Origin of the sequence: Bacteroides oleiciplenus YIT 12058 (assembly GCF_000315485.1) — a bacterium.
Lineage (GTDB): Bacteria > Bacteroidota > Bacteroidia > Bacteroidales > Bacteroidaceae > Bacteroides > Bacteroides oleiciplenus.
Genome location: NZ_JH992942.1, coordinates 1 through 57671, shown reverse-complemented (window position 1 = coordinate 57671; position 57671 = coordinate 1). Strand labels below are relative to the sequence as shown.

General features: G+C 44.0%; 44 protein-coding genes, 2 tRNA genes and 2 rRNA genes (1 of these 48 running past the window's edge). 6 read left to right on the top strand and 42 right to left on the bottom strand.

The annotated features are described in order from the left end of the window. On the bottom strand, window positions 1–827 hold the 5' portion of the coding sequence (locus tag HMPREF9447_RS13910; RefSeq protein WP_009130362.1) for a DUF5686 and carboxypeptidase regulatory-like domain-containing protein. It extends 1663 nt beyond the left edge of the window; only the first 827 of its 2490 coding nucleotides appear in the window; the start codon lies at window positions 825–827; its stop codon lies beyond the left edge, outside the window. A gap of 111 nt (window positions 828–938) precedes the next feature. Here HMPREF9447_RS13910 and HMPREF9447_RS13905 point away from each other — a divergent pair, with 111 nt between their 5' ends. Further along, entirely contained in the window at window positions 939–1286 is a 348-nt protein-coding gene (locus HMPREF9447_RS13905) for a translation initiation factor (RefSeq protein ID WP_009130361.1), read from the top strand. Window positions 1287–1481: 195 nt separating this feature from the next. Here HMPREF9447_RS13905 and tsf read toward each other — a convergent pair whose 3' ends face one another. The 13 genes from tsf to HMPREF9447_RS13840 form a co-directional block, all read right to left on the bottom strand. Next, window positions 1482–2474, bottom strand: coding sequence for a translation elongation factor Ts (gene tsf / locus HMPREF9447_RS13900; RefSeq protein WP_009130360.1), 993 nt, complete (start codon window positions 2472–2474; stop codon window positions 1482–1484). Between the two features lie 158 nt (window positions 2475–2632). Beyond that, the gene (rpsB, locus tag HMPREF9447_RS13895; protein WP_009130359.1) at window positions 2633–3466 is read right to left on the bottom strand and encodes a 30S ribosomal protein S2; all 834 of its coding nucleotides are present in this window, start codon (window positions 3464–3466) and stop codon (window positions 2633–2635) included. 174 nt (window positions 3467–3640) lie between these two features. Beyond that, a complete protein-coding gene (gene rpsI / locus HMPREF9447_RS13890; RefSeq protein ID WP_007210470.1) occupies window positions 3641–4027 on the bottom strand; it encodes a 30S ribosomal protein S9 in 387 nt (128 codons plus the stop codon). Window positions 4028–4032: 5 nt separating this feature from the next. Further along, on the bottom strand, window positions 4033–4494 hold the full coding sequence (gene rplM / locus HMPREF9447_RS13885) for a 50S ribosomal protein L13 (RefSeq protein ID WP_007659593.1): 462 nt from the start codon (window positions 4492–4494) through the stop codon (window positions 4033–4035). A gap of 289 nt (window positions 4495–4783) precedes the next feature. Then, window positions 4784–5275, bottom strand: coding sequence for a DUF4488 domain-containing protein (locus HMPREF9447_RS13880; protein ID WP_044138191.1), 492 nt, complete (start codon window positions 5273–5275; stop codon window positions 4784–4786). Between the two features lie 142 nt (window positions 5276–5417). Then, a complete protein-coding gene (asnS, locus tag HMPREF9447_RS13875) occupies window positions 5418–6821 on the bottom strand; it encodes an asparagine--tRNA ligase (protein ID WP_009130357.1) in 1404 nt (467 codons plus the stop codon). 29 nt (window positions 6822–6850) lie between these two features. Continuing rightward, entirely contained in the window at window positions 6851–8341 is a 1491-nt protein-coding gene (locus HMPREF9447_RS13870) for a pseudouridine synthase (protein WP_009130356.1), read from the bottom strand. A 147-nt stretch (window positions 8342–8488) separates the two neighbouring features. Next, window positions 8489–9835 (bottom strand): adenylosuccinate lyase, encoded by a 1347-nt coding sequence (purB, locus tag HMPREF9447_RS13865; protein ID WP_009130355.1) that lies wholly within the window; start codon window positions 9833–9835, stop codon window positions 8489–8491. Window positions 9836–10274: 439 nt separating this feature from the next. After that, window positions 10275–11930: a glycoside hydrolase family protein gene (locus tag HMPREF9447_RS13860; RefSeq protein ID WP_009130354.1), complete on the bottom strand. Its 1656-nt coding sequence runs from the start codon at window positions 11928–11930 to the stop codon at window positions 10275–10277. 34 nt (window positions 11931–11964) lie between these two features. Beyond that, window positions 11965–13221, bottom strand: a complete 1257-nt coding sequence (fucP, locus tag HMPREF9447_RS13855) for an L-fucose:H+ symporter permease (protein ID WP_009130353.1) — start codon at window positions 13219–13221, stop codon at window positions 11965–11967. Between the two features lie 27 nt (window positions 13222–13248). Next, window positions 13249–14172 (bottom strand): amidohydrolase family protein, encoded by a 924-nt coding sequence (locus tag HMPREF9447_RS13850; RefSeq protein WP_009130352.1) that lies wholly within the window; start codon window positions 14170–14172, stop codon window positions 13249–13251. A 4-nt stretch (window positions 14173–14176) separates the two neighbouring features. Beyond that, window positions 14177–15193 carry a zinc-binding alcohol dehydrogenase family protein gene (locus HMPREF9447_RS13845; RefSeq protein ID WP_009130351.1) on the bottom strand — a complete coding sequence of 339 codons (1017 nt, stop codon included), beginning with the start codon at window positions 15191–15193 and terminating at the stop codon, window positions 14177–14179. 12 nt (window positions 15194–15205) lie between these two features. Continuing rightward, window positions 15206–16138: an aldo/keto reductase gene (locus HMPREF9447_RS13840; RefSeq protein WP_009130350.1), complete on the bottom strand. Its 933-nt coding sequence runs from the start codon at window positions 16136–16138 to the stop codon at window positions 15206–15208. A gap of 176 nt (window positions 16139–16314) precedes the next feature. Between HMPREF9447_RS13840 and HMPREF9447_RS13835 the strand changes: the two genes are divergently transcribed. Next, window positions 16315–17331: a LacI family DNA-binding transcriptional regulator gene (locus tag HMPREF9447_RS13835; protein ID WP_044138238.1), complete on the top strand. Its 1017-nt coding sequence runs from the start codon at window positions 16315–16317 to the stop codon at window positions 17329–17331. 55 nt (window positions 17332–17386) lie between these two features. Here HMPREF9447_RS13835 and HMPREF9447_RS13830 read toward each other — a convergent pair. The 5 genes from HMPREF9447_RS13830 to carB form a co-directional block, all read right to left on the bottom strand. Beyond that, window positions 17387–17461, bottom strand: a tRNA-Val gene (locus HMPREF9447_RS13830). 27 nt (window positions 17462–17488) lie between these two features. Continuing rightward, window positions 17489–17566, bottom strand: a tRNA-Val gene (locus HMPREF9447_RS13825). A 183-nt stretch (window positions 17567–17749) separates the two neighbouring features. Further along, window positions 17750–19951, bottom strand: a complete 2202-nt coding sequence (locus HMPREF9447_RS13820) for an alpha-L-rhamnosidase-related protein (RefSeq protein WP_009130348.1) — start codon at window positions 19949–19951, stop codon at window positions 17750–17752. A gap of 50 nt (window positions 19952–20001) precedes the next feature. Further along, window positions 20002–20559, bottom strand: a complete 558-nt coding sequence (locus HMPREF9447_RS13815; protein ID WP_009130347.1) for a sugar O-acetyltransferase — start codon at window positions 20557–20559, stop codon at window positions 20002–20004. A 146-nt stretch (window positions 20560–20705) separates the two neighbouring features. Continuing rightward, complete coding sequence (gene carB / locus HMPREF9447_RS13810; protein WP_009130346.1) at window positions 20706–23924, bottom strand: carbamoyl-phosphate synthase (glutamine-hydrolyzing) large subunit; 3219 nt, start codon at window positions 23922–23924, stop codon at window positions 20706–20708. A gap of 1181 nt (window positions 23925–25105) precedes the next feature. Here carB and trpS point away from each other — a divergent pair. Further along, window positions 25106–26200 carry a tryptophan--tRNA ligase gene (trpS, locus tag HMPREF9447_RS13805; RefSeq protein ID WP_044138190.1) on the top strand — a complete coding sequence of 365 codons (1095 nt, stop codon included), beginning with the start codon at window positions 25106–25108 and terminating at the stop codon, window positions 26198–26200. A 111-nt stretch (window positions 26201–26311) separates the two neighbouring features. Here trpS and HMPREF9447_RS13800 read toward each other — a convergent pair whose 3' ends face one another. From HMPREF9447_RS13800 to tig, 12 genes are all read right to left on the bottom strand, one after another. After that, window positions 26312–27505: an OmpA family protein gene (locus tag HMPREF9447_RS13800; protein ID WP_009130343.1), complete on the bottom strand. Its 1194-nt coding sequence runs from the start codon at window positions 27503–27505 to the stop codon at window positions 26312–26314. Window positions 27506–27696: 191 nt separating this feature from the next. After that, window positions 27697–29625 (bottom strand): DNA mismatch repair endonuclease MutL, encoded by a 1929-nt coding sequence (mutL, locus tag HMPREF9447_RS13795; RefSeq protein WP_009130342.1) that lies wholly within the window; start codon window positions 29623–29625, stop codon window positions 27697–27699. A gap of 53 nt (window positions 29626–29678) precedes the next feature. Beyond that, window positions 29679–29969, bottom strand: coding sequence for a hypothetical protein (locus tag HMPREF9447_RS13790; protein WP_044138189.1), 291 nt, complete (start codon window positions 29967–29969; stop codon window positions 29679–29681). A 5-nt stretch (window positions 29970–29974) separates the two neighbouring features. Continuing rightward, window positions 29975–31636, bottom strand: coding sequence for an OstA-like protein (locus tag HMPREF9447_RS13785; RefSeq protein WP_009130340.1), 1662 nt, complete (start codon window positions 31634–31636; stop codon window positions 29975–29977). Between the two features lie 26 nt (window positions 31637–31662). Further along, complete coding sequence (locus HMPREF9447_RS13780) at window positions 31663–33030, bottom strand: peptidylprolyl isomerase (RefSeq protein ID WP_044138188.1); 1368 nt, start codon at window positions 33028–33030, stop codon at window positions 31663–31665. A 14-nt stretch (window positions 33031–33044) separates the two neighbouring features. Next, entirely contained in the window at window positions 33045–33887 is an 843-nt protein-coding gene (locus tag HMPREF9447_RS13775; RefSeq protein ID WP_009130338.1) for a peptidylprolyl isomerase, read from the bottom strand. A 57-nt stretch (window positions 33888–33944) separates the two neighbouring features. Then, window positions 33945–35495, bottom strand: coding sequence for a peptidylprolyl isomerase (locus tag HMPREF9447_RS13770; protein WP_044138187.1), 1551 nt, complete (start codon window positions 35493–35495; stop codon window positions 33945–33947). Window positions 35496–35639: 144 nt separating this feature from the next. Next, a complete protein-coding gene (gene guaB, locus HMPREF9447_RS13765) occupies window positions 35640–37115 on the bottom strand; it encodes an IMP dehydrogenase (RefSeq protein WP_009130336.1) in 1476 nt (491 codons plus the stop codon). A gap of 105 nt (window positions 37116–37220) precedes the next feature. Beyond that, on the bottom strand, window positions 37221–39404 hold the full coding sequence (gene recQ / locus HMPREF9447_RS13760; RefSeq protein WP_009130335.1) for a DNA helicase RecQ: 2184 nt from the start codon (window positions 39402–39404) through the stop codon (window positions 37221–37223). Window positions 39405–39573: 169 nt separating this feature from the next. Further along, window positions 39574–40821: an ATP-dependent Clp protease ATP-binding subunit ClpX gene (clpX, locus tag HMPREF9447_RS13755; protein WP_009130334.1), complete on the bottom strand. Its 1248-nt coding sequence runs from the start codon at window positions 40819–40821 to the stop codon at window positions 39574–39576. A gap of 2 nt (window positions 40822–40823) precedes the next feature. Continuing rightward, complete coding sequence (gene clpP, locus HMPREF9447_RS13750) at window positions 40824–41486, bottom strand: ATP-dependent Clp endopeptidase proteolytic subunit ClpP (RefSeq protein ID WP_009130333.1); 663 nt, start codon at window positions 41484–41486, stop codon at window positions 40824–40826. A gap of 138 nt (window positions 41487–41624) precedes the next feature. Continuing rightward, window positions 41625–42980, bottom strand: a complete 1356-nt coding sequence (tig, locus tag HMPREF9447_RS13745; RefSeq protein ID WP_009130332.1) for a trigger factor — start codon at window positions 42978–42980, stop codon at window positions 41625–41627. 442 nt (window positions 42981–43422) lie between these two features. Here tig and HMPREF9447_RS13740 point away from each other — a divergent pair, with 442 nt between their 5' ends. Next, entirely contained in the window at window positions 43423–43671 is a 249-nt protein-coding gene (locus tag HMPREF9447_RS13740) for an RNA recognition motif domain-containing protein (protein ID WP_009130331.1), read from the top strand. A gap of 117 nt (window positions 43672–43788) precedes the next feature. Here the strand turns inward: HMPREF9447_RS13740 and lptB are convergent, their stop codons facing one another. Further along, a complete protein-coding gene (gene lptB, locus HMPREF9447_RS13735) occupies window positions 43789–44544 on the bottom strand; it encodes an LPS export ABC transporter ATP-binding protein (RefSeq protein WP_044138237.1) in 756 nt (251 codons plus the stop codon). Window positions 44545–44630: 86 nt separating this feature from the next. Between lptB and HMPREF9447_RS13730 the strand changes: the two genes are divergently transcribed. Next, window positions 44631–45374, top strand: a complete 744-nt coding sequence (locus HMPREF9447_RS13730) for an MlaE family ABC transporter permease (protein WP_009130329.1) — start codon at window positions 44631–44633, stop codon at window positions 45372–45374. Further along, on the top strand, window positions 45371–46141 hold the full coding sequence (locus tag HMPREF9447_RS13725; protein ID WP_009130328.1) for an ABC transporter ATP-binding protein: 771 nt from the start codon (window positions 45371–45373) through the stop codon (window positions 46139–46141). Before HMPREF9447_RS13730 ends, HMPREF9447_RS13725 begins: the two co-directional genes overlap by 4 nt. Window positions 46142–46374: 233 nt before the next feature. On the opposite strand, the gene HMPREF9447_RS13720 is transcribed toward HMPREF9447_RS13725, so the two are convergent. The 10 genes from HMPREF9447_RS13720 to HMPREF9447_RS13675 form a co-directional block, all read right to left on the bottom strand. Continuing rightward, window positions 46375–47028: a response regulator gene (locus HMPREF9447_RS13720; RefSeq protein ID WP_009130327.1), complete on the bottom strand. Its 654-nt coding sequence runs from the start codon at window positions 47026–47028 to the stop codon at window positions 46375–46377. Between the two features lie 8 nt (window positions 47029–47036). Beyond that, a complete protein-coding gene (locus HMPREF9447_RS13715) occupies window positions 47037–49238 on the bottom strand; it encodes an ATP-binding protein (protein ID WP_009130326.1) in 2202 nt (733 codons plus the stop codon). 151 nt (window positions 49239–49389) lie between these two features. Further along, window positions 49390–50703, bottom strand: a complete 1314-nt coding sequence (der, locus tag HMPREF9447_RS13710) for a ribosome biogenesis GTPase Der (RefSeq protein ID WP_009130325.1) — start codon at window positions 50701–50703, stop codon at window positions 49390–49392. A 48-nt stretch (window positions 50704–50751) separates the two neighbouring features. After that, window positions 50752–51633 (bottom strand): GTPase Era, encoded by an 882-nt coding sequence (gene era / locus HMPREF9447_RS13705; RefSeq protein WP_009130324.1) that lies wholly within the window; start codon window positions 51631–51633, stop codon window positions 50752–50754. Window positions 51634–51715: 82 nt separating this feature from the next. Then, on the bottom strand, window positions 51716–52720 hold the full coding sequence (locus HMPREF9447_RS13700; RefSeq protein ID WP_009130323.1) for a beta-ketoacyl-ACP synthase III: 1005 nt from the start codon (window positions 52718–52720) through the stop codon (window positions 51716–51718). 111 nt (window positions 52721–52831) lie between these two features. After that, entirely contained in the window at window positions 52832–53017 is a 186-nt protein-coding gene (gene rpmF, locus HMPREF9447_RS13695) for a 50S ribosomal protein L32 (RefSeq protein WP_002562387.1), read from the bottom strand. Window positions 53018–53030: 13 nt separating this feature from the next. Continuing rightward, window positions 53031–53618, bottom strand: a complete 588-nt coding sequence (locus HMPREF9447_RS13690) for a YceD family protein (RefSeq protein WP_009130322.1) — start codon at window positions 53616–53618, stop codon at window positions 53031–53033. 74 nt (window positions 53619–53692) lie between these two features. After that, window positions 53693–54841 (bottom strand): sensor histidine kinase, encoded by a 1149-nt coding sequence (locus tag HMPREF9447_RS13685; protein WP_044138236.1) that lies wholly within the window; start codon window positions 54839–54841, stop codon window positions 53693–53695. Window positions 54842–54953: 112 nt separating this feature from the next. Beyond that, a 5S ribosomal RNA gene (gene rrf, locus HMPREF9447_RS13680) occupies window positions 54954–55063 on the bottom strand. Between the two features lie 91 nt (window positions 55064–55154). Beyond that, window positions 55155–57671, bottom strand: a 23S ribosomal RNA gene (locus HMPREF9447_RS13675); the annotation flags it as partial.

The window sequence follows — 57671 nt, the reverse complement described above, 5'->3', positions numbered from 1 at the left end:
CACCACAAATCTTCCACAATAAACAAATCACCTTCCAGCAAACGGTTATCCTCTTTCCGGGGAATGATACGGATTTTATTAATCATCTGTCCAGCCTCCACAAAACAACCGTCAAGTCTAAAACGATAGTATGAAAAAGCTTTTTTATTTAAAGGCGATATTTTGCCGAAAAGTTCGGGTGTATAAAGGTTCACCATAGTTATCCCCATATCCACCTGTATCTCCTCCGGAAAAGAATTCTTATGAGCAATAACCCGGTTATTCCAGACATTGGGAGCTGTAAAGTTCACTACTTGTTGCTCTTCCAGCACAAAAAGTTTACCAAGCCACTCCTTCGCATCTTTTCTAACTTCTTTGGATAGCTTCAACACTGCCGGAATAGAAGTTCCCTTTCCTGTTCCTTTCAGATAAGTGCCTGCCCTATAACCTTTCACTTGGGTACGGTGATAAGGAGCACGGGCTATCGCTCGACGCATCACGGCATAAGCCGGATCTTCATTTCCCTTGGTTATGCTCACTTCCGGTAGCGTATAGGTGCGCTCGGCAAGGATTATGTTCTTTTCATAATCACGCTCAGGCATCTGAAAAGAAAAACTCTGGGACTTGTATCCCAAAGATGAAACTTCACAAGTATATTGTCCCATAGGCAGCTTTGTTTGAAAGTGTCCATGTTCATCAGTCGTTAAACCCGACTTCGTCTCTCTCAAATAAAGAGCGGCATAAGGAACCGGATTTCCACTATCATCCGTAACAGTACCCTTGAAATTTTGTGCAAAAGAAAGTATAGTGATAAGGCTCAATAGGAAAAAACAGATATATTTCTTCATGTTTTTGGCATTTGAAGTTAAATAGCATTTTTCTATTAGACGACAAAACTCTCAAAAGATTGCAAAGTTCCATGCAAAATATTACTTTTGACCTTACTAAACAGTACGAATATGAAAAATAATGATTGGAAAGAACGGTTGAATGTTGTCTATTCTACCAACCCAAATTATAGTTATGAAAAGGAAGATGACGAAGAACAAGCCTCTTTGGAACCTTCGCAGCAAAAGCTGCGTGTCCAGTTAGACCGCAAGAACCGAGGCGGGAAAGTAGTTACGCTTATAACAGGTTTCATAGGAACGGAAAATGACTTGAAGGAGTTAGGTAAATTACTGAAGTCTAAATGTGGTGTAGGGGGAAGTGCTAAAGACGGGGAAATCATCGTGCAGGGAGATTTCAAACAGAAAGTACTGGAACTGCTTAAAAAAGAAGGATATACGCAGACTAAACCGGTAGGATAATCCAGTCTGCCGGAACAGACGGTCTGTTAGAGCAAAACAGATGGTCTATTAAGGTCAAACAGACCATCTGTTGAGGGTAAACAGACCATCTGTTTTCAGCAAATACATTATCTGTTTCACAAGCAACCAATATGACATAAAAAACGACCGCTACGGAGATTCCGCGCGGTCGTTTCTTATATATATTGAGTTGAATTATTCAGCTTTCAAAGTGAAACGCTTGAAGTCTACAATCTTCAGTTCAGGATCAGCAGCTGCCAATACTTCTCTTACAGTTTTCTTACCGTCCATAATATCTTCCTGATTCAGCAAGCAAACTTCTTTCAAGAACTTAGCCAAACGACCCTTAGCAATGTTCTGAATCATTTGTTCAGGCAGATGTTCAGCCTTTTCAGCAGAAACAGTAGCAATAATCTCTTTTGCCTTTGCTACATCTTCAGCCGAAATCCAACCTTTAGCCATGTTGCTTTCCATATGGTCTTCGCTGTCCACATGAGCCGGATTGATACCAGCTTTCTTCAAAGCATTCTCCACAGCTTTCTGCACTTGTTCTGCTTTAGTCTTCTCAATGGCAACTTCGATTTCTTTCTGCTTCACTTCTTCAGAAACACCGTCCTCATCAATTGCAATCGGGTTCATGGCAGCAATTTGCATAGCAATTTGCTTAGCCAACTGCTCGTTAACTTCCTTATTGAAAGCAGCGATAGTACAGAGGCCATTTTTATTCATATGGTTGTAAACAACAGTGTTTACACCCTCGACAGTCATATAGCCATCAAGTTCCATCTTCTCACCCGTAATACCACTACGGTCAGTCACTGCATCCTGTACAGTACCGTTACCCATCGGCAGTGCTTTCACTTCGTCCAAAGTCTTACAATTGTTAGCTACAGCGAGGTCAAGAATATCTTGAGTCAACTTCACGAAGTCAGCATTCTGAGCCACGAAGTCGGTTTCACACTTCAAAGCAACGATAACGGCAAAGTTACCAGTGCTCTTAGCCAAAACGCAACCTTCAGAAGCTTCGCGGTCTGAACGCTTAGCGGCAACAGCCTGTCCCTTCTTACGGATAATTTCCATTGCCTTGTCGAAATCGCCTTCAGCTTCTGTCAATGCATTCTTGCAATCCATCATACCTGCTCCGGTCATTTTGCGGAGTTTGGTAATATCAGCCATTGATACAGCCATAATATATTTCCTTTATATTTTAATTATTAATAATAAAAAAAGTAGTTAATAGTCAAGTAGCTAGTAGTAAGTAGGGAAATGTACTGCTTACCTAAGTTAGTAAATAGAGTATCCTCTGCTTACTACTAGCTACTTACTACTAACTACTTCTATAATGATTAAGCCTCTTCTTCCTTCATGAAAGCAGCAGCTTTAGCTGCATTGATTGCTTCCTCGTCAGATTTGTCAAGTCTTGCTTTTGTAGCTTTCTTCTTGCCCTTGTTAGCAGGAGCTTCACCGGCAGCTTCCATATCTACCTTTTCAGCTTTTCTTTCTTCCAAACCTTCCTGCATAGCAGCGCAGCAAGCATCCAGAATTACTTCTACTGATTTAGTAGCATCGTCATTAGCCGGAATTACGAAGTCAATGTTAGTAGGGTCAGAATTCGTGTCAACGATACCGAATACGGGGATACCTAGACGGTTAGCTTCGCGAACAGCGATATTTTCTTTCATAACATCAATAACGAACAGTGCAGACGGCAGACGAGTCAGGTCAGCAATAGAACCCAAAGTCTTGTCCAACTTAGCACGTTGACGTGAAATCTGCAGGATTTCTCTCTTAGACAGATTAGAGTATGTACCGTCATTCGTTAATTTGTCGATGGTAGCCATTTTCTTAACAGCCTTGCGGATAGTGGGGAAGTTAGTTAACATACCGCCCGGCCAGCGCTCGATTACATAAGGCATATTTACAGCAGATGCCTTGTCAGCAACCACTTGTTTAGCTTGTTTTTTAGTAGCAACGAACAGGACTTTCTTTCCTGATTTAGCAATTTGCTTCAAAGCTTCAGCAGCTTCGTCTACTTTAGCAACTGTTTTGTGGAGGTCAATGATATGAATACCATTGCGTTCCATGAAAATATAGGGAGCCATTGCGGGATTCCACTTTCTTTTGAGGTGACCAAAGTGGCAACCAGCTTCCAATAATGTATCAAAATTTGTTCTTGACATCTTGTTTTTTCTTTAAATCGTTTACTTTCTTTTTTGTTTTTTCTAAACCAACCGCCGGGTAGTCTATCGTTCCAGAGTCCCGGTAGTTTAGATACTAAACGCTCTTTCAGTTGAGAGTTGAGAGTTGAAAGTTGAGAATTAAGCAACTTGTCCGCCCCAACGTTTCTGCAACTCTTAACGTTTACTGAACTGGAATCTTCTACGAGCTTTCGGTTGTCCCGGTTTCTTACGTTCAACAGAACGTGGGTCACGAGTCATGAAGCCTTCGGCGCGAAGAGCAGCCTTGTCTTCAGCATTCATCTTCACCAGTGCGCGAGCGATAGCCAGACGCAAAGCCTGAGATTGACCAGTGAAACCACCACCGCAAAGATTTACTTTAATATCATATTTTTCAGCAACACCCAGCTTGCTCAGCGGTTGTTTAACTACATACTGAAGAATAGTTGATGGAAAGTACTCTGCAAGGTCTCTCTTGTTAATAGTAATCTTTCCTGTACCTTCGGTTACGAAAATGCGTGCAATTGCACTTTTACGTCTGCCTAATGCATTTACTACTTCCATATTTCTTATTTAAGTAAGTTTATATCAATTGATTTGGGGTTTTGAGCGTCATGTTTGTGCTCGCTGCCAGCATATACATACATATTGCTCAGCAATTTAGCGCCCAATTTGTTCTTAGGCAACATACCCTTTACTACTTTTCTCAACAGTCTGTCATCACCGTTCGGTTTAGCCTGCAGACGAGCAGGAGTCATTTCTCTCTGACCACCGGGATAACCTGTGTATGACAAATACACTTTGTCAGTCCACTTATTACCTGTCATTTTAACTTTGTCGGCATTGATAATGATTACATTATCACCACAATCTACGTGAGGAGTAAAGTTTGGTTTATACTTCCCTCTCAACAGTTTCGCAACTTTTGCGCCCAGACGTCCCAAAACTTGGTCTGTAGCATCAACAATAACCCATTCTTTGGTTACCGTAGCTTTGTTTGCAGAAATGGTCTTGTAACTTAAAGTATCCACTCTTGATTTGTTTTTTAAATGTTACTACTAAAAAAATTCTCATTACGGATTAACTACCCCGGACAAAGGTAGATTAACTCGCTCTGAATTAATTGCTTATCCTTATTAGATAATAATCGGCTTGCAAAGGTACGGATTTTCCCAAAACTGGCAAACGTTTTCTTCTTTTTTTTAAGAGGCTAACAATCAATTACAAGCAACGTCAGAATACAAAACAAGCAATGTTAAGATGCAAAAGTTTAGTTGTTTTGCAGCCTAACATTGCTTGTTATATTATGAAAAGCTCGTTTTAGCGGACAATGTCTTCTGGAAACTTGGCAGGCATCGACACCCGCTTCCAGGTTTCATGATACCAGCAATTCAGTTCATTGCCATTCAAATCTTTAGAAATAAAATATTTCAGGTGCATAAGTCCGCCGTCACCCAGTTCAAATTCCAGAGTGTTATCTTTATTATCCAGCATGGGCAGGTGAATATTCTTCTCAATACTTTCCTTATAGCTATTGTCCGTCAACTGCATATACGTACCATAGCCGGTGATGATAGCATCTTTGCCGGGAATAAGAGTGAAGTTTACAATACGCCCGTCATCGCTCAACACCTTAAACGTGTTGCTGGGCTTCAATGCACCGGGAACACCCGGAACTTCGGATACATAGTGACATAACTGCCAGATGCCTTTCAGGTCCGCAGGTTTGAAACTCGTCTTCTCCTGCGCCATCGTTCCTGTTACCGCCAACAGCACCGCCGCTAGCATGGTAATGAAATACTGCTTTCTCATTTTCGTATATATTTGGTTAACGTATTGGCATCCAACTGACACAAATATAAGTATTTATTTCGATATTATAACAATTTATTCACAAAAAAAGAGCCCGCACAACCAAGATTGTGCGGGCCTCTTAACTTATTTATTTTCCGAATTAAAACTCTGCATTACGCGGTGTACGCGGGAAAGGTATAACATCGCGAATATTCGCCATACCTGTCACAAACAGAAGTAAGCGCTCAAAGCCCAGACCGAAACCGGAGTGAGGACATGTACCAAACTTACGGGTATCGAGATACCACCACATATCTTTCATCGGGATATGCATTTCATCAATGCGCTTCATCAGCTTGTCGTAATCTGCTTCACGTTCAGAGCCACCGATAATCTCGCCAATCTTCGGGAACAATACATCCATTGCACGTACGGTCTTGCCATCTTCATTCTGTTTCATATAGAAGGCTTTAATTTCCTTCGGATAATCAGTCAGAATAACCGGACGTTTGAAGTGCTCTTCCACAAGATAGCGTTCGTGTTCGGAAGCCAAGTCCACGCCCCAGTATACCGGAAACTCGAACTTATGGCCTTTTGCAACTGCATCTTCCAGTATTTTGATGCCATCCGTATAGGGCAGGCGCACGAAAGATTCTTTCAATACCCCCTGTAGACGCTCAATCAGCCCTTTGTCGAACATATCGTTGAGGAATTTCACATCATCAGCACAATTGTCCAAAGCCCACTTTACACAGAACTTAATGAACTCTTCTGCCAGATCCATATTATCCGTAATATCGTTGAACGCAACTTCCGGCTCCACCATCCAGAACTCGGCCAAATGGCGCGGAGTATTGGAGTTCTCGGCACGGAATGTAGGACCAAACGTATAGATAGCTCCCAGTGCCGTGGCTGCAAGCTCACCTTCCAACTGACCGGAAACCGTCAGACTGGCTTGTTTGCCAAAGAAGTCATCATCATAGATAATAGCTCCCGTCTCATCCTTCTTCAAATCATACAGGTTCTTCGTCGTCACCTGAAACATCTGTCCGGCACCTTCACAGTCAGAGGCCGTGATGATGGGGGTATGAAAATAGACGAAACCTTTCTGATGGAAAAAAGTATGGATAGCCATCGCCATGTTATGACGAATGCGGAACACTGCACCGAAAGTATTCGTACGAGGACGCAAATGAGCAATCTCGCGCAAGAACTCCAGCGTATGACCTTTTTTCTGCAAAGGATATGTATTATCACAAGTTCCCAGAACTTCAATCTCACGAGCTTGAATCTCAGCTTTCTGACCGGAACCTACAGATTCTGTCAGTTCACCGTTCACACTCACACAGGCACCGGTAGTAATATCTTTCAGCATATCTTCGTCGAAGTTTGCCAAATCCACTACTATCTGCACATTATTTATTGTAGAACCGTCATTCAGGGCGATAAAGTTAACTTGTTTACTACCTCTGCGGGTGCGAACCCAGCCTTTCACGTTGACCATAGCGCCGAAATCTTCGCGCTTCAACACGTCAACAATCTTTGTTCTACTAATCTTTTCCATAAATTTGTGTTTAATACCTTATTATATAATTACTCAAAAGAGCCCATGCGCAGGTAGTTCACCTCTTGTTCACTAAGGTAACGCCATTCGCCACGACGCAAACCTTTCTTTGTCAATCCGGCAAAGAACACACGGTCGAGCTTCACTACCTTGTAACCCAATGACTCAAATATACGACGTACGATACGATTCTTACCAGAGTGGATTTCAATACCCACTTCATCACGTTTGAAATCGTCTGTATAACTGATAGCATCTGCATGGATTTCACCGTCATCCAACTGGATACCGGCTGCAATCTGATCCATATCAGCCTTCGTCACATTCTTATCTGTATGTACGTGATAAATTTTCTTCTTCAGGAATTTGGGATGCGTCAGCTTGGAAGCCAGATCACCGTCATTCGTCAGCAGCAAAACACCTGTAGTGTTACGGTCCAGACGACCTACCGGATAAATACGCTCGTCACAAGCACCTTTCACCAAATCCATAACCGTACGACGTGCCTGCGGATCATCCGAGGTAGTCACGGTATCTTTCGGTTTATTCAACAGAATATATATCTTACGTTCAATGCTTACCGTCTGATCATGGAACTTCACTTCGTCACCACGTTTAATTTTAGTTCCAAGCTCCGTAACCACTACTCCATTTACTAAAACCACACCTGCCGTGATAAATTCATCTGCCTCACGACGAGAGCAAACGCCTGCATTTGCAAGAAATTTATTCAAACGAATCGGTTCGTTAGGATCAGTAAACTGTTCCTTATATTCTATTTGCTTCTTACGGCTGTACTTTGCATTCGGATCATAATCCGGTGTACGGCGCTGTTGCGGACGTCCATATCCACCACTCGGTCTTCCACCATCATTGAAACGCGGACGCTGAGGACGGTCGCCATAAGAGCCACCACCATAAGAGCCGCCACCACCATAGGAAGGACGCTGAGGACGGTCGCCATCATTATAGCGAGGACGATAAGGGCGATCATTGTTATAAGAGCGTTGTCCGCCATCGCCACTGTTGAAACGCGGGCGCTGAGGACGGTCGCCATAAGAAGAGCCTCCACCATAGGAAGAACCACCGCCATAAGAAGGACGTTGAGGACGGTCACCACCTTCGCCACTGTTATAGCGAGGACGATAAGGACGGTCGCCACCGGCGTTATTTCCATAGGATGGGCGTTGAGGACGATCGCCACCTTCGCTGTTATAGCGAGGACGATAAGGACGATCACCACCTTCACGATTGTAAGCCGGACGGTCACCATAAGAGCGTTGCGGACGTTCGCTACTGCCTTCAGCATTAGGGTTAAAGCGCGGGCGATACGGGCGGTCACTGCTGTAAGCACGCTGTGGGCGGTCGCCACTCTCGCTGTTAAAACGCGGGCGATAGGGTCGGTCACCACCCTCACGGTTGTAAGACGGACGGCTGTAATTGTTTTCTCTTTCAAATTTGTTGCCTGAATTCTCCTCATTGGAAGAATCGTCACGCCAAGTTTCGTTTTCTGTACTCATTGTTTTATTCGAATAAAATTAAACGTTGGCCTCACGGCCATTCTATTATCACTTTTATACCTTATTATTATATATGTATACTATAACTAACAATCACCGGATTTAAAATGTTGGCTTCATTATCCGGCTAAATCTTATCTTTCTTTTTCAAATTCCTGTATATGTATGAGGAGTAATGACACGTAGCTCTTTCTTTATTTCCTCGCTCACATTCAGTTCCTCGATAAATTCTTTAATGGATGCCTCCGTAATGGCATGATTGGTACGGGTTAATGCTTTCAATGCTTCATACGGATGCGGATATGCTTCACGGCGCAGGATAGTCTGAATAGCCTCAGCCACCACACTCCAGCAATTATCCAAATCACGGTAAATAGCGGGTTCGTTCAGCAATAATTTGCGCAAGCCCTTCAATGAACTTTGAATGGCAATCACGATGTGTCCGAACGGAACGCCTACATTACGCAACACAGTGGAGTCTGTCAGGTCGCGCTGCAAACGGGATACCGGCAGTTTCACAGCCAGATGTTCCAGAATTGCGCTGGCTATACCCAGGTTACCTTCCGCATTCTCAAAGTCAATCGGGTTCACCTTGTGCGGCATGGCGCTAGAACCTACTTCACCAGCTTTAATCTTCTGCTTGAAGTATTCCATAGAGATATATTGCCAGAAGTCGCGGTTCATATCAATCATCACCGTATTGACACGTTTCATGGCATCAAAAATGGCGGAAAGATTATCATAGTTAGAAATCTGCGTGGTGTATTCTTCGCGCTCCAGTCCCAGTTTTCCGGCAACAAACTCATTACCGAATTGTTTCCAGTCAAACTCCGGATATGCAACGTGATGTGCATTGTAATTTCCAGTAGCGCCACCGAATTTAGCCGTCAGCGGACAGGCCTTCAGCGTGGCCAACTGACGCTCGAGACGGTATACGAAAACCATCACCTCCTTACCCAAACGGGTGGGTGAAGCCGGCTGTCCATGCGTTTTGGCAAGCATGGGAATGTCAGCCCATTCTTCTGCATAGGTGCGAAGTTGCGCTATCAGTTCCTCAATCTGAGGATAATATACTTGCTCCAACGCTTCCTTGACGGACAAGGGAACGGAAGTATTATTGATATCCTGTGAAGTCAGTCCGAAATGAATAAACTCTTTATAGTCATCCATTCCACCCATCTTGTCAAACTCTTCTTTCAGGAAATATTCCACGGCTTTTACGTCATGGTTCGTCACACTCTCAATGTCTTTGATACGTTGTGCATCAACTTCCGAGAAGTTCCGGTAGATGTTTCTTAAAGTTTCGAACACACCTTTATCTACACCTTTCAGTTGTGGCAGAGGCAGTTCACACAGGGTAATGAAGTATTCCACTTCTACCTGCACGCGGTATTTTATCAAAGCAAATTCTGAAAAATAGGCCGCCAAAGCGTCTGTTTTTCCTCTATATCGACCGTCAATCGGAGAAATAGCTGTAAGTAAATCAAGTTCCATACGTGTATTTTGATAATTATCGAACTGCAAAATTAGCGTTTTTTTCTGAGTTACAAGCTATAAAGAGGCAAGAAAGTGCAGAAAGGTAGTTAACTGATAGAAAATTGGCCTGCACAATGGGGTTACATATGCGACGCAAAATCCCGTGTTCCGGGCATTTTCTTTGACAGGCAATGCTGTTTAAAGATCATTTTTCATAACGGATAGCAGAGAGGTGATACTTCGGCCGTTACATGAACCTAATTCAGTCGTATACTGAATAGGGTTAAGTCGTATACTGAATGTAATTCAGTCGTATACTGATTACCCCCTTCCAGAAAGCGCTCTGGATGGGGGATATAAACAACACGGATTGTTTGCATGACAAGTGTATATGCAGGATTTGAAAAGTTCAGACATTCCATTCAGGTATACCACATTGAACCTTCCGGATACTACCTTATTGCAATGGAGACAAAGTCAGATTAAAAGTAGAAAGAACCTTTTTCCCCGAATAAATAGTCACCATGAAATCATACTTCTCGCCCTTCTCAAACCCATTTTTACAAGAGAACTGCAATTCTATCTTCTCGTACGGCTTCAGAACCGGCACGGCGGCAGAAGCAACACTTATCAGTTTACCTTCTTTTTTATACTCTATCTTCACCGAAGCTTTATGAGAGGCTACTTGTCCGAAGTTCTGTACTTCAATACGTCCGGTCAGGCCCTTTCCCGACACTATAAAAGCAGGTGCACAGGCAGAAAGAATGGGCTCAATATAATCCACATACGGCAAACGGGCATAGCCATACAACATCTTTCCATTTTTATATTTACCAATCAGTTTCGGGGCAAATTCATCTTTCGTAATGCCATTTCCTTTTCCGTCAAAAGTAATAATCAAGTCATCGCCATCACTTTCAGTCTTCAAGACTTTACTTCCCCGCCCATAGTTCACCTCTTCGGAAGCACCAAAACGCAGGGAACTCATGTCCATATCCGTTTGAGGATTAAATCCTTTTTCCGCTTTTACTTTCAAACGGATTGTTTTTGTTGTGGCAGTAATGGGTTTTTCATCCAGAATAGTCAGTAATAATCCCGAATTCAGAGGAATACTAATATTCTTCGAGCTGTGGTTATCAAACGGCTTATCCTGCGGTTTCAAAGTATCAATCACTGCAAAGTTAGCCTGAACAGCACGGCCATATTCATCCTGATACACTTTAAGACGTTCAAACTTAAACCAGTCTTCCACGCGCCCATCTTCATGTATGGCAATACCTGGAGTATAAGCCTCACCCGGGTCAGTCACCCAGTTCACCCCGTCCTTTGAACGAAGATAAAAAGCGATACGTCCCAGCCAGTCATTCACAACCATATGATATTGAACATTATCACGCCAGATTACGGGGTCTTCAAACCGACCATCCACATCCGGATAGACACGTTTGTCGGTCAGTTGACTGTATTCAGAGAGACCATCCTGACTAATCCAGATGCCACCACCGCGGCAAACCATCAGATAAGAACCGTCTTCACGTTGTGCAAACGACAGATTAGACAGTCCTTCTATAATGCGGCGGTCGCGTGCATTGAACTCGAATTTTCCGTATTCCCATTTACCGTTCAGATCATCCGTCACATAGCATCCATCAATTACATAGAGCACATAGCGCCCATCCTTCAATTGATACACCTCCGGATTGTGTCCTTTACCAATCATGTTACGCACTTTGAAAGGCCCCGTCCTATTATCACTGACCGCATTGAACACAAATGAATTAGGCCATTCAGCATGTCCTTTTGGGGAAGCCTCCAGCCAGCCGCAAACAAACAAATGAAATTTGCCATCTTCGCCTTTCTTGACATTTCCACCCCAGTACGACCATATACGATCTTCAATACCGTTATCAATATAGCGGGGAATAACACCTTTTACGCCCCAGGTGTCTGCCGAAAGCACCTTACCCTGCATCGGCAGAAAGCGATCTATAAAACGGGCTCCTTTCACTAACTGATTCCATTCCTTGGGCCGTTCGCGCTCCGTTATCTGAGCAGACAATGATAAGTTGATGAATAAAAGACTGAATAATAATAATCGAATCTGAAGTCTCATACTGTTTATTTTTAACGTGTTACAATATTAGTTTCTAATCAATCACCTTATAGCCCTTCCATCCATAATATGCACAAAACATGAAGCACACGAGCGGAACAATATAGGCTATCTGGTAAAGATGTTCATTATGATGCATGACATAAGCAGTGAGTTGTGGCAGGCAGGCATTTCCTACGATGGCCATGACAAGAAAAGCCGAACCGCTCTTTGTGTCATCTCCCAAGTCATTCAAAGCCAAAGAGAATTGCGTAGGGTACATGATTGACATAAAGAAAGACACCGCCAACATGGCATACAGCCCCACCATGCCGCCAAAAATCATGATAACACCACACAAAACGATGTTCACCAGCGCATACAGAACAAGCATATTCTCAGGTTTAAACTTTATCATCAGGGCAGTACCTATCCAGCGTCCCAACAGGAATGCCAGCATATAAAAGCCAAAGAATGTGGTTGCTTTACCTTCGGACATCCCCGCATACGTGCAGCAATAAACCAGGAAAAGGCTATTGATTGCCGTTTGTCCGCCATTGTAAAAAAACTGCGCTATTACCCCCCAGCGCAGATGGGAACGTTTCAGTACTTTGAAATTAATAAGTTTACCTTGCTTCTTTTCTTTCAGCTCTTCGCCCCCTATTTTGGGTAGATGGGAAAAAATAAAGACGACGGCAATCACCAAAAGAATACCTGCCAGAATGAGATAAGGCAATTTCATAGCATCAGTTTCAAACTGGATATACCCTTCCCATCCTCCCGCATAATCAGCAGGAATGGTTTCGCGCGTGTATTCTTGTCCGCTCAGTACCAGCTTACTCAAGAACATAGCGGCAATAAATGCACCCAAGCCATTGAACGATTGAGCCAGGTTCAGTCTGCGGGGTGCAGTTTGAGGATTTCCTAAGGCCGTTACATAAGGATTAGCAGCCGTTTCGAGGAAACACATACCGGTGGCGATGACAAAGAATATGCCCAGATATGCCCAATATTCCTTTATGGCAGCCGCAGGAAAGAACAATGCCCCGCCCGATGCCGCCAGCAATAAGCCAAAGATAACTCCTGCCTTATAACTGTATTTCTTCATAAACATAGCTATCGGGATGGGAAAAATAAAATAGGCCAGCCAATAGGCCGTTTCCGTGAACGATGCTTCAAAAGTATTCAGCTCACAGGTTTTCATCAATTGCCGTATCATGGTTGGCAACAGATTACTACTGATAGCCCAGATAAAGAAAAGGCTGAATATAAGCGTCAGGGCAACAGTGTATTTCTTTGTATTGGTATTCATTTTATAAGGTCAATGTGTTAATCGTAATTATTCCGACATATTTTTTATATAAGGCAATTCCACCAGATTGTTAAGCCGATAGAAGCTCCGGGCATTCTCACCCAGAAACAATATCTTTTCTTCTTCCGTCATTAAGTCGGACTTGACGATGAAGTCATAAGACATCCGATAAGTGATAGCTGCAATGGTTCTCGGATAATCCGACCCCCACATCAGTTTTTCCATGCCTACAAGCGATGCAGCTTCTTTTATGGCAACCATAGCTCCTCGGAAAGGATAGAATTCATCATTGAACAACCAGGTGATACCACCGGATTCTATACGTACCCGCTCATGCCGCGCCAGTTTTATCTGCTCCTGCCACTGCGGACGCGTCACCATACCAAAATGGCCTATGGCAATCCGCAGGCGCGGGCATTCAGCAATAATTTCTTCTATCTCACCGACCTGTTCGGCACCATCGGCTAAGTCTACCGAAAGAAGTATATCTTTCTCTTCCATCAGATGAAACATCCGCATCATTTCATCAGAAGTGAGATATACCCTGCCTTCGGACAATAGCAATCGTTGCGCCGGAATCTTTATTGCCTTGAAACCTTTCTCTATCAGCTCTTCAGCATGAGGAAAGCAACCGGGTTTCCGTGCGTCGACCATGCCGCAACACAGGAAGCGATCGGGATATCGCTGCTGCACCTGTTCCAGATAATCATTCTGCAAGCCGTCAATATATTCTTGCGTAATCACCGCAGCAGAAACCTGCGCATAATCCATATTGGAAAGGAAGATTTCGGCTGTGTTCCGTCCATCCACCATAAATGGTGGAAGCATCTGGCGCACCTCACCCATGAACAAGGATTTTCCTCCTTCCATGGTTTTGATTTTCATACCGTCCACCTCCGTGTCCTGATGCAACCAGAGGTGGGCGTGAGCATCTACAATTCTATAATCCATACTTTTAGAATTTTATCAGAATACGGAATACCTTTCCCGGATTAATAACCCAGCCTTCCAAAGCTTCTTTTGCTCGGTCGGGTGCATAAACCCCACTAATCAACTTTTCCACATCGGCAGAGGGGCGTTTCAGGTATTCTATAACCGCACGGAAATCCTCGGGCATAGCATTGCGGGAACCACGAATGTCCATCTCTTTCATTACGAAATATTTTGTTTCGAAAGAGGTTTCCTTCTTAGCATAACCAATACAAACCACCCGACCGGTAAAACCGACTTCATTGATTGCCATCTGATAAGTGACCGGAGCCCCAACTGCTTCAATAACCACATCGGGACCAGCTCCTCCGGTAATCTCCTGCAAACGCGCATGCACATCTTCGACTGCAGAGTTAACGGTATAATGAGCACCCAACTCCTGAGCCAGTTTCAGTTTCTCATCATCCACATCCACAGCTATCACCCGGGCACCCCGCAATACAGCGCGAACAATCGCTCCCACACCAATCATTCCACAACCAATAACCATCACCACATCAAGGTCTGTAACTTTAGCACGGGAAACAGCATGAAAACCCACACTCATAGGTTCCACCAAAGCAAACTGGCGAAGTGACAATGTATCATCTGCAATTACCTTTTGCCAGGGCACTGCTATATATTCACACATGGCCCCGTCACGTTGCACACCCAAAGTCTGATTAAACTGACACGCATTCGGATGCCCATTCCGGCAAGAGGAACAATGCCCGCAATTCGTATAAGGATTCACCGTACAGGACATGCCGGGATGAATATTCTCAGGTACCCCTACACCTACAGCCTCCACCTGAGCTGCAATCTCATGCCCGGGAACAACCGGTAACTTCACCATCGGATTCTTTCCCAGATATGTATTCAAGTCTGAGCCGCAAAAACCGACATAATGTATCTTTAACAACACTTCACCGTCATGGATCTGTGGTTTTTCCCTTTCTATGAGAGCGACATTGCGTTCTCCTAATATGGCTACTGCTTTCATTTCACTTTCTATTTAGCTGTTCAACCATGTATCCCTGAAACGGGGTTCCAGAATCTCCTTGACTCTTCTCAGCAATTGCTCATCCAATACCTCATCCGTCCATTTTATGTTTTGCAATACGGCTTCAGGTCGAGCTGTACTAAACAGCGTGGTCGCAATCCGAGGATTAGACACTGCGTATTTCACCGCCAATTGTTCAATCGCTTTGCCCTGCTCTTTACAATACTGCGCAGCTTTCCTGCACAATTCCTGCAAAGGCTTAGGGGCCGGATGCCAATCGGGAGCACCCCGTTCAGTGAGTAGCCCCATCGAGAAAGGAGAAGCATTAATCACTCCAATTTCTTTTTCTTCGAAATAATCCAGATAGTCGGTCAGCGCATCATCATTAAGACAATAGTGACAGAAAGATAAAACACTTTCCACCGTACCTTCGGGCACATGATCAATTACATATTTCAAATGGCGCAACGTCAGATTAGTTATACCTACATGTTTTACAATGCCTTTGTTTCGCAATTCCACCAAAGCCGGAAGTGTCTCCTGACAGACTTGTTCCAAATCAGCAAACTCAATGTCGTGCACGTTGATTAAATCGACATAATCCACATTCAGCCGCTCCATGCTCTCATATACACTTTCCATAGCTCTCTTTGCAGAATAATCCCAGAAATTCACTCCATTACTACCATAGCGACCCACTTTAGTGGAGAGGTAATATCTGCTTCGCTGAATTTCTTTCAAAGCTTTCCCCAATACTATTTCAGCTTTCAGATGTCCATAATACGGAGACACATCGATGAAATTAATTCCATTATCTACTGCCGTATGCACAGCCTTTATACCCTCCTCTTCCTTTATGGAATGGAAGACACCACCGAGCGAAGAAGCTCCAAAGCTAATATTGGAAACTTTCATTCCTGTTTTTCCTATTTCCCTGTATTCCATTGTGATTGATTTTAAGATTTCATGCTCCAAAAGTATCCGTTTTCAATATATGCAAGATTCCTTCATGTGTTAAAACCCTACGCAAAGGTTTGCGTAAATTCCCAGTTTTGCTACCTTTGTCCAAACCCCGCCTTTCATTACTTTTGTTGTCGGGCTCATTGGTCCTAATTTACACTATGGAAAAGAAAAGAAATGTATCACTGAAAGAACTTGCAGCGGAATTGGGGGTATCCATTTCTACCGTTTCGCGTGCGCTAAAGAACAGTCCGGAAATAGGTGAAAGAATGCGGAAGAAAGTGAAAGCACTGGCTAAAGAAAGAAACTACCGCCCAAACCCCTTCGCCATGAGTCTATTGAAGAACACGCCACGAATAATAGGCATTATCGTCCCCGATATTGTCACCCATTATTATTCGTCTATCATTAGCGGCATTAATGACATGGCCCACAATAATGGCTATTCCACCATCATAACCTCCTCTTACGAACAGTTTGAAAATGAAAAGAAGTGCCTTGAAGACCTGATAAATATCCGCGTGGAAGGGATTATCGCCTGTTTATCACAGGAGACAACAGATTATTCACATTTCGAAGCGTTAGTTGATCTGAATGTACCCATCGTTTTCTTTGACCGGATATGTTTGACTGATAAGTTTTCTTCCGTGATTACCAACAATATAGAGTCGGCACAAGAAGCTACCGAGCATTTCCTGTCCACAGGTTCCAAGCGTGTAGCCTTTATAGGTGGTGCTAATCATCTGGATATAGTAAAACAACGAAAACATGGTTATCTGCAAGCTTTGCGTGAAAGGAAGATACTTATTGAAAGGGAACTGGTCTTTTGCAAGAAAATCGGATATGAGTCGGGATACGAAGGCGCTTGCCATTTACTCTCATTGCCTAATCCGCCGGATGCCATATTAGCCATGACAGACAGTCTCGCCTTCGGAGCAATGAAGGCCATTAAAGAATCCGGATTGCGCATACCCGATGATATTGCTTTAATAGGATATACAGACGAAGCCCACTCCAACTATGTAGACCCACCATTGACAGCCGTAACCCACCAAACGTACAAGATGGGAGAAACTGCTTGCGGACTTTTGCTCAGACAGCTCAAAGGGATTGGTGATATAAAACAGGAGATAGTGCCGTGTATTCTTTCTGTCCGCGGCTCTTCCATCAAACAATGAATTAAAACAAAAATGGCCTTACAATCACTTGCAAGACCATTAAAAAACAACTAAGTGGGCGCTGAGGGATTCGAACCCCCGACCCTCTGGGTGTAAACCAGATGCTCTGAACCAGCTGAGCTAAGCGCCCTTTTGTTCGAAAGTGTATTGTCATTTTTGGTGGGCGCTGAGGGATTCGAACCCCCGACCCTCTGGGTGTAAACCAGATGCTCTGAACCAGCTGAGCTAAGCGCCCCTACACTTTCGTTTCAAAAGCGATGCAAAGGTACAGCTTATTTTGACATTACCAAAACATTTGCGAACTATTTTTTAGAAAAAACAGACAAAAGCAGATGTAGTTATTGAAATTCAGCAATTTAACAAAGAAACTTTTTTTCTTCAAGCAATCATCTATATAATGCCCGCTTTCCTTCCCGGCTCACGGAAGAAGATAACTCCCCGGTGGAAGTACTTTTTCTTTGCCACCAGGTAATGCCACTACAGCAACAGTGCCTTGCGGAACAACCACATGTACAGTCATCATACGGCTTTCTTTTTTTATATCAACCTTAATGTCTCCATAAAGGGTGGGCACCACTGCTGATGCCTCGCGTAATGCACCAAGTTGCGGAGCAACACGAAAGCACTTAAATCCCGGTTCAAGAGGTTCTATACCACACAGCTTCTGGCTCAAAATGGTCAACGTACCACCGCTCCATGCATGGTTGATAGTACCTCCTCCAAAACCGTCGGCACCTATCCCCCAGCCCTCAAATAAAGTTGTATAAGGATATGCCATCATTTTTGTATAACGGTTACGCATACGTTCCAATGCAAAGTCCGGTTCACCCATCATGAACAGTGCCTCCAGAATGTATTTTTCCATATAAGGACTGGCATGATACTCCTTCTTTAAAACTTTCAGCAAGGCCTTGCGTCTGCTGACCGGCGCCAATCCGCTAACTACAGCCATAGCCTGAGAACGGTCGTCCGTCTCACCCTTGTAGGATTTGGAACGATATGCGGTGCCAGTCCAGTAACGATGGTCAAAAGTTGCAGAAATACGCTTCATCATCTTGTCAATCCGATTGGCATCATATTGTTTATGTAGATAAAGAGCAAACTCTTTCTCTGCTTTAAGAGCTAAATAGTACCAACAAGTGGTAAGAAGCTCCAAATCAATGTTCGCTCCCCAGTCACCCCAGTTCCAATCACCCGGACGAGGAACAGGAAATCCCTGCATATCCACCTCCCACACTTCGTGAAGATACTTCCGCATTCCGTCATAAATCTTCGGAACAAAGGAGTAATCACCGCTGTAGAATGCTTGTGTGTAGAATCCATACCATCCGACAGAAGCAAGCATTTGTAAAGGGAGTTCCTTGCACCAATTCAGGGAGGGAACAGGAGAGGCAATAATGCCATCCGGGCGTTGCCAGTTCATCAACTCATAGATACCTTTTGTAGCCAATTGCCAACCTCGCGGATCGAGTGCATAGAACGCTTCGCCCAGTTCATTCACTTCATCTCCCCACCATTGCGCACGTTCACGGTCGGGACAATCCATGTAATTATCGCGCATCGTAATATACAGGGTACGAGCGCTCCGCTTCCACAACTCAGTGAGAAAATCATCATTACATATGAAAGAGCCTTTTATATCAGCATTATAACCTGTTTCGCGATATTTAAGCCCCAGCACTTCTACTCCAGCAGGAATCACGTACAACATTTCGTGACCGTTCATCCAGCCAAGACTTTCATATTCCTGCTCTCCTTCACGAGTGACGTATTCCGCTCTTACATTATTAGCACTGCCACCTGTATAATTATCAGTCAACATGCCAATCAGCAATCCGGCTGGAGCTTTGACTTTCAGATAAGGAGTAGCCTGACAGTTGTACGGCAAACGACAACGAATAGTATCCCCGGTTTCATTCTTAACTACTTCCGGGTAGTCTTTCAACCCACTGTCTTTCCACATCGGGATGGGGCGAAGTATCAATTTGCCAAATGGCATTTCATTCGGCGAAGCAATCTCAATGGAAGCTCCCAGCCGCCCGCTAAACTCCGGCAGATTCCAGCCTGCCAGTTCCTTGCGGGCATCGAAACGGATATTACTTTCGGACAAACGATAATTAGGGAATGGCGCTCCTGTGTTTTCATAAGCCTGGTACACCTTGCATTGCCAGGTTTTATCGCTGACGATAGTCAAACCTGTGGACTGGGCACTGAACAGCAAAGCAGCTGTTCCACTGTTCACATGGCTGAACCCGTTCTTCCCGAAATGCCACACCAACAATGCTATAACATTCTCTCCCTTCGTCAGATAAGGGGTAATATCTATTTGGTCATAATAAGTCGCTCCGGGTGCAGGACCTCGTTTCAATCCGCCCTCAAAAACCACCATCTTTCCATTAATCCATAACCAGTATTTGGAATCGACAGCAATATTTGCCATCAACTTACCTGGAATGTCAGTAACCTCCACAGTTTTACGAAAACAAAGCCAGGAATTTGGGGTACTTTGGCAATGTTCACTACCAATCCACCTGGCTTGAGGTGGGAACTCATCGGCTGCCTTTACTTGTATGGCAGCAACAGAAATCAAAATAAGAATTAAAAGGAAAAGTTTTTTCATGCTTAAGACAGTATTCGATTGAACGGATTGGAATATCCACACTTAATTCATCACTCCTTCGCCTGCTTCCGGAGCACCTTTGCCGGATTACCTACCGCCACGCTATCAGAAGGAATATCTTTGGTCACCACACTTCCGGCACCGATGATACAACGGTCGCCAATCGTCACTCCAGGGCAGATAATGACTCCACCGCCAATCCAACAGTCCTCTCCTATTATCACGGGATAGGCATATTCTTTCGAAGTGCGGCGTTCTATATAATTCATTGGATGTTGCGGAGTATAAATCTGTACGCAGGGACCAACCAGTGTATGAGCTCCTATTGTAATATAGCCACCATCCAGAAAAGTACAGTTCGCATTCACAAACACATGTTCGCCCAGCCTGATACCATCACCATGATCGCAATGGAAAGGCGGGCACACCACGGAAGTTTCAGGAATACCAGGTATCAGTTCCTCCAGCAATCCCCTGTAGGCCTTATCATAAGTACTCAACTGCCGCATCCTTGCCAACAACTTTTTTGCATGCACAAACTTCACCTGCACCTCCGGGGCAGACATATCTGCCAGTTGCGAACTCCGCATTTTTTCTACCTCATTCATATCAATAAGTCATTTTAGTCTTCATCTGTCACAAAAATAAGAGATTAATTTCTGATATCCAATGATATGAATAAAAAAGAGACAGCATAAACACCGGAAACATCCGGTATTTATGCTGTCTTCCCTATCCTGGCTATTATACCTTATTATTTGTACTCCTGCCAGCTCTTGATCTGAATATCTTGCAATTTTAATTCGCAGAACGCTTCGATGAAGGCACTTGCCAGACGGGCATTCGTAATCAACGGAATGTTATGGTCAATGGCACCACGGCGAATCTTATAACCATTCGTCAACTCACGCTTCGTGTGATTCTTCGGAATGTTGACAATCAGGTCGAACTTATGTTCGGCAATCATCTTCATCACGTTGTTCTCAGCATCGGGACGTTCATCAGGCCAATAAACGGCCTCGGTAGTCACACCATGAGCATTGAGGAATGCGGCCGTACCTGCCGTTGCATAAATCTTATAACCCTCATTGAAAAGCATGCGGCTGGACTCCAACAAATCTACTTTGGACTTCATAGCACCGGAAGAGAACATTACACCCTTCTGAGGTATCTGGAAGCCAGTGGCAATCATCGCACTCAGCAATGCTTCTGAGAAGTCATCGCCGATGCAACCCACCTCACCGGTAGAAGACATATCCACACCCAGTACCGGGTCTGCTTTGTGCAGACGGGAGAATGAGAACTGAGAAGCCTTTACGCCAATCCAATCAATATCGAATGCTGACTTGTCAGGACGAGTATAAGGAGCATCCAACATGATGCGGGTAGCCGTTTCAATAAAGTTACGTTTCAACACCTTGGACACGAACGGGAAGCTACGTGAAGCACGAAGGTTACATTCGATTACCTTCACCTCATTATTGCGTGCCAAGAACTGGATATTGAACGGGCCGGAAATATTAAGTTCCTTTGCAATCTGGCGGCTGATCTTCTTGATACGGCGTGCCGTAGCAAAGTAAATCTTCTGTGCCGGGAACACCAGCGTAGCGTCACCAGAGTGTACACCTGCAAATTCCACATGCTCGGAGATGGCATATTCCACCACTTCACCATTCTGTGCAACAGCGTCAAACTCGATTTCCTTCGTATTCTGCAAGAACTGAGATACTACCACCGGATATTCTTTGGATACCTCGGCAGCCATCTGCAAGAAGTTTTCCAGTTCTTCTTCATCGTAGCAAACATTCATCGCTGCACCGGAAAGCACATACGACGGACGAACCAATACCGGATAGCCCACTTTCTCTACGAAATCTTTCACAGCCTCCAGACTGGTAAGCGCTTGCCATGCCGGCTGGTCGATACCCAGTTGGTCGAGCATTGCGGAAAACTTGTTGCGGCTTTCAGCACGGTCGATAGAGATAGGTGAAGTTCCCAGAATGGGCACTGACTGACGGTGCAGTTTCATGGCCAGGTTGTTCGGAATCTGTCCGCCCACGGATACGATTACGCCACGGGGTTGTTCCAGGTCGATTACATCGAGTACACGTTCAAAAGAAAGCTCATCGAAGTAAAGGCGATCGCACATATCATAGTCCGTAGACACGGTTTCGGGGTTGTAGTTAATCATGATGGACTTGTACCCCAGTTTGCGTGCCGTCTGTACAGCATTCACCGAGCACCAGTCGAACTCTACGGAAGAACCGATACGGTAAGCACCGGAACCCAGAACAACCACCGACTTTTCATTCTTATAATAGTTCACATCGTAACCCTGAGTGGCATACGTCATGTACAGGTAGTTCGTCAGTTCAGGATGTTCGGAAGCTATCGTATTGATGCGCTTCACAGCCGGAAGAATACCCAATTCTTTACGGCGGGCACGCACCATCAGGTTTTCCTTCTCCATATTGCCTGACGGCTCAAGCACGAAACGTGCAATCTGGAAGTCAGAGAAACCGAGTACTTTTGCTTCGCGCAGCACGTCGGCCGGAATATCTTCCACCTTATTATATTGGGAGAGCTTCAACTTATAGTCAACAATGTTTTTCAACTTGCCAAGGAACCAAGGGTCAATCTTAGTCAGGTCGAAAATACGGTCTATCGTATAGCCACTTTCCAAAGCCTGGGCAATGGCGAATACGCGTAAGTCCGTGGGACGTGAAAGTTCACGGTCCAAGTCGTCGAAGTGCAGGTCGTTACCAACGAATCCGTGCATTCCCTGACCAATCATACGCAAACCTTTCTGGATGATTTCTTCGAAAGAACGTCCGATAGACATGATTTCGCCTACCGACTTCATGCTGGAACCGATTTCACGGCTAACGCCTACGAACTTCGTCAAGTCCCAACGAGGGATTTTACAAATCAAGTAGTCCAGTTGCGGAGCTACGTAAGCTGAGTTCGGAGTTCCCATTTCGCCAATCTGATCGAGCGTATAGCCCAATGCAATCTTAGCAGCAACAAATGCCAACGGATAACCCGTAGCTTTAGATGCCAAGGCGGAAGAACGGGACAGGCGGGCATTCACTTCAATCACGCGATAGTCATTGGTTTCGGCATTGAATGCATACTGAATGTTACATTCGCCTACGATACCCAAATGGCGGATACACTTGGTAGAAAGATCTTGCAGCATTTTTACCTGTTCGTCGGCAAGCGAGCACGTAGGGGCAACCACGATAGACTCTCCGGTATGGATACCCAGCGGGTCGAAGTTTTCCATGCTTGCTACTGTGAAACAGTGGTCGTTCGCATCACGGATTACCTCGAATTCTATTTCTTTCCAGCCTTTCAGAGACTCTTCTACAAGAATTTGTTTAGAGAAAGCGAAGGAGCTTTCGGCCAGTTTCAGGAATTCTTCCTTATCCTGACAGATACCGCTACCCAAACCGCCCAGTGCATAAGCGGAGCGAACCATTACCGGGAAACCGATACGTTCAGCAGCTGCAATGGCATCTTCCATGCTCTCTACAGCTTGGCTGACGGGAGTCTTCATTTCAATTTCATCCAGTTTCTTCACGAAAAGGTCACGGTCTTCCGTGTACATGATGGCTTCTACTGAAGTTCCCAACACGCGCACGCCGTACTTGTTCAGGATACCACTTGTGTACAACTCAGCACCGCAGTTCAGAGCTGTCTGACCGCCAAATGCCAACAGAATACCATCAGGACGTTCTTTCTTGATGATTTCTTCCACGAAATAGGTGGTAACCGGTAAGAAGTAAACCTGATCTGCAATACCTTCCGAGGTTTGGATGGTAGCAATATTGGGGTTTACCAATACTGAACTAATACCTTCTTCGTGCAGAGCTTTCAAAGCCTGCGAACCGGAATAATCAAACTCCCCGGCCTGACCGATCTTGAGTGCACCTGAGCCCAAGACCAACACTTTCTTCAAATTCTTTTCCATATATTCTCTTGTTGTCTATTAAGTTTCTTCCTATACGTTCGGGCACAAAAAAAATGCGTTACCCAAAAAAGGATTAACGCATTACCAAAGAACTAACAATATCATTTTCAGAGAAGAAGAAATCATCGACTAACGAATGGAATTCATTCGAACGCAGATTATATTTGATTCTCTTCCCGTGTTGTTGCATCGTTGTTTTAAAATTTGTGCAAAGTAACGACTTATTTGTGAGACAAACAAATTATCAGAAGAAGTTTTTTTCGACTAAGGCTCTTCTTGTAAAAGGGGTCATGATAAAGAAAGGGGGGGGAAGGAGAAGGGCTTGACGGGAGTGATTTGTTTCTATAGCGGTTATGAATTAGTTGACGAGGATACAAGTTGACAAGGGAACAAGGTTCTATCGGCATAGAAGCATTGCGCAGCTCAAGGCTGAAAGCCTGTTATCTTATAGCCCAGGGGGTTGATATGTATTTATCTTTGCGCCCTGTAAGGGCATAACGGCACGCACCGGCTTTTGCCCCTTACAGGGCGTAAGTGAACTGCACTCCTAAAGTTTTGTGTCTAACTTTTGGGGTGCAGTTCAAAGATTGTGGGGGCATTTATTACCCGGGGCGTTGCCCCGGGCTGTAAGATGAAAGCCTTCAGGCTTAGGCTGCGCTAAATTAGCATTTCATTCATTTTTGTACCGATTTGAACTAAAAAAAATGTGAGGTGCTTAAATTAAGTTGCCGCACCGCCACTTTTATCTCTTTTCCTTACGGAGGCTAAGGAAAATCGCAGTAGACAGTTATTCTTTCCACCACGGGGCTTTTTTCTTTCCGCCATGGAGAAAGTTTCTTTCCACCATGATGGAAAGAAAAAAGCCCCGTGGTGGAAAGAATAAACGTCTGCACACGAAGGAACTAATCTTCGGAAGGAAAAATCATAGGAGTGCCTAAGAAAAAGGTTAGAAGTAGGGAGAGGAAATTCATTTCCGGGCGGTTATGAATTTGACTCACTACAGACCATCTTCATTCCTCCCTCCTACTGTCGGACAAAATAAGAAGATAGTATTGTCTGTCATTTAATTCCTTTTAGATACGCGATTATGGATTTCAGAAAAATAATAGGTATCTTTGCAACTCATTTGCTGCCAAACGGCAACAAGCCAGAGAAAGATAACTAAGAATATAAATATAGATATGGCCAAAGAAAAAATCATCCTCACGGGCGACCGCCCCACAGGACGCCTGCACATAGGACACTATGTAGGCTCATTGAGAAGAAGAGTGGAGTTGCAGAACTCCGGTTTGTATGACAAGATATTCATCTTCATCGCCGATGCACAGGCGCTGACCGATAATGTGGACAACCCGGAGAAAGTGCGCCAGAACGTGATTGAAGTAGCACTGGATTATCTGGCTTGCGGCATAGACCCGGCAAAGTCCACCATCTTCATCCAGTCTCAAATTCCGGAACTCTGTGAGTTGAGTTTTTACTATATGAATATGGTGACGGTATCCCGCCTGCAACGCAACCCGACCGTAAAGACCGAAATCCAGATGCGCAACTTCGAGACGAGCATACCGGTAGGTTTCTTTACCTACCCCATCAGCCAAGCAGCGGACATCACAGCTTTCAACGCAACGACTGTCCCCGTAGGCGAAGACCAGGAGCCGATGCTCGAACAAGCTCGTGAAATAGTACGCCGCTTCAACTATATATATGGTGAAACACTGGTGGAACCGGAAATCCTGCTGCCGGACAATGCAGCCTGCCTGCGTCTGCCGGGAACCGACGGTAAAGCTAAAATGAGTAAATCTCTGGGCAACTGCATCTATCTTTCTGACAGTGCCGAAGAAGTAGAAAAAAAGATTCGTGGCATGTACACCGATCCTGACCACTTGCGCGTGCAAGACCCGGGTAAAGTAGAGGGCAATCCTGTATTCACTTATCTGGATGCTTTCTCCCGTCCCGAACACTTCGAACGCTATCTGCCCGATTATCCTAATCTGGATGAATTGAAAGCACACTACATGCGTGGCGGTCTGGGAGATGTGAAAGTGAAGAAGTTCCTTAACGCCATCATGCAAGAGACATTGGAACCAATTCGTAACCGTCGTAAAGAGTTCGAAAAAGACATTCCTGCCATCTACGAAATGTTGAAGAAAGGTTGCGAAACTGCACGCGAAGCCGCTGCTGCTACATTGGACAATGTACGCAAAGCGATGAAGATTAACTATTTCGACGATGCAGAACTGATTGCAGAACAGGTGAAGAAATTCAGCGAAGAATAATTGCTTCTTATTCTTAAAGAAGTTCTCATTATTACAAAACAGAGGAACGCCCTGTCTCCCGTAGAATCTACGAGAGAACAGGGCGTTCCCTTACACATGAAAAGACTATATTTAATTAGCAGATTTTACTAATACCACACGATTCAAAATCGGTTGACCAAACTTATCTACACCACCACCTGCATCAATACTCAGGCGATCGGCAGAGATACCATAGTTCTTAACCAACGCATTCTTAACAGCTTGTGCACGTTTCAAGCTCAACTCTTTGTTGAATGCCGGAGTACCGGTTGCAGAATCGGCATAACCATTTACGGTATAAGTAGCGTTCGGGAATTGTTTCATTTGTTCTGCCAGATAAGACAGATTCATGATTTCACGCGGAGACAGCTCGGCAGAACCGATAGTAAAGAATACAGTACGCGGTGCAATGTCCGGATCCGGAACGATAACCTCTGTTTCAGTCACTTCTGCTACCGGTTGGTTCTCTGCCTGTATCAATGCATTCTTCAATTGTGCATTCTGTGCGCCCATCATTGCCAGCTTATCCTGCATGGCAGCCAGCTCAATCTGAGAAATCAACTGCGGCATCGGACGACGGAAACCACGGGCAGGGAAACGGTAAGTCAAACCGACCGTAGCACTCAACACGCCATCATAGCCATGATCGCCACCAACTTCACCGTCGAATTTATCCTCAACACCCATTGCACTAAGTTCCAGGTTAATATCTATCGCATTCGAAATCCGGAACTTGTTGATGATACCTGCGTTTACGGACAGTGCCTCGCGATGGGGCTTTGAGTAGTTGTGAGTAAAACCCGCACCTACATAAGGAATAACCTCATAAACACGGTGCTGATTATAACCGCCGAAGAGTGCATTCAGGTTGAACATCACGTCACCGTGCAGATTCATGTAATCGAAGCGTTGTTTATAGTAACCGTCTTTCAGTTCGGCACCTTTCACATAGTCGGCACCACCATCGTATGTAAAGCCTCTTGCCTGAAGACCGCTATATTGCAAACGCAATCCTAAACCAGGAGTGAACCATTTACCAACGGAAATATTCAGTGTCGGGCTGATACGCTTGCCAAAACTTCCGGCTTTATCATTATCACCAAATGTAGCTTCGGCACCGCCTCCGATAGAAAAGAACCAGTTACTCCAGAAAGGATTGGTTATCACCTGATACTTATCCTGCACTTGAATAACCTCGTATTCTACTACTTCACTTGTACTGTTCTGGGCCCAGGCGCCAGAAGTCAGGCCGGCCAGAGCCAGCAACATTAGAATCTTTTTCATATACCTAAATAGTTAAGTGGTTAATTTAAATTCATTCTTTAATTTGCTTAAATAACACCCGCAGAACTAAAAGGTTTTTGAGAGAGTATAATTTTTGTTATTGAAGTATATTATAAATTGAGGAGAATAAAAGCTCTTTTATACATTTCGGGCGAATGATTATCCGTCCGAAATGCATTATATCAATTATCTTATCGCGAAAACAGTTTCTCGATATCTTCTTCTTTAATGGTGGACAGTACCGTACGTCCATCTGGCGTATAGTTTGGAGTAGGACAGGCAAACAGGCTATCTACCAGATTCACCATTTCTTCATTGCTCAACACCTGTCCATAGACAATCGCGGCAGCCTTTGCCAGTGTCAGGGCCAGCATCGTTTGCACCTCTTCTTTCACATCATTTCCTTTTTCCATAGCCGTATGCACCATATTACGCACCAGTTCTACAGGGTTCAGTCCCTCAATACCGGACGGAATACCGTTTATTGCATAACTACCACCTCCCAACGGTGTCAGTTCAAAGCCAACTGCCGAAAAATCTTCCAGAATACTTTCCAACACCGCAGCTTCCGAGGCCGGCAACTGCACTATTTCGGGGAAAAGCACTCCTTGAGACACTCCTTGCTTCTGACGAATCTGACTCATATAGCGTTCAAACAACACCCGGATATGCGCTCTATGCTGGTCTATCAGCATCAAACCGGACTTGACTGAAGTCAGGATAAACCGCCCCTTGAACTGAAAATGTTGAGTACCTTTTTCCACCGCCGATTCATTGGTATATAACGATGCTGCTGATGATGGTGTCATTTCCGTTTCCGCAATATACGGCGTACGTTCCTCAGGCATATTCACAGGTGCAGATGCAGAGATCCAGTCCGTTTCATCCACAAACGGTTCTTCCTCCATTGGAGCATTCATCTTGCTGGCTTTCTCCAGACCATCGTACAATCCCTCCCAGTCTACCTTCGGACGGGAATAACCGCCCCCTCCATAAGAAGAAGAGGAAGAAGTCTTGAACGGATTGAAGTCAGAATTATAATGAACCTTCGGTGGCTCTATCGGGCGGGTTTGGTCGAATGTCGGAATATCCGGCATGCCTTCCATATCGAAATCAATAGACGGCACAGCATTGAATTTACCCAATGATTCTTTTACTGCCGCAGAAAGTATCTGCCAGATAGCCTGTTCGTTTTCAAATTTGATTTCCGTTTTAGTGGGATGTATATTCACATCAATATTAGCCGGATCAACATCAAAATAGATAAAATAGGAAATCTGTTCTCCAGCCGGAATCAGTTGTTCATAAGCATCCATCACCGCTTTATGAAAATACGGATGGCGCATATAACGGCCATTCACAAAGAAGTATTGATGGGCGCCTTTCTTACGAGCCGTCTCCGGTTTGGCAACAAAACCTGATACTTTCACCATCGTGGTGTCCACATCCACCGACAGTAAATGCTGGTTCAACTTCTTACCGAACACTGCCAGGATACGCTGGCGGAGCGGCATTACCGGCAGATTGAACAACTCGGTATCATTGCTATATAAATAGAAAGCCACCTCGGGATGTACCAAAGCGATGCGTTCGAATTCTGTAAGGATATTGCTGAGCTCCGTCGAGTTCGCTTTCAGAAACTTGCGGCGGGCGGGTATATTAAAGAACAGATTCTTTATGGAGAAGTTACTCCCTTTAGGACAGGAAACGGCTTCCTGGCTTTCTACTTTGGAACCGGCTATCACAATCCGCGTCCCCAGTTCCTCATCGTCCATGCGGGTTTTCAGTTCCACTTCTGCCACCGCAGCGATAGAGGCCAACGCCTCACCGCGAAATCCCATTGTGCGCAAAGCAAACAAATCGGCAGCTTCTTTTATCTTGGACGTGGCATGACGTTCAAAGGCAAGGCGCGCATCCGTTTCGGACATACCCTTTCCATCGTCAATCACTTGTATACAGGTCTTTCCTGCATCCGTCACCAGCACGTGTATCTCTTGTGCTCCGGCATCAATTGCATTCTCTACCAATTCCTTAATTACGGATGCCGGACGCTGAATCACCTCTCCGGCAGCAATCTGATTGGCAACCGAATCGGGCAGCAAATGAATTATGTCGCTCATAAGAACAATGAATTGTTTTTTAATTAGTTAAGTTAGGAAAGTAACTGCCGGAATCAAATTATTCCGGTGCTTATTGCATACCACAAATATATCAGCAAGGCGATAATAACCAGTATCACTCCCAAGTGTATCGGTTTACGCCCGCTTTCCTTACGTCGTTTCAGGTGGGTAGTTCCTTCAACAAACTTTCCCCGGATGTCTTCCGGTGAAAATTCTTTCTCAGGTAACATTCCCAAGTCACGTTTGGCGCTTTCTTCCATCTTCGCCAACTTCTCTTTTCGCTCATCAACATATATATATTGATGGTTAAAGCCGCGCGGCTTTCTCATTGTGAACATTCCCATAGCGCTTATTTATTTCTTTTGATATTCATATTTCTTGGCGAAACAACAGGTTTCCGATCTGATTTCTGTAATTGTTCACCAGCTCTCTTGCCCCGCCATTCAAAAATATCTTCCTTATTCCGTGGACGGATATAATCGAACCAGACAAAAGTGGGCAACTTATATTTATCTGCCGGAATTTGATCCATCGGATACATCGTACCATTAGCCTTGCCAATAAAAGCACCTTTTTCCATGCGTCGCTCTTTCAGCAGCATACGCAAAAAACCACCTTCGGCATAATTCAGTCCAATCAGGCTACTGTCTTTTTCTTCCACAGGATAGAAGATAACCAATACATTACCGTTCACATCTACCTGACGCATATCTCCATCAATAAAGAAAGCTTTCATCTCTTTACCGGTCACCTGATTGTAGTGGATGGAGTCTTTCCGTTCCACAGTTAATGCCTGGTTGATGATGTGCGCCCAGTCGATGGTGCTGTCGTTCATATAAACCTTGATTTCTTCACCTAACAATTGTTGTTCGCCATGCCATAAGATAGGATCGACGTACATAGTCATGCAAGAATCCTTAGAATTATATACCAGAGAATCGCATACGGCCTGCACATCTGTACGATAAGCGCGAACTTTATGATAAGCACGCATTTCGCGATACATGGAGTCAGTATCTATATTATAGGTAAGTAAGCGCAAAGTATCACCATGCATAAACAAACTATCACCTTGTGAATAGTCGATGGCAACCGCACGTAGCGTGGCAAGAGCACTTCCCGATATTTCATTGTAAAAACAATAATCACCGGTCAGCATATTCTTGTTGATGGTATCGTTCATCTGCACATTATCAAATGCTTCACCATACCCCAGAACACGGTCATAGAAAAGGCTGTCGCCTGTCAGTTTCTTACCTTCGTTGGTCAATACTGAACGATCCAGCAGTTCTGCCTGTTCGGTAGTGGTATTGTAAATACCCCGTTCGGAGTAGATGTGATTCTTATCGCTCACAATATCCGAAGGCCCCAGAATTGTAGCAATCTTACTCGCAGTACTATATTTCAGAGTATCCGAGGTCAGGACAAACTGCGGATTTACTAACTTCACGTCATGGTTGAATACGGACAACTTAGTCGCCGGGCTATACTCTCCCCACTCGGAAGTCAGCACATTCTCCTCGTCGGTCAACGTTCCACCCTCAAAGTAATAACCCAGATTATACAAACGGTCATAGTTCAAGCTGTCAGTTGTCAACGTTGTGTTCCGATTAATCATACGGACATTGCCACGTATCATTGCCAACTGCGACATACCGTCATAATAGAGGTAATCTCCATAGATAAAGAGCGTGTCTCCCTGTTCCATACGGACGTTATCAAACGCTTCCACCGAGTTCGTTTTTTCAAAAATCAGCGCACTGTCACAGTACATGTACATGCTGTCGTGACGCAACTTTACCGACCCGATAAGTATCTGTACATCCGGAAGCAGGATTTTGTCTGCCTGTGCCTCGTCGGCATGAAGCAAATCAACCCGGGTTTTCTTCTTTTCCGGTTCTTTCTTCTTGTCCTGAGCGCTCAGTAAACAGATGCCAAACAGGCATAGAACACCTGTTAATAGGAATCTATGCCTGTTCAGAAAATTATTTCTTGTATTTTGTTTCTGCATACAAAAAGTTAGTGTATCACCCGGAATCAGTCTTTTTTAACCCAACCCGGATACTTGAATGAACAGTTCTTCCAGTTATCGTTGATACGCACGTACGTATGCTTTTGTTTCTCACGAATCCACTTATCCAGCATCTCGTCACGACGTTTTTCCAGTACGATTTCTTTCAGATTCTGATAGTCCTCTGAAATCGTTGCCTTATGTCCGTTAATACGGCTTTTCAACTTTACAATAACACACTCCTCTTTACCGGTTTTCTGCGGAATCATAGTGAATGCTTCAGAAATTTCTCCAACTTTCATTTTATCTACCACCTTTGCAATCTCAGGTGGCAGTTCCTGCATCTCAAACTTGGAAGTATTGGTTTGAGGGTTAGGCAGCAAACCATGATTGTTGCGTGTATCCTTATCTTGTGAAAGTACGGAAGCCGCTTCTTCAAAAGTAAACTTACCGCTACGAATATCATCAGCGATAGAGTCCAGGCGGGCAGTACCCGACATAAGTGCTTCTTCCGGTACATGGGGCTTCAACAAAATATGGCGTACTTTGATACGGTCACCACGTTTCTCCATCAATTGGATAATATGAAAACCATATTCCGACTCTACAATCTTAGAAACCTTGTTCGGGTCCTGCAAGTTAAAAGCTACGTTAGCAAATGCCGGGTCCAGATAACCACGTCCTGTAAAAGGCATTTCACCACCATTGATAGCAGTACCACGGTCGTCAGAATACAGACGTGCCAGCATAGAGAAGCTCTCCCCCTTATTGACGCGTTCCGTATATTCACGCAAACGGCTTTTCACATCTTCAATTTCATCCAAAGGAATCTTCGGCTGTTGCGTGATAATCTGTACCTCTACCTGAGTAGGGATGTAAGGGATGCTATCCTGCGGCAGATCCTTAAAATAGCGACGCACTTCCGCCGGAGTAATTTTAATCTCACCCACCAGCTTTTGCTGCATCTTCTGCACCTTTAAACCTTCGCGCGCATTATCACGCAGAGTTTCACGAATCTGGCTGGATGTCTTATTGAAGTACTCCTCCATCTTCTCGCGAGAACCGATATTGGCGATATACATATTCGTCATATAGTCCACACGCTGAATTACTTCACTCTCAGCAACTTCGATACTATCAAGAGCTGCCTGATGCAGAAATAGCTTCTGTACGGCTATTTCTTCCGGAATCACGCAGTAAGGGTCACCGTCGAACTTACGTCCTTCGTACTGAGCACTCATACGTGCTTCTTCTACTTCAGACTTCAATATAGCCTCGTCGCCCACTACCCAAACTACCTCGTCAATCACATTGTCTTGTCCGTAAACGGCAGAACCGGTCAACAGCGCCAAGGCACATAAAACTACAAACTTAAAGTTCATAAAATTTCTCATTCTGTGTATCTAAACTAATTATATTTAATCTTATCTCTTTTCACTGCCCGCTGATACAAGTCATCTTTCACAGCTTTCATGAATTCCACCTGTTTCAGGTTCAGCACCATATCTTTCACTTTAGGACGGGCAAACTCGTATGGTTCTTGCTCGCCCACCGAACGCAGCTCAGCCACATTCAGAAAATAATAAAACGCCGTATCTTTTAATTCGATATGACGGTTCTTATTCACATAATCTTCCACCTCCGGCACTTTCAAGGGTATCAGGTCAAGTACATCCGACATAGGAACCCACTTGTCATAAAAGTACTCGTACTTCACAGCATTCTGCAAGCTATACTTCTCCAAATGCTCCACTGCATCTTGCGTAGGAGTCTTATACCAACGACGTACATTGTTTAGTTCTGGTGCGGTGAGGGGAACTTTAATGAACAGCCCTTGCACAAGGGGGCGTTCCAACTTGAAAAGATCTTTATTCTTTTCGTAATACTCCGTCAACTCCCGTTCCGAAATCTCATTCGAGAGTCTCTGATGAATCAGCGCTTGCTGATAAGTGTGCATTATCAACGCTTTCCGATAATTCTCCACAAGTTTTTCTATCTCCCCGTTATCGGGAATATTGCTTTGAGCCTTCTCGTATAGCAAGATATCTTCCACCCAGTTGCGGATATAATGCTCGGCAAATAATAAGCTATCATCCTTCGACAACCTTGCCGGAAGTGCAGATTGCAGATCTTCGCGGTAAAGGAAATTGCCGTCCAGCTCCACCAGCGGTGTCTTACCTTTATGGTTGTGTTGCTCGCTACAAGCCACACAGAAAAGGATGGATAGGAGTCCCAGGAAAAATATTCGCATTACCGATATGATATTTACTTATTTCAAGCTACGAAGATAGCGGATTAATCGGTTGCATCAGTGATTATTAACGGTTTTTAAAACCTCTTGGTTTATTTCAACCTTAGCGGCCGCACGCAATTGCGCTATCCAACGCTCTTCCAGATAGTTCTGATAGTCTCCCACCAGCAATCCACGCACTTCCTTATATGACTGCGGCCCCTTCACTTTCTCCCCCAGTAAAGTGGTAAAAGGAAATGACGGCATAGGCTCAGTTTCACCTTTTTTGAAGATTTCCTTATCCACATAGGCGTTATCTCCGAAAGCAAACAATCCTTGTTCAGCCTGCACTTGCAGGGTCTTTGCATTGAACGTTAGCCGGATGGCATTCATCCACTCTTCTTCCGGCAGAGATTTCAGGAACTTGCGGACTTGTTTTCCGATTCGTTTCGTGGTAGTATGCAATACAATTCCTTTATATCGGGGCTTCTTCCAATGATAATCCGAACGATGCTCCGCAAAATATGCAGCCAGTCCGGCTTCATCCGAAGGTACTCGTTCCCAGATTTCCCGGTTACTGATTTCAAACAGCAGCATGCCATCCCGATACTCCTGCATAAGCATGCAAAACTCCGGATATTTCTGTTCCAGACGACTATATTCATAATCGAGCACAGTTTTCATGACAAATCCATCCAACTGGCGTTGCACTCCCCAAGGATGAGCAGCAGCAAAAGGAGCAAACATTTTCCCAGTATACTCTTTCCCATCAAGTACAAACAGTTTTTTATCTGTACTGTCCTTTGAGAGCAATTCATCCATTCCCACCTTATCAATTGTATATTTATATTCTTTTTTTAGTTTCTCCACCAATGCCTCTGTCCCTTTATCCATCCCATGACGACGTGTCTGCCGACGGACTATTTCACTTTTAACCTCATCAAAAGGCAGAATTTCTTTTCGTTCAAGTACTTTGACAATATGAGCACCTTGAGGCGTAAAGAAAGGGCATGACACCTCTCCCGGTTGTAACTCGAATACAACATCCTCAAATTCGGTAGGCATCTGGAGCCAACTTATCCAAAAGGATTTCTTTTCATCAGAAAAACTACGTACACAGGTGTCAAAATCAGCCTGTCCTTTTTGTAATGCCGTATAAATAGAGTCCATACGAGCTTCCACAGCTCGGAGTGCCCCACTAGTTGTTGTTTGAGGGAGATACTTGAAAATATGACTCACCCGTACCTGTCCCGCACGATTATTGGCTTTCATCTTGTCGTACACCTGCCGGGCTGCAAATTCCGATACCGCTCCATCTGTCAGATAAGATTTTGCCAATTGCCGGCGGTATCCTTCCAGTTCTTCACGAAAAGCACGGGTGGTATCCATACCCGCAGCCTCAGCAGCGGCAACTTTCAGTTTAAAGTTCACAAACAGATCAACATATTCTTTCAGCGTCTTCTGTTCCACGCCAGCAAGAGCATTATTCTTATTGTATATGTATTCAAATTCGGACCGGAGCACATCTTTCCCGTTAATACGCATCAGTACAGGATCTTGCTGTGCAGAAACCGCCCAGCCGATACAAAGGAGAATAATTGTCAATCCACTTCTTATCATAACTATCATCTTAGAAAATAACAATGTAATAACGGGGAAATATCTTTTATATTGTTTCAATATAAAACAGATGGTATATATCTTCAAAAACAAAAAATACCCGGAAAGTATTTGCAGCTTCCCAGGTATCCATATATAAAAATAGCCAATATCTTATTCCGGACGACTGTAATTCGGAGCCTCACTTGTAATCGCCACATCGTGCGGATGGCTCTCAAGTACACCAGCATTTGTGATGCGAGTGAACTTAGCATCGTGTAACTGTTCGATATTACCTGCACCGCAATATCCCATACCGGCACGCAAGCCACCCACTAACTGGAAGATTACTTCGTACAATGTTCCTTTATAAGGTACACGTGCTGCAATACCTTCCGGTACGAGTTTCTTAACATCGTTGGTTCCGCTCTGGAAATAACGGTCTTTCGAACCATTCTCCATAGCTTCCAATGAACCCATGCCGCGATAAGATTTGAATTTACGTCCATTGAAGATAATCGTATCACCCGGAGACTCTTCCGTTCCGGCAACCAGCGAACCGATCATTACGCTATATCCTCCGGCAGCTAAAGCTTTCACCACATCACCTGAGTAACGTAAGCCACCATCAGCAATTAAAGGAATACCTGTGCCCTTCAATGCCTTAGCCACATCATACACAGCAGACAACTGGGGAACGCCCACACCTGCCACTACACGGGTAGTACAGATTGAACCCGGACCGATACCTACCTTCACTCCATCAGCACCTGCTTCTACCAATGCTTTGGCAGCTTCTCCGGTAGCAATGTTACCTACTACAATATCAATATTCGGGAAACGTTTCTTAGCTTCTTTCAACTTTTCTATTACATATATAGAATGTCCATGAGCGGTATCAATCACAATAGCATCTGCCCCTGCGTCTACCAAAGCCTGCATACGGTCGAGGGTATCAGCCGTAACACCTACTCCGGCAGCTACACGCAAACGACCTTTGGAATCCTTGCAAGCCATCGGTTTGTCTTTGGCCTTCGTGATATCCTTATAGGTAATCAGACCAACTAACTTACCTTCCTTATCCACAACTGGTAATTTTTCAATTCTGTGTTCCTGCAATATCTGGGAAACAGCTTCCATGTCAGTGGTCGGATTTGTAGTAATGATATTTTCTTTTGTCATAACTTCATCGATATGCTTATCCATATCTCTCACGAAGCGAAGGTCACGGTTAGTAACAATTCCGACCAAATACTTTTCATCATCTACTACCGGAATACCACCAATTCTGTATTCTGCCATCAATGCCAATGCATCTCCCACGGTAGAACCTCTCTTAATGGTTACAGGATCATAAATCATACCATTCTCAGCACGCTTCACAATGGCAACCTGACGTGCCTGTTCTTCGATGGACATATTCTTATGAATAACACCGATACCACCTTCACGTGCAATGGCAATTGCCATTTTCGCTTCGGTTACCGTGTCCATAGCGGCCGTTACAAACGGAATTTTCAACTCAATGTTTTTAGAAAACTTTGTCGAGAGTTCGACAGTTTTAGGGAGCACTTCAGAGTAAGCGGGGATCAACAAAACGTCGTCATAAGTCAATCCATCCATTACAATCTTATCAGCAATAAAAGACATAGGGCTATGCGTTTAAAATTTATTGCGTGCAAATATACGGTTTTTATTCCATTCCATACATCTGCACGCAATATTTTTTTCTTTTTTTAAACCAACAGCCGGAGGTTAGTTCGCCATTTCAGAAATGAACTTGATACGAACCAAACGTACTTCTTCTTCTGTGAATTCGTCCCCCAGTTCATCGAGTGCATCGTCTATATTATCCGTAGTGGATTCCTTGTAGTAGTCGTAGATATCCAACATATGGTCTTCGTCCATAATCTCATCCAGGAAGTAGTCAATATTCAACTTCGTACCAGAGTAAACAATTGCTTCAATTTCATCCAGCAAATCACTGAACTCAATACCTTTGGAAAGGGCAATATCGTCCAGCGCTACCTTACGGTCAATAGATTGAATAATAGAAACTTTCAATTTTGATTTATTGGCAACCGTGCGGACACGCAAATCTTCCGGACGTTCTATCTCATTCTCTTCGCAATGACGCTTAATTAATTTGCAAAACTCTTCACCATAACGTTTCGCTTTACCTGCACCTACACCGGGAATATTCTGCAGTTCGTCTAGTGTCACCGGATAAATGGTAGCCATGGCTTCCAATGATGGGTCTTGGAAAATAACATAAGGAGGAACTTCCAGTTTCTTGGATAGCTTTTTACGCAAATCCTTCAGCATGGAATAAAGAGCCGGGTCGACCGCACAAGAGCCACCTCCACGTGCCGGTGCTTCTTCTTCCACTTCCTCAAAATCATTATCTTCGGTTATCTTGAACGATTTAGGATGTTTCAGGAATTTTTTACCATCATCCGTCACTTTCAGCAAACCGTAATTCTCTACATCTTTACTCAGATACCCCGCAATCAACGCCTGACGAATGACAGCATTCCATGTTTTGTCTTCCTCTCCCATTCCAGAGCCGAAAGCTTCCAGGTCTTCATGCAGGTGCGCCTGCACTTCGGTAGTTTCACGTCCTTGTATAATGTCAATGATATAATCCGCTTTAAAATTTTCTTTCACCGCTAGAATAGCCTCTATCACGGTACATAATAGTTCTTGAGCCTCCACTTGTTTTTTCGGGTTTAAACAGTTGTCACAATTTCCACAGTTCTCTTCCATATACTCTTCGCCGAAGTAATGCAATAGCGTTTTTCGGCGGCATACGGAAGATTCGGCATAAGCAGCAGTTTCCAACAGAAGTTGTTTGCCTATTTCCTGCTCAGCCACAGGTTTTCCTTGCATAAACTTTTCCAGTTTCTGCAGATCTTTATTAGTATAAAAGGTAATGCACTGTCCTTCGCCTCCGTCTCTTCCGGCACGTCCTGTTTCCTGATAATATCCTTCCAGACTTTTCGGAATATCATAGTGAATAACAAAACGCACATCCGGTTTATCAATACCCATACCGAAAGCAATGGTTGCTACAATCACATCTATTTTCTCCATCAAGAAGTCGTCTTGATTTTGCGTGCGTGTTGCAGAATCCATTCCTGCATGGTAAGCGCGGGCATTGATGCCGTTTGCCTGTAGGATTTCAGCAAGTTCTTCTACCTTCTTCCGGCTCAGGCAGTAAATAATACCCGACTTCTCCTGATTATTCTTGATGAACTTAATGATATCTCTATCTACATTATTGGTCTTAGGACGTACCTCATAATAGAGGTTCGGGCGGTTGAACGATGACTTGAACACCTCTGCATCCACCATACCCAGATTCTTCTGAATATCATGCTGCACTTTGGGTGTAGCGGTCGCCGTTAAAGCTATCACCGGAGCTTTTCCGATTTCATTGATGATAGGACGGATACGACGGTATTCCGGACGGAAATCATGTCCCCACTCCGAAATACAGTGTGCTTCATCTACAGCGTAGAAAGAAATCGTCACCGTTTTCAGGAATTCCACGTTCTCCTCTTTCGTTAGTGACTCGGGAGCTACATATAGCAACTTCGTTTTTCCACTGAGAATGTCGGACTTCACTTGATCTATCGCACCTTTATTAAGGGAAGAGTTTATAAAATGGGCAATACCATCTTCTTCACTGAAGTTGCGCATCGCATCGACCTGATTCTTCATCAAGGCAATCAAAGGGGAAATCACAACGCCTGTACCTTCCATCATTAATGACGGTAACTGGTAGCACAGTGACTTACCTCCACCCGTAGGCATCAGCACGAATGTATCGTTGCCTGCCAACAGGTTTTGTATGATAGCTTCCTGATTTCCTTTAAACGTGTCAAATCCGAAGTACTTCTTCAGCTGGTCTGTCAAATTAATCTTCTTCCCTGCCATGATTCATTAGGTTGTTTTTTGAGTGATTGTTTAACATCTCGGTTAGCTGTTCTTTTATTAAGAACTCTAACAAAGTTATAAACAACTTCTTAATTTTCAAGCATAATCCAATGAATATTTTTCAATAAAAAACAAAAAAGTCGGTTCCAGGCATCTTTACCTTCTGATTTTAAGCAGTTTGCAGTCTTGCAATGTTTGCTTTTTCAAGTTGATGTTTTGCGTAATCCAGCTTCACAACAAAGCTATCTTTGTGTTCTGAAGGGATTTCGAACATAGCATCCATCATAATAGTCTCCACAATGGAGCGCAATCCACGAGCACCCAACTTATATTCCACAGCCTTATCTACGATGTATTCAAAGACAGCATCCTCAAACGTCAGCTCCACACCGTCCATTTCGAACAGTTTAACGTACTGCTTGATTATGGAGTTCTTGGGTTCCGTGAGGATGGCACGCAGGGCATCGCGATCCAGCGGATTCAGATAAGTCAGCACCGGCAGACGGCCGATAATTTCGGGTATCAGTCCGAATGACTTCAAATCTTGCGGAGCGATATACTGCATCATATTGCTTTTATCAATCACCGCAGTGTTGCGCACCGCACTATAACCTACCACATGGGTATTCAGGCGCTGAGCTATTTTTTTCTCAATGCCATCGAATGCACCACCGCAGATGAAAAGGATATTCTTCGTGTTCACCGGAATCATCTTTTGGTCCGGATGCTTACGTCCACCCTGAGGTGGCACATTCACCACAGAACCTTCCAGCAATTTCAGCAAACCTTGCTGCACACCTTCTCCACTTACATCACGGGTGATGGAAGGGTTATCTCCCTTGCGGGCAATCTTATCAATTTCATCAATGAACACAATGCCTTGTTCAGCTTCGGGCACATTGTAGTCCGCCACCTGAAGCAGACGAGTCAGAATACTTTCAATGTCCTCGCCTACGTAACCCGCTTCGGTAAGCACCGTAGCGTCTACAATAGTAAAAGGTACGTGAAGCAGCTTGGCAATGGTGCGCGCCAGCAACGTCTTTCCTGTTCCAGTGCTACCTACCATAATGATGTTTGATTTTTCAATTTCCACATCATCACCGCCATCCTTTTGCAACAAACGCTTGTAGTGGTTGTACACCGAAACAGAAAGGAAGCGTTTGGCATCGTTCTGCCCAATGACATATTGGTCAAGGAATTCTTTAATTTCTAAAGGTTTCGGAAGTTCTTTCAAGTTTAGCTTTGTTGCACTACCATTCCTTTTTGCTCCACCCAGTGCCTCCTGAGTTATCTCGTAGGCCTGGGTAGCACAACCATCGCAGATGTAACCGTTCATTCCCGTGATAAGAAATCCGACTTCATCTTCGGAGCGTCCGCAAAAGCTACACTTATTCTTGTTTCTTTTTGAGTCTGCCATATTTATTTTTTAATCAACACTTCATCTACCATACCGTAATCTTTGGCTTCCTGTGCAGTCATCCAGTAATCACGATCAGAGTCTGCCCACACTTTATCGAAAGGCGTATGGGAGTGGTCAGCAATGATAGTATACAGTTCCTTCTTCAGTTTCTGAATTTCACGCGCTGTAATTTCAATATCCGAAGCCTGTCCCTGCGCCCCTCCCATCGGTTGATGAATCATGACGCGGGAGTGGGTTAAGGCCGAACGCTTGCCCTCGGCACCTGCCACTAGCAATACAGCTGCCATACTTGCCGCCATACCGGTACAGATAGTAGCTACATCGCTCGTGATAAACTGCATCGTATCGTAAATACCCAGTCCGGCATATACGGAACCGCCGGGTGAATTAATATAAATAGAGATATCCTTACCCGGATCTACAGAGTCCAGATAAAGTAACTGTGCCTGCAAAGTATTGGCAGTATAATCGTCCACCTGAGTACCGAGGAAGATGATACGATCCATCATCAAACGGGAAAAAACATCCAACTGGGTTACATTAAGCTGGCGTTCTTCCAGGATATAAGGATTCAAATACCCGGCTTGTGATTTAATCACATCATCCAGCACCAAGCTATTCATACCTAAATGCTTGGTAGCGTATTTTCTGAAATCATCCATATTACTTTTATTTTAGGTTTAGTAAATTGAGATGCAAAGAAACAAAAAAGAACACAGAGACACAAAAAAACACAGAGTTATATAATATAAAACTCTGTGTTTCTTAATGATTTTAAACTGTTTTCAGAATAAAAAAGCTTATTCAAACATCTTGTTGAATTCTTCAGCAGAAATTGTTTTGTTGTTCAGCTTCACCTGAGACTTCAAAGCAGAAGCCAGTTTTGCTTCAACAACGCGATTCACGAGACCTTCTACGCTTTCTTTCTTCTTCAGCATTTCTTTTGAGTAGTTTTCCAGGAGTTCTTCGGGAACATTCATCATGCCGTATTGTGCAAATTGCGCACGGGTAGCTTCCTTAGCCATGTTGACCACGTCTTCCTGTTCCACTTTAATATCGTTAGCCTTCACCAGTTGTTCTTTAATCAGGTGCCAAGTCAACTCTTCAATACTCTTATCATAATTATCTTCAACGAATTTCTCGTCTTTGTCCTGGTTATTCAAGCGCATGATACGCTTCAGTAATGCATCCGGGAATTCCAGTTTACCTACCTTTTCCATCAACATCTTGCGAGCATCAAGCAAGAATTTATAATCGGTATCAGCCACAAATTGATTAGCGATAACCTCTTTTACTTTAGCGCGGAATTCTTCTTCCGTCTTCACAACATCCTTGCCACATACCTGATCGAAGATTTCCTGAGTCAGTTCACCTGCAACGAAGCGAGTGACTTCTTCTACCTGATAACTGAAGTTAGACTTCATTTCAGCAGCAGCTTCGTTATCAATCTTCAACAGAGAAGCCAGTTCAGCTGCATTACCATCCCATGCCGTGTGAGGATTGAATACAAGTACATCATTCACTTTAGCATTTGCGAAGATAGCTTTTTGCTCGTCATTCTTCATGTAAGCCGGCATCATGACAGCGCCTTCTACCTGAATACCACCTTCTTTAGTGTTGCCGTTCTCATCCAGTTCAGCAAGCAAACCTTTCAGCATGTCATTATCTTCGTAAACGTCTACTTGTTCGTACTTACCGTTACGTTGAGTATAAGCTTTCACCTGATTGCTTACCATATCTTCTGTAACGTCGATCGTATAATAGTCCACTGTATCTTTAGCGTCTACTTCAGCCTTAAACTCCGGAGCCAAGGCAATATCAAACAAGAATTCGAATTCTTCCATTGTGTCGAAATCAATCTCCTGTTGTTTCTCCTCGTTTGGCAACGGCTCGCCGAGAATATTCACCTTATTATCTTGAATGTACTTATATACAGCCTCCGAAAGAGCCTTGTTCACTTCTTCAGCGATAGCAGATTTTGCATACATTTTCTTCACCAGGCTCATTGGTACCATACCCTTACGGAAACCCGGAATCTGAGCTTTCTGGCGAATGCTTTTCAATGATTTATCAACTTTTTCCTGATAATCTGCTTTCTCAAGCTTTACAGTAAGCAGAGCGCTTACTTTGTCAATGTTTTGTAATGAAACGTTCATTCTGACAATTATTTATTTGATTTATACTTTATTCCAATCTCAAACGAGGGTGCAAAATTAGCGTTATTCTTTCAATTATCAAAAAAACATTGCTGAATTATTTCTTTATAACAGTATGGAGAGATTGCTTATACTAAACGATAGTCGCTACATTTTAAAAGAAAAGGTTAGCAACATGGGGATGTTAGTAGTACTAATAAGAGGTGTTGATAGCACTACACCCGGATGTTAGTTACACTATCGTTTAAAACAAATAGCATTATTAATATAAGATACACCCGACAAATAGTTATCATATAAGGTATTTATATGTATATCCGAAAGAAAAAGCAAAAAAAGCAGTAACGGAACATTGTTTTTCCGAAATTATTCAGTTTCTTTGTTGCGGAATGGTTTATGTTCCAAGAGAGTTTTATTCATTTATTTATTTTACATTTTCAGTATGAACATTTACGTAGGAAACCTTAACTACAAAGTTAGGGAATCAGACCTGCAAAAGGTCATGGAAGATTACGGTACTGTAACCGAAGTCAAATTTATTAAGGATCGCGAAACCGGCCGTTTCAGAGGCATTGCATTCGTAGAAATGGAAGACGCAGCTGCCGCAGCCAAAGCGATTGAAGAACTTGACGGTGCAGAATACTTCGGCCGTAACATGGTAGTGAAAGAAGCAAGACCTCCGAAGTACTAATTATATAAGGAGAAAAAACAAGACCGCCTGTTTCTTGAAAAAGAGACAGGCGGTCATTGTTTTTAGTGATAAGTGAACAGCAGGTTGTGTCAATCACTTATCACTAACTACTTATCATTATTTCATGAAATCTTTGCGACGAAGCACAAAGCTATTACTCAAATACTTCTCGCGCACGATCTTATTCTCGGACAGTTCTTCCGGTGTTCCCTGGAACAAGATTTTACCCTCAAACAACAAATAAGCACGATCGGTAATACTCAACGTCTCCTGCACGTTGTGGTCGGTAATCAGAATACCGATATTCTTATCTTTCAGTTTCCACACGATTTGCTGAATATCTTCCACTGCAATCGGGTCAACTCCGGCAAAAGGTTCATCGAGCATGATGAATTTAGGGTCGATGGCAAGGCAACGGGCAATCTCCGTACGACGGCGTTCTCCTCCCGAAAGCTGATTACCTTTATTCTTACGCACCTTCTGTAAACGAAATTCCGCAATCAGATTCTCTAACTTCTCCTTCTGATATTCCAATGGTTTATCTGTCATTTCCAATACGGAAGCAATGTTATCTTCCACACTCATCTGGCGAAATACAGATGCCTCCTGTGCCAGATAGCCGATACCTGTCTGCGCACGTTTATACACCGGATACTTCGTTATATCCAGATCATCCAGAAAGATACGCCCTTCATTCGGCGTAATCAATCCTACGGTCATATAAAATGAAGTCGTCTTACCGGCACCGTTCGGTCCCAGCAAACCTACAATTTCTCCTTGCTTCACATCTATGGAGACGTGGCTCACCACCGTACGTTTACCGTATTTTTTCACCAGGTCTTCGGTACGAAGCACCATTTTGCTTTCTTCCATATCTTTGTAGCTCATACATTTTGCCGCAAATGTAGCAATTATCAGCAGAAAATGGGGTATATTTGCACACAAAATAGTTAAGAGTCATGATAAAAGCACTTAAAACTGTCGGAAGATACATCATGTTGATGGGGCGCACTTTCGCCCGTCCGGAGCGTATGCGCATGTTCTTCCGCCAATATCTCAATGAGATGGGGCAACTCGGCGTGAACTCTATCGGTATCGTATTGCTGATATCGTTCTTCATCGGCGCCGTTATTACCATACAGATCAAACTGAACATCGAAAGTCCATTCATGCCTCGCTGGACGGTGGGTTATGTAACGCGTGAAATCATGTTGCTGGAATTCTCTTCCTCCATTATGTGTTTGATATTAGCGGGAAAAGTAGGTTCCAACATTGCTTCTGAGCTGGGAACCATGCGGGTGACGCAACAGATTGACGCACTCGAAATCATGGGTGTCAATTCCGCTAATTATCTGATACTTCCCAAAATTTTTGCTATGGTTACTACGATTCCATTCCTGGTGACCTTCAGTATCTTTGCCGGTATCATCGGCGCTTTCGCCACGTGTTGGTTTGGCGGCATCATGTCGGCTGTAGACCTGGAATACGGCTTGCAATACATGTTCGTGGAATGGTTCATCTGGTGTGGCATCATCAAGTCATTATTCTTTGCGTTCATCATCGCCAGTGTATCGGCCTTCTTCGGCTATACCGTCGAGGGCGGCTCCATAGAGGTGGGCAAGGCCTCTACAGACTCTGTGGTATGCAGTAGCGTACTAATCTTGTTTGCCGACTTAATATTAACTAAACTCTTAATGGGATGATTGAACTGAAAGGACTTTGGAAATCATTTGAAGGCCGGGATGTATTGAAAGACATCAATGCCACTTTCGAGAATGGAAAAACTAACCTCATCATCGGACAAAGTGGTTCGGGAAAGACGGTATTAATGAAATGTATTGTGGGCTTGCTGACGCCTGAACGGGGCGAATTACTATACGACAACCGTAATTTCCTTGCTATGGGCAAGAAAGAAAAGAAAGCCTTGCGCCGGGAGATGGGAATGATTTTCCAGAGCGCAGCTTTATTCGACTCCATGACCGTTTTGGACAACGTTATGTTCCCGCTGAACATGTTCAGCAATGACACATTTCGTGACCGTACTCGCCGTGCCATGTTCTGCCTGGACCGCGTGAATCTAAGTGAGGCGAAAGACAAGTTTCCGGGTGAAATCAGTGGTGGTATGCAAAAGCGCGTCGCCATCGCCCGTGCCATTGCCCTGAACCCGCAGTATTTGTTTTGTGACGAACCAAACTCTGGACTGGATCCCAAGACTTCACTCGTCATTGATGAACTGATACATGACATCACCCTCGAGTACAACATGACAACTCTCATCAATACCCACGACATGAACTCCGTAATGGGTATCGGTGAGAAAATCATCTATATCTACGATGGATACAAGGAATGGGAAGGCAGCAAGGACGATATCTTCACCTCCAGCAACAAGAAGTTGAATGATTTCATCTTCGCATCCGACCTCTTCCGTAAAGTAAAAGAACTGGAAGTACAGAACATTGAAGGATAGGGCGTCTAATCTCGCCTACCACTATATCAAGAGAGCGTCCGGAATAAATCCCGGACGCTCTTTTCCTCATAAAACCAGTTAATAGAATTGATATATATCTTCACGATATATTTTGATTGTCCTATATCTTCATGAGAAAACAAGAAGAACAATTTCAATTACGGGAGCAAAGATAACCAAAAGAAGCTAATAAAAAATCACGGAAAACCGTTACTTATTGAATTATCCATAACTCAATCCAACTTTATCCATCCTTGAGTAGCAGCCTTGACTACCATGTCTATTGCGTTTTTCGCACCAAACTTACTAATAAGCCTCTTGCGAAATGTTTCTACAGTATTTTCTGATATTCTTAATAATTCAGCAATCTCATGAGTATTCAGGCCTTTGGATACAGCTTCCAATACATCACGCTCGCGTCGTGTCGGAGCATTCTTGAACTGCAGACCTGCCGACACTGAACCCAATTTTTGAGAAATAGAAGCAAATCGGGAGCAAGTATATGTTTCTCCCTTCAGCACACTACGAATAGCCGCCATCAATTCCGTAGGAGTCGAAGCTTTCAAAATGACTGCATTAACTCCACATTGCACCAGTCGGTTCACCATCCATATCTCCTCATGCATCGTATTAACAATAATCCGCGCCTGATCATTCAACTCACGGAGTTTGGCTATCAACTCAAAGCCGGACATATCCGGGATACTGATATCCAGAATATGCACATCATAATCGCGCTTTTCAATCAATTCCACAGCCCGTTTTCCGGAAGTCACTGCATCTGCCACGATTGCTTCCGGCATCTTATTCACAACTCTACAGATACCTTCCAATATCAGACTATGGTCATCTACCACCAGTAATTCAGCTTTTACATTCTTTTCCATCACACGACTTAGATTAGTACGTCTATCTTCAGCCGGGTTCCTTCACCCGGAGCAGAAGTCAGTTCAACTTTAGCACCGATAGTCTCCGCCCGCTGCCTGATGGTCCGCAAGCCGATACCTTTATTTTTTCTACCTACATCAAATCCTTTTCCATCATCTGCAACAAGTATGGAAAGGTTATTATTGTCCAATACCAACTCCACCTGTATACAGGCCGAACCGGCATATTTCACAGCATTGCTCATCGCTTCCTGAACAATGCGATAACATTCGAAACCAATGCATTTTGGCACTATACTCCAATCAACATTTTCTGTAGAATGATATTCCACATGCACATTCTCGGGTAAAGACAGATGCAGCACATAGTCTGCTAGCATCTCCTCAAGTGTGGCATACTGGAAGACAGGCGGCATCAGTTCATGAGAAAGAGTCCGCAGCCTGTCCCGAGTATTACTTAACAAGCCCAATTGCTCATCCAATTTCATACTTTCTTCACTGGAAATAGTACGGATATTCATTTCAAGCGCAAGCAGGTTGTTGCATACATCATCATGCAATTCAGTAGCCATGCGTTCACGCTCACTCTCCAATCCATCAATATATTTTCTCGTCAAGCGCAGTTCAGTTGCTTTCCGGAGTTCAAGGAACTCCCGTTCTTTCTCACTAGCTGCATTCGCCAGCATAGCAATCCTCGCCCTCTGCCGCTGGCGCGCGTAGAGTGAGCCTAATAATAAAATCCCCAATAATGAAATCACCGAACCTACTATAATGCGGTGTCGCAACATGTATGTTTCCTGTTCCAACTGTTCCCGCTTCAAGGTAACAATTTCCAATTCCTTTTCTTTCGTTTGATACTTCACGGAGTATTCCGATAGCTGCTCAGTCTGTTCAGTGTGGAAAACCGAGTCGCGCAGTGCATAAGCCTGCGTCAAATATTCATAAGCCAACGATGAATTATTCATGGAAAGATAACATTCTGACAAGTGCTTATAATGTTCATAATCACGTGCATCTTTATAACCGCTACGAAGCATATCAATGACTCTGCGATAATATACAATGGCCTCCGCATAGCTCTTGTTCTCCTGCAACAAAGCGGCTTTCGCCTGATAATATCGGAAACGCTCCGCATCAGTCTGCAATTCATGCGCCAATTTATCCAACTTCTGCAAATATTCCATTGCCAGATTCAGCTTTCCATCCATCCGATAGGCATTCACAAGATAATTATACGCATCACATAACAGATGCCTGTCGTTTACTTGCTCCAAAATAGAAATAGCTTTCAACAGCGCAGTAATCCCCTCTGCACGCATTTCCGCCACTCTAATCTGGATAGCACCCAGGTTAACGTAGCACGCACCGACTCTTCTTTTATTGCCTGTCTTCAAAGCATATTCCATAGCTTTCTTTGAAAGAGGGATAGCATCCTTCGGACGGTTCCAGTCACAATAAGCTGTTGCTATATTCCCATAAATGAAAGCAATCGCATCATGATTACCACGTAATTCGCACAAATGGAGTGCCTGTTCAAAATTATAAATGCAGTTCTCCAAATCTTTCTTCCGACGATAAATAACCCCTAGTTGGTTTAGGTTTTCAATCAGCATAGCTGTATCTTTATCGGCTGCAGAACGCTCACTGGCACGAATTGTATAAACCAAAGCCGAATCCGTACGGCCTTCAAAGAGAAACGAACTGGCATAATTCGTCAACATCGTGCGACATACCTCTTCCGCACCCGCCAAACCTTCGCCGGCTTTCAGTCCCCTCCGGAAATAATGACGTGCAGAGTCATAACGTGCCTCTGCATTGCAATAATATCCCATATCGCAGCAAGCATGAGCGATTTCAAACTTCAGCCTCGACTTTTCTGCTAAAGCAATAGCTACCCGTTTCAGGGCATATCCCCGTTCGAAATCTCCTTTAATACAGTGCCCTTCACTGGCCCAAATATAATATTCTACAAGATGTTCCGGCTCCTTACTATCTGTAGCCAACTGATGAATAGAATCTGCATATAAGAGCAACAAGTCAGCGTCTTCCTCTGTCTGATAAAGATATTTACAGACTTTGATATAACTATCCAAACTTTTGTCTTGAGCGGCTTGTTGCTGCAGAATGCACAAATCCGACTCGTCCTTTGCCCATAGTACACCTATGGAAAAGAACAAGAGGCATCCTAATAACCAGCCCTGACGTTTCATCTAATCCTTTTTTTCTGTTGTCATACAAAAATAAATATTATATCCATATAAACCTACTTATTATTTACATTTCCTTACCTAAAAGCAAAAAAACCACCTGATTTATTATCAAATCAGATGGCTTCATTTCATTTTTCTATATTCAGGATTTCTATTTCTGACGAATATAAATATTTATCGGAGTTCCTGTCAGATTCCATTTTTCACGCATCTTGTTTTCCAGGAAACGCTTATACGGTTCCTTCACATACTGCGGCAGGTTAGCAAAATACACAAAAGAGGGTACCCGCGTGTTAGGCAACTGCGTGATATATTTAATCTTGATATACTTACCCTTGATCGCAGGCGGTGGATATGCTTCAATTAACGGAAGCATTTCTTCGTTTAAGCGGGCAGTAGGAATACGCATCATACGATTGTCATACACTGCACGAGCTTCTTCCAGTACTTTCAGGATACGTTGTTTAGTCAAGGCCGAACCGAAAATAATAGGAAAATCAACAAACGGAGCAAAGCGATTACGGATAGCATCCTCGAAAGTTTTCATCACTTTCACAGTTTTATCTTGCACCAGGTCCCACTTATTCACTACCACCACCAAACCTTTGGAATTCTTCTGTATCAAGGAGAATATATTCAAATCCTGACTCTCAACACCACGCGTAGCATCCAGCATAAGGATACATACATCCGCATTCTCAATGGAACGGATGGAACGGATTACGGAATAATATTCCAAATCTTCATTTACCTTACTTTTCTTACGGATACCGGCAGTGTCTACCAAATAGAAATCAAATCCAAACTTATTGTAGCGAGTATAGATAGAATCACGCGTCGTACCAGCTATCTCCGTCACGATATTGCGGTCCTCACCGATAAAAGCATTCACAATGGAAGACTTACCTGCATTCGGACGTCCCACCACTGCAAAGCGGGGAATATCCTCATCCAATATTTCATCAGTGTCTTTCTTAAATGTACCTACAATCAAGTCCATCATATCACCGGTTCCACTACCCGTCATAGCCGAAATGCAATAAGGATCACCCAACCCCAGCTTATAAAATTCGGGAGCATTGTATTGCAGCTCTCCGTTATCAGTCTTATTAGCAATCAGCAGCACCGGCTTCTGAGTGCGGCGCAGAATAGTTGCCACTTGCATATCAAGGTCAGTCACCCCGTTCATTACATCCACTACAAACAAAATCACGTCTGCTTCTTCCACAGCCATCAATACTTGCTTGCGTATCTCTTCTTCAAAAATATCGTCAGAGTTCACCACCCATCCGCCGGTATCTACCACGGAGAACTCCTTCCCCAACCATTCAGATTTGCCGTACTGGCGGTCGCGTGTTGTTCCTGCTTCCTCGTTCACAATCGCCTGACGTGTTTTAGTCAAGCGGTTAAATAAAGTAGACTTTCCCACATTGGGGCGTCCTACGATTGCAACTAAATTTCCCATAGTTCACTCTCATTGTTTTTTTGCGACTGTCACAGTCGTATGAATACTCTAATCCTGTTGATAACCGAAATTGCGCAACTCCTTGTCCGAACTGCGCCAGTCCTTATCCACTTTCACAAATGTCTCCAGGAAAATAGTTTTCCCAAAGAACCTTTCTAATTCCCGGCGCGCCTCAGTAGCCACCTTCTTCAGTGCCTTGCCCTGCTTGCCGATAATTATTCCTTTCTGCGAATCACGCTCCACATAAATTACAGCGCTGATATGTATTTTTTTCGCATCCTCCTTAAATTGTTCCACCACTACCTCTACCGAGTAGGGTACCTCCTTGTCATAGTACAACAAGATTTTCTCCCGGATAATCTCGTTCACAAAGAAACGTGCCGGTTTGTCCGTCCACTGATCCTTGCCAAAGTAAGGCGGCGAGTCAGGCAACAATTCTTTCACCCGCTTCATCACGTAGTCCACATTGAACTTCGTTGTTGCAGAAATCGGAATGATCTCCGCGTTAGGCAACAGCGCCTTCCACGCTTCCACCAGCTCCACCAGTTTCTCCTGGTTCGACAAGTCAATCTTGTTAATAAGCAGCAGAACAGGGATTTCCATGCCTGCCACTTTCTCTACAAACTCATTATGCTTATCGGGTGTCTCAACCACATCTGTCACATATAGCAAAACATCCGCATCCGTCAGTGCCGAAGTAGAAAAATTCAGCATAGACTCCTGCAACTTATACTGTGGCTTCAGCACCCCCGGAGTATCCGAAAATACAATTTGCATATCATCCGTATTATAGATACCCATAATACGATGACGGGTCGTCTGCGCCTTAAAAGTAGCAATTGAAATCCGTTCGCCCACTAAGGCATTCATCAACGTAGATTTACCTACATTGGGATTTCCCACGATGTTTACAAAACCAGCTTTATGCATTACATTCCTGTATTTTAGTTGAGACAAAAAAACGCATCGAAAATAGGATGCGTTTTTTTCTTATCTGTCAGCGTAACGTTCGTTACTGTTTTTTTCCGTCATACCCCCACTTCACGTAAACGGCTCCCCAGGTAAATCCTGCACCGAATGCCGTAAAGATCAGGTTATCGCCTTTTTTCAGTTTATCCTCAAAATCCCACAAACAAAGCGGAAGTGTACCGGCACTCGTATTACCGTAATGCTCGATGTTAACCATCACTTTCTCACGGGGAACCTCCAGGCGATGGGCTACTGCATCAATAATACGCAAGTTTGCCTGGTGAGGAATGATCCAGTCGATATTATCTTTATCCAAGTGATTTCTTTCTGCAATGGCAGCACAAGCATCCGACATGTTCGATACAGCATATTTAAATACCGTACGGCCTTCCTGATAAAGAAAGTGCATATGGTTATCCACTGTAAAATAAGAAGGAGGGCATACAGAGCCACCAGCTTTCATGTGCAAGAAAGGCAATCCTTTACCGTCTGTTCTCAGAATAGCGTCCATAACGCCAAGGTCTTCCGTAGTGGGTTCCATCATAACTGCGGCTGCACCATCACCAAAAATCGGACAAGTGGCACGCTCAGTATAATCTACCATAGACGACATTTTATCAGCACCCACTAAGATAATCTTCTTATATCTTCCCGAACGGATAAAATTAGCTCCAGTTTCCAACAAATACAAGAAACCACTACAAGCGGCCTGCAAGTCAAAAGCAAAAGCGTGTTTTAATCCGAGCTTGTCACACAAGATGGAAGCTGTTGAAGGGAAATGATAATCAGGAGTAGTGGTAGCGACAACTATCAAATCGATATCATCAGGATTGGAACCTGTACGCTGCATCAACTGCTTGACGGCTTTGCGAGCCATGTACGAAGTACCCAGTCCCTCTTCGTTCAGGATATGTCTTTCCTTTACTCCGATACGGGTCATAATCCATTCATCATTGGTATCTACCATCCTTGATATCTCATCATTCGTCAAGATATAATCGGGTACATATCCACCGACTCCTGTAATTACTGCATTTATTTTTTCCATTAATCCTGCTTAAGTTAATAAATACCTAAACAACGGTAGTCTAAAAAGGTTTGTGCTTACAAATCTTTTTAGACACCCGGCATTCAAGTATATTCTTTATCAGGCTGCAAATTAAACAGCAGCTTCTTTCTCAATAGCAAGCTTGCCTCTGTAGTATCCGCAAGCACCACACACAGTGTGATATACATGCCATTCGCCACAGTTCGGGCAAATAGCCAATGTAGGAGCTACTGCCTTATCATGAGTTCTTCTCTTTGCAGTTCTTGTTTTAGACTGTCTTCTCTTAGGATGTGCCATTTTTTTTTAATCTTTAATTGTTATCTAATATTTTCTTCAATTCATTCCAACGCGGATCAATCTGCGTTTCCTCTGCATCACCACCATCCGGCAGTACATCTTCACCTTCTATGAAGATATCATCTTCTGCATCATCTTCGTCCGCTTTCGTCCGTAGATGCTTGTGCAACTTACTGCTCACTGCCTTGTTACACTTTCCAGGAGCATGCACATGCTTCATCGGAATAGCCAACGCAATAAACTCATACATGAACCATGCCACATTGATTTCCCCTTCTTCCTCAGGAATCACAATGAGGTTGTCACCTTCTTCAGCATACTCATGGCCAAATTTCACCATCAACTTATCAGTAGAACTGACCGGCTGTTCCATATCGTCCAGACAACGGTCACACGGTACCCATACCATACCATCCGTCTGGAAGTTCAATTCGAAAGCACGAGATGTTTTCTTTACAACCAGTGTAACATTTACTTTGCCCTTTTGTACTTCCGGGCCATCAATGTTAGCAAAGAAAAGGTTATCCAGCACAAACTCATACTTACAAGAGTCTGCCTGCATGCCTTTCAAATCAATTTTGTATTTATCAAACTTTCCCAAAGCTTCTTTTATTTATTCGGGCGACAAAGATACAAATAATTATCCTCATAATGTAGAAATTAGCGACGAAATATTCATTTTTTAAGCTCTATTCTGAATATCGTCCCCTTATTGATCTCAGATTGCTTCACAAAAATGCGTCCCGAATGATACTCCACCACAATCCGGCGTGCCAATGAAAGGCCCAGTCCCCATCCTCTTTTTTTAGTAGTATATCCGGGAGCAAATACTGTTTCAAAGTTTCGTTTGTCAATACCCTTTCCCGTATCCGCCACATCAACATACCAATATCTTGACGTTTCCTGTACTGAGATGACCAGTGTCCCTACTCCGTTCATTGCGTCAATGGCATTCTTGCAAAGATTCTCTATCACCCATTCAAACAAAGCAACATTCAGTCGCAGAGTTGGAAGTGTATCAGGCAGATTGGTTATGATCTTCACTTTATCCGAAGTACGATGAGCAATGTAATCCGTCACACGTTCCAACAAAGCCTTCAGATCAGCATCCTCCAATTCTGGTATAGAACCTATTTTAGAAAAGCGATTGGCAATCATCTGTAAACGTTCCACATCTTCTGCCATAGCTGGAATCAGGTTATCCTGCGGATATTGCGTCCTTAATAATTCCGTCCATGCCATGAGTGAGGAAATAGGTGTCCCCAGTTGATGGGCAGTTTCTTTTGAAAGTCCTACCCATACTTTATTTTGTTCAGCCTTTTTGGAGCTCAATAAGGCAAAGATGGCAATTAAAACAAAAATGAGCACCACCGTCAATTGTACATAAGGATAGGCCGCCAAGCGGGTAAGCATCAAGGAAGGACCATAATATACATTCAGATAATCACCGTCACCATTCAGGTTGATACGAATACAATGGCCTTCACGGTTGAAATGATTCAACTTCTCTTTCAGTACGGTTATTGTATCGGAGGAGGATAATTCTATATTCCTGTATGTTTGTACATCTCCACTCTGATCGGCTACAATTACCGGAATGGTATGATTAGCATTCAGTACTTTCAGCACCATCGTCAGGTCAGTATTTCCATCAGCAGTTTGCAAGTTCTTCATTGCTTCCGCCCATACTTCCATACGTACCCGTTCTTCGGCAGATAAGTCGCTTATCAGAGAATGGGAAACGTAAAGGGAGGCAATAGCTATCACTATGGCAGCCAGTACCAACCAGAATTTTATCGGACGGATTTGTTTTATGAAATGCATTATATATGAATAAGGTGTAAACTTACTGTATATAAACGGGAAAAGCAAAGAAATATTATACCTATAAAAACAAAAAAGCCCCCACATCAATTGATATGGAGGCTTCTCTCTAAAACGGCGACTACCTACTCTCCCACTTTACGCAGTACCATCGGCGTGATTAGGCTTAACTTCTCTGTTCGGAATGGGAAGAGGTGGAACCCTAATGCTGTAATCACCTGAATAAGTCAGACATGATGTAAAAAGTAAAGGAATTAGTCTTAATCTTTGCGGATTAAGCCGCTGAACGTATATATCCGCCATACAAGGCAAGAACTAAAAGTGAACGGGCAATTAGTAATGCTCGGCTATGATGTTACCACCTGTACACCTGCATCCTATCAACGTTGTCGTCTTCAACGACCCTAAGAAATCTAATCTTGTGGCTGGCTTCGTACTTAGATGCTTTCAGCACTTATCCAATCCCGACTTAGATACCCAGCAATGCACCTGGCGGCACAACTGGTAAACCAGAGGTCAGTCCAACACGGTCCTCTCGTACTAGTGTCAGAGCCACGCAAATTTCATACGCCCACGATAGATAGAGACCGAACTGTCTCACGACGTTCTGAACCCAGCTCGCGTGCCACTTTAATGGGCGAACAGCCCAACCCTTGGGACCTTCTCCAGCCCCAGGATGTGACGAGCCGACATCGAGGTGCCAAACCCCTCCGTCGATATGAGCTCTTGGGAGGGATCAGCCTGTTATCCCCGGAGTACCTTTTATCCTTTGAGCGATGTCCTTTCCATACAGAAACACCGGATCACTATGCTCTAGTTTCCTACCTGATCGACTTGTTAGTCTCCCAGTCAAGCGCCCTTATGCCATTACACTCTACCGCCGGTTACCAATCGGCGTGAGGGCACCTTTAGAAGCCTCCGTTACTTTTTTGGAGGCGACCACCCCAGTCAAACTACCCACCAAACAGTGTCCTCGCAGTGCGAGTTAGAACTCAAATAACCAAAGGGCCGTATTTCAACAGCGGCTCCACAAATACTGGCGTACCTGCTTCAAAGCCTCCGGCCTATCCTACACATCAATTACCCAAATTCAATGTTAAGCTATAGTAAAGGTTCACGGGGTCTTTTCGTCCCATCGCGGGTAATCGGCATCTTCACCGATACTACAATTTCACTGAGCTCACGGTTGAGACAGTGTCCAGATCATTACACCATTCGTGCAGGTCGGAACTTACCCGACAAGGAATTTCGCTACCTTAGGACCGTTATAGTTACGGCCGCCGTTTACTGGGGCTTCAATTCAATGCTTCTCTTGCGATGACATCTCCTCTTAACCTTCCAGCACCGGGCAGGTGTCAGGCTGTATACTTCATCTTTCAATTTTGCACAGCCCTGTGTTTTTGTTAAACAGTTGCCTGGACCTATTCTCTGCGCCCGTCATTGCTGACGGGACCCTTTATCCCGAAGTTACAGGGTCAATTTGCCTAGTTCCTTAACCGTGAATCACTCAAGCGCCTTAGTATATTCTACCCGACTACGTGTGTCCGTTTACGGTACGGGTACCTTAAAGATTAAGTTTAGCGGATTTTCTTGGGAGTATGTTTACATGCACTATTGGCTTGTTCGTAAGGATTTTGTATACTATCAGGTTCGACTCTCGGTGCGGATTTGCCTGGCCTGATCAACATCTACACCCTTCAACGGACTATTCCGTCAGTCCGCGGCACTATCACGCCTCCGTCTCCACGTCACTCTTTAAGGTAGTACAGGAATATTAACCTGTTCTGCCATCGGCCTCACCGTTCGGCTGAGCCTTAGGACCCGACTAACCCTGATCCGATTAGCGTTGATCAGGAAACCTTAGTCTTTCGGCGAGGGGGTTTCTCACCCCCTTTATCGTTACTTATACCTACATTTGCTTTTCCACACGCTCCAGCAAAGCTCACGCTTTACCTTCAACGCAGAGTGGAATGCTCCCCTACCGATGTTTACACATCCCATAGCTTCGGTAAATTGCTTATGCCCGATTATTATCCACGCCAAACTCCTCGACTAGTGAGCTGTTACGCACTCTTTAAATGAATGGCTGCTTCCAAGCCAACATCCTAGCTGTCTTAGCAATCTGACTTCGTTAGATCAACTTAGCAATTATTTGGGGACCTTAGCTGATGGTCCGGATTGTTCTCCTTTAGGACATGGACCTTAGCACCCATGCCCTCACTCCTGATATAGAACTAATACGCATTCGGAGTTTGTCAAGACTTGATAGGCGGCGAAGCCCTCGCATCTTATCAGTCGCTCTACCTCATATTAGTATAAATCAAGGCTGCACCTAAATGCATTTCGGGGAGTACGAGCTATCTCCAAGTTTGATTAGCCTTTCACCCCCACCCTCAGCTCATCCGGAAGCTTTTCAACGCTTATCGGTTCGGTCCTCCAGACAGTGTTACCTGTCCTTCAACCTGGCCAAGGGTAGATCACTTGGTTTCGCGTCTACTCCTTCCGACTATCCGCCCTGTTCAGACTCGCTTTCGCTTCGGCTGCAGGTCTCAAGACCCTTAACCTTGCCGGAAAAAGTAACTCGTAGGTTCATTATGCAAAAGGCACGCCGTCACAGTTTAAACTGCTCCGACCGCTTGTAGGCGCATGGTTTCAGGGACTATTTCACTCTTCTATTCGAAGTACTTTTCACCTTTCCTTCACAGTACTGGTTCGCTATCGGTCTCTCGGGAGTATTTAGCCTTACCGGATGGTCCCGGCAGATTCACGCAAGATTCCTCGTGTCCCGCGCTACTCAGGATACCACTAGGGTTAAATTAGCTTAGTATAC

Coding starts and splice junctions, on each gene's coding strand:
- mutL (WP_009130342.1), bottom strand. CDS start 29,625: ATGAGCGACATAATTCATTTGCTGCCCGATTCGGTTGCCAATCAGATT.
- HMPREF9447_RS13770 (WP_044138187.1), bottom strand. CDS start 35,495: ATGATAGTTATGATAAGAAGTGGATTGACAATTATTCTCCTTTGTATC.
- carB (WP_009130346.1), bottom strand. CDS start 23,924: ATGGAAAAGAATTTGAAGAAAGTGTTGGTCTTGGGCTCAGGTGCACTC.
- HMPREF9447_RS13835 (WP_044138238.1), top strand. CDS start 16,315: ATGGAAAAGAAAAGAAATGTATCACTGAAAGAACTTGCAGCGGAATTG.
- HMPREF9447_RS13720 (WP_009130327.1), bottom strand. CDS start 47,028: ATGGAAAAGAATGTAAAAGCTGAATTACTGGTGGTAGATGACCATAGT.
- HMPREF9447_RS13870 (WP_009130356.1), bottom strand. CDS start 8,341: ATGAGTACAGAAAACGAAACTTGGCGTGACGATTCTTCCAATGAGGAG.
- HMPREF9447_RS13685 (WP_044138236.1), bottom strand. CDS start 54,841: ATGCATTTCATAAAACAAATCCGTCCGATAAAATTCTGGTTGGTACTG.
- HMPREF9447_RS13790 (WP_044138189.1), bottom strand. CDS start 29,969: ATGGGAATGTTCACAATGAGAAAGCCGCGCGGCTTTAACCATCAATAT.
- fucP (WP_009130353.1), bottom strand. CDS start 13,221: ATGAATACCAATACAAAGAAATACACTGTTGCCCTGACGCTTATATTC.
- HMPREF9447_RS13845 (WP_009130351.1), bottom strand. CDS start 15,193: ATGAAAGCAGTAGCCATATTAGGAGAACGCAATGTCGCTCTCATAGAA.
- HMPREF9447_RS13730 (WP_009130329.1), top strand. CDS start 44,631: ATGATAAAAGCACTTAAAACTGTCGGAAGATACATCATGTTGATGGGG.
- era (WP_009130324.1), bottom strand. CDS start 51,633: ATGCATAAAGCTGGTTTTGTAAACATCGTGGGAAATCCCAATGTAGGT.
- HMPREF9447_RS13780 (WP_044138188.1), bottom strand. CDS start 33,030: ATGAGAAATTTTATGAACTTTAAGTTTGTAGTTTTATGTGCCTTGGCG.
- rpsB (WP_009130359.1), bottom strand. CDS start 3,466: ATGTCAAGAACAAATTTTGATACATTATTGGAAGCTGGTTGCCACTTT.
- guaB (WP_009130336.1), bottom strand. CDS start 37,115: ATGTCTTTTATTGCTGATAAGATTGTAATGGATGGATTGACTTATGAC.
- HMPREF9447_RS13800 (WP_009130343.1), bottom strand. CDS start 27,505: ATGAAAAAGATTCTAATGTTGCTGGCTCTGGCCGGCCTGACTTCTGGC.
- HMPREF9447_RS13880 (WP_044138191.1), bottom strand. CDS start 5,275: ATGAGAAAGCAGTATTTCATTACCATGCTAGCGGCGGTGCTGTTGGCG.
- der (WP_009130325.1), bottom strand. CDS start 50,703: ATGGGAAATTTAGTTGCAATCGTAGGACGCCCCAATGTGGGAAAGTCT.
- HMPREF9447_RS13785 (WP_009130340.1), bottom strand. CDS start 31,636: ATGCAGAAACAAAATACAAGAAATAATTTTCTGAACAGGCATAGATTC.
- HMPREF9447_RS13725 (WP_009130328.1), top strand. CDS start 45,371: ATGATTGAACTGAAAGGACTTTGGAAATCATTTGAAGGCCGGGATGTA.
- rpsI (WP_007210470.1), bottom strand. CDS start 4,027: ATGGAAGTAGTAAATGCATTAGGCAGACGTAAAAGTGCAATTGCACGC.
- HMPREF9447_RS13700 (WP_009130323.1), bottom strand. CDS start 52,720: ATGGAAAAAATAAATGCAGTAATTACAGGAGTCGGTGGATATGTACCC.
- HMPREF9447_RS13815 (WP_009130347.1), bottom strand. CDS start 20,559: ATGAATGAGGTAGAAAAAATGCGGAGTTCGCAACTGGCAGATATGTCT.
- lptB (WP_044138237.1), bottom strand. CDS start 44,544: ATGGAAGAAAGCAAAATGGTGCTTCGTACCGAAGACCTGGTGAAAAAA.
- tsf (WP_009130360.1), bottom strand. CDS start 2,474: ATGGCTGTATCAATGGCTGATATTACCAAACTCCGCAAAATGACCGGA.
- HMPREF9447_RS13860 (WP_009130354.1), bottom strand. CDS start 11,930: ATGAGACTTCAGATTCGATTATTATTATTCAGTCTTTTATTCATCAAC.
- purB (WP_009130355.1), bottom strand. CDS start 9,835: ATGGAACTTGATTTACTTACAGCTATTTCTCCGATTGACGGTCGATAT.
- HMPREF9447_RS13840 (WP_009130350.1), bottom strand. CDS start 16,138: ATGGAATACAGGGAAATAGGAAAAACAGGAATGAAAGTTTCCAATATT.
- HMPREF9447_RS13820 (WP_009130348.1), bottom strand. CDS start 19,951: ATGAAAAAACTTTTCCTTTTAATTCTTATTTTGATTTCTGTTGCTGCC.
- HMPREF9447_RS13775 (WP_009130338.1), bottom strand. CDS start 33,887: ATGCGAATATTTTTCCTGGGACTCCTATCCATCCTTTTCTGTGTGGCT.
- rpmF (WP_002562387.1), bottom strand. CDS start 53,017: ATGGCACATCCTAAGAGAAGACAGTCTAAAACAAGAACTGCAAAGAGA.
- clpP (WP_009130333.1), bottom strand. CDS start 41,486: ATGGATGATTTCAGAAAATACGCTACCAAGCATTTAGGTATGAATAGC.
- HMPREF9447_RS13715 (WP_009130326.1), bottom strand. CDS start 49,238: ATGAAACGTCAGGGCTGGTTATTAGGATGCCTCTTGTTCTTTTCCATA.
- HMPREF9447_RS13905 (WP_009130361.1), top strand. CDS start 939: ATGAAAAATAATGATTGGAAAGAACGGTTGAATGTTGTCTATTCTACC.
- trpS (WP_044138190.1), top strand. CDS start 25,106: ATGGCCAAAGAAAAAATCATCCTCACGGGCGACCGCCCCACAGGACGC.
- tig (WP_009130332.1), bottom strand. CDS start 42,980: ATGAACGTTTCATTACAAAACATTGACAAAGTAAGCGCTCTGCTTACT.
- asnS (WP_009130357.1), bottom strand. CDS start 6,821: ATGGAAAAGATTAGTAGAACAAAGATTGTTGACGTGTTGAAGCGCGAA.
- recQ (WP_009130335.1), bottom strand. CDS start 39,404: ATGGCAGGGAAGAAGATTAATTTGACAGACCAGCTGAAGAAGTACTTC.
- HMPREF9447_RS13850 (WP_009130352.1), bottom strand. CDS start 14,172: ATGGATTATAGAATTGTAGATGCTCACGCCCACCTCTGGTTGCATCAG.
- HMPREF9447_RS13740 (WP_009130331.1), top strand. CDS start 43,423: ATGAACATTTACGTAGGAAACCTTAACTACAAAGTTAGGGAATCAGAC.
- clpX (WP_009130334.1), bottom strand. CDS start 40,821: ATGGCAGACTCAAAAAGAAACAAGAATAAGTGTAGCTTTTGCGGACGC.